Origin of the sequence: Micromonospora sp. NBC_01796 (genome assembly GCF_035917455.1) — a bacterium.
In the GTDB taxonomy this organism is placed as follows: domain Bacteria; phylum Actinomycetota; class Actinomycetes; order Mycobacteriales; family Micromonosporaceae; genus Micromonospora_G.
Map to the genome: position 1 here is coordinate 3,665,050 of NZ_CP109078.1, position 57,671 is coordinate 3,722,720.

40 protein-coding genes and 1 pseudogene (2 of these 41 only partly in view) are annotated in these 57,671 nt (G+C 71.7%); 26 read left to right on the plus strand and 15 right to left on the minus strand.

The features are described from left to right. Together OIE47_RS17000 and OIE47_RS17005 are read left to right on the plus strand one after the other, a co-directional pair. On the plus strand, positions 1-552 hold the 3' portion of the coding sequence (locus tag OIE47_RS17000) for a threonine/serine dehydratase (protein WP_326562450.1). The gene continues 384 nt to the left of window position 1, outside the view; 552 of the gene's 936 nt are visible here — the last part of the coding sequence; its start codon lies beyond the left edge, outside the window; its stop codon occupies positions 550-552. A 35-nt stretch (positions 553-587) separates the two neighbouring features. Then, on the plus strand, positions 588-1,097 hold the full coding sequence (locus OIE47_RS17005) for a GNAT family N-acetyltransferase (RefSeq protein WP_326562451.1): 510 nt from the start codon (positions 588-590) through the stop codon (positions 1,095-1,097). Here OIE47_RS17005 and OIE47_RS17010 read toward each other — a convergent pair. The 3 genes from OIE47_RS17010 to OIE47_RS17020 all read right to left on the minus strand — a co-directional run bounded on the left by OIE47_RS17010 (position 1,084) and on the right by OIE47_RS17020 (position 5,366). After that, the gene (locus OIE47_RS17010) at positions 1,084-2,346 is read right to left on the minus strand and encodes a D-alanyl-D-alanine carboxypeptidase family protein (RefSeq protein WP_326562452.1); all 1,263 of its coding nucleotides are present in this window, start codon (positions 2,344-2,346) and stop codon (positions 1,084-1,086) included. The genes OIE47_RS17005 and OIE47_RS17010 overlap by 14 nt on opposite strands. 116 nt (positions 2,347-2,462) lie before the next feature. Then, positions 2,463-3,641, minus strand: a complete 1,179-nt coding sequence (locus OIE47_RS17015) for a DUF4190 domain-containing protein (RefSeq protein ID WP_326562453.1) — start codon at positions 3,639-3,641, stop codon at positions 2,463-2,465. A gap of 129 nt (positions 3,642-3,770) precedes the next feature. Continuing rightward, on the minus strand, positions 3,771-5,366 hold the full coding sequence (locus OIE47_RS17020) for an alpha/beta hydrolase (RefSeq protein WP_326562454.1): 1,596 nt from the start codon (positions 5,364-5,366) through the stop codon (positions 3,771-3,773). Between the two features lie 211 nt (positions 5,367-5,577). Between OIE47_RS17020 and OIE47_RS17025 the strand changes: the two genes are divergently transcribed. From OIE47_RS17025 to OIE47_RS17035, 3 genes are all read left to right on the plus strand, one after another. Continuing rightward, positions 5,578-6,153: a SigE family RNA polymerase sigma factor gene (locus tag OIE47_RS17025; protein ID WP_326562455.1), complete on the plus strand. Its 576-nt coding sequence runs from the start codon at positions 5,578-5,580 to the stop codon at positions 6,151-6,153. Further along, a complete protein-coding gene (locus tag OIE47_RS17030) occupies positions 6,150-7,298 on the plus strand; it encodes a hypothetical protein (protein WP_326562456.1) in 1,149 nt (382 codons plus the stop codon). The genes OIE47_RS17025 and OIE47_RS17030 overlap by 4 nt, the downstream gene beginning before the upstream one ends. A 209-nt stretch (positions 7,299-7,507) precedes the next feature. Beyond that, complete coding sequence (locus OIE47_RS17035) at positions 7,508-9,673, plus strand: acyltransferase family protein (RefSeq protein WP_326562457.1); 2,166 nt, start codon at positions 7,508-7,510, stop codon at positions 9,671-9,673. Between the two features lie 16 nt (positions 9,674-9,689). Here the strand turns inward: OIE47_RS17035 and OIE47_RS17040 are convergent, their stop codons facing one another. Then, on the minus strand, positions 9,690-11,243 hold the full coding sequence (locus OIE47_RS17040) for an acetolactate synthase large subunit (RefSeq protein WP_442792113.1): 1,554 nt from the start codon (positions 11,241-11,243) through the stop codon (positions 9,690-9,692). 207 nt (positions 11,244-11,450) lie between these two features. Here OIE47_RS17040 and OIE47_RS17045 point away from each other — a divergent pair, with 207 nt between their 5' ends. The 3 genes from OIE47_RS17045 to OIE47_RS17055 all read left to right on the plus strand — a co-directional run bounded on the left by OIE47_RS17045 (position 11,451) and on the right by OIE47_RS17055 (position 19,161). Further along, complete coding sequence (locus tag OIE47_RS17045) at positions 11,451-13,364, plus strand: glycerophosphodiester phosphodiesterase (RefSeq protein ID WP_326562458.1); 1,914 nt, start codon at positions 11,451-11,453, stop codon at positions 13,362-13,364. A gap of 251 nt (positions 13,365-13,615) precedes the next feature. Beyond that, positions 13,616-17,998: an ExeM/NucH family extracellular endonuclease gene (locus OIE47_RS17050; RefSeq protein WP_326562459.1), complete on the plus strand. Its 4,383-nt coding sequence runs from the start codon at positions 13,616-13,618 to the stop codon at positions 17,996-17,998. 248 nt (positions 17,999-18,246) lie between these two features. Beyond that, positions 18,247-19,161, plus strand: coding sequence for an NADP-dependent oxidoreductase (locus OIE47_RS17055; protein WP_326562460.1), 915 nt, complete (start codon positions 18,247-18,249; stop codon positions 19,159-19,161). Between the two features lie 38 nt (positions 19,162-19,199). Here OIE47_RS17055 and OIE47_RS17060 read toward each other — a convergent pair whose 3' ends face one another. After that, positions 19,200-20,723, minus strand: coding sequence for an outer membrane protein assembly factor BamB family protein (locus OIE47_RS17060; RefSeq protein ID WP_326562461.1), 1,524 nt, complete (start codon positions 20,721-20,723; stop codon positions 19,200-19,202). Positions 20,724-20,933: 210 nt separating this feature from the next. Between OIE47_RS17060 and OIE47_RS17065 the strand changes: the two genes are divergently transcribed. The 7 genes from OIE47_RS17065 to OIE47_RS17095 all read left to right on the plus strand — a co-directional run bounded on the left by OIE47_RS17065 (position 20,934) and on the right by OIE47_RS17095 (position 31,702). Beyond that, the gene (locus tag OIE47_RS17065; RefSeq protein WP_326562462.1) at positions 20,934-22,286 is read left to right on the plus strand and encodes a hypothetical protein; all 1,353 of its coding nucleotides are present in this window, start codon (positions 20,934-20,936) and stop codon (positions 22,284-22,286) included. Beyond that, on the plus strand, positions 22,283-23,323 hold the full coding sequence (locus OIE47_RS17070; protein ID WP_326562463.1) for a transporter substrate-binding domain-containing protein: 1,041 nt from the start codon (positions 22,283-22,285) through the stop codon (positions 23,321-23,323). Before OIE47_RS17065 ends, OIE47_RS17070 begins: the two co-directional genes overlap by 4 nt. 58 nt (positions 23,324-23,381) lie before the next feature. Continuing rightward, positions 23,382-24,644 (plus strand): hypothetical protein, encoded by a 1,263-nt coding sequence (locus OIE47_RS17075; RefSeq protein ID WP_326562464.1) that lies wholly within the window; start codon positions 23,382-23,384, stop codon positions 24,642-24,644. Continuing rightward, positions 24,641-27,085, plus strand: coding sequence for a serine/threonine-protein kinase (locus OIE47_RS17080; protein ID WP_326562465.1), 2,445 nt, complete (start codon positions 24,641-24,643; stop codon positions 27,083-27,085). Before OIE47_RS17075 ends, OIE47_RS17080 begins: the two co-directional genes overlap by 4 nt. 61 nt (positions 27,086-27,146) lie before the next feature. Next, positions 27,147-28,718: a vWA domain-containing protein gene (locus tag OIE47_RS17085; RefSeq protein ID WP_326562466.1), complete on the plus strand. Its 1,572-nt coding sequence runs from the start codon at positions 27,147-27,149 to the stop codon at positions 28,716-28,718. Next, a complete protein-coding gene (locus OIE47_RS17090) occupies positions 28,682-30,460 on the plus strand; it encodes an NACHT domain-containing protein (protein WP_326562467.1) in 1,779 nt (592 codons plus the stop codon). The genes OIE47_RS17085 and OIE47_RS17090 overlap by 37 nt, the downstream gene beginning before the upstream one ends. A 60-nt stretch (positions 30,461-30,520) precedes the next feature. Further along, on the plus strand, positions 30,521-31,702 hold the full coding sequence (locus OIE47_RS17095) for a low temperature requirement protein A (RefSeq protein ID WP_326562468.1): 1,182 nt from the start codon (positions 30,521-30,523) through the stop codon (positions 31,700-31,702). A 49-nt stretch (positions 31,703-31,751) separates the two neighbouring features. On the opposite strand, the gene OIE47_RS17100 is transcribed toward OIE47_RS17095, so the two are convergent. The 3 genes from OIE47_RS17100 to OIE47_RS17110 form a co-directional block, all read right to left on the minus strand. Then, on the minus strand, positions 31,752-32,408 hold the full coding sequence (locus OIE47_RS17100; protein WP_326562469.1) for an HNH endonuclease family protein: 657 nt from the start codon (positions 32,406-32,408) through the stop codon (positions 31,752-31,754). A gap of 133 nt (positions 32,409-32,541) precedes the next feature. Then, positions 32,542-34,377, minus strand: coding sequence for a maltose alpha-D-glucosyltransferase (treS, locus tag OIE47_RS17105; RefSeq protein WP_326562470.1), 1,836 nt, complete (start codon positions 34,375-34,377; stop codon positions 32,542-32,544). Between the two features lie 510 nt (positions 34,378-34,887). Further along, entirely contained in the window at positions 34,888-35,433 is a 546-nt protein-coding gene (locus OIE47_RS17110) for a CGNR zinc finger domain-containing protein (RefSeq protein WP_326562471.1), read from the minus strand. A 244-nt stretch (positions 35,434-35,677) separates the two neighbouring features. On the opposite strand from OIE47_RS17110, the gene OIE47_RS17115 reads away from it, so the two are divergent. Both OIE47_RS17115 and OIE47_RS17120 read left to right on the plus strand, forming a co-directional pair. After that, the gene (locus tag OIE47_RS17115; RefSeq protein ID WP_326562472.1) at positions 35,678-36,160 is read left to right on the plus strand and encodes a hypothetical protein; all 483 of its coding nucleotides are present in this window, start codon (positions 35,678-35,680) and stop codon (positions 36,158-36,160) included. Between the two features lie 65 nt (positions 36,161-36,225). Then, entirely contained in the window at positions 36,226-37,245 is a 1,020-nt protein-coding gene (locus tag OIE47_RS17120) for an NADPH:quinone reductase (protein ID WP_326562473.1), read from the plus strand. Between the two features lie 83 nt (positions 37,246-37,328). Here OIE47_RS17120 and OIE47_RS17125 read toward each other — a convergent pair whose 3' ends face one another. Continuing rightward, positions 37,329-38,036, minus strand: a complete 708-nt coding sequence (locus tag OIE47_RS17125; RefSeq protein WP_326562474.1) for a TetR/AcrR family transcriptional regulator — start codon at positions 38,034-38,036, stop codon at positions 37,329-37,331. Between the two features lie 161 nt (positions 38,037-38,197). Here OIE47_RS17125 and OIE47_RS17130 point away from each other — a divergent pair, with 161 nt between their 5' ends. Beyond that, a complete protein-coding gene (locus OIE47_RS17130) occupies positions 38,198-39,409 on the plus strand; it encodes a DUF418 domain-containing protein (RefSeq protein ID WP_326562475.1) in 1,212 nt (403 codons plus the stop codon). Positions 39,410-39,540: 131 nt separating this feature from the next. Continuing rightward, positions 39,541-40,794 carry a serine hydrolase domain-containing protein gene (locus OIE47_RS17135; protein WP_442792114.1) on the plus strand — a complete coding sequence of 418 codons (1,254 nt, stop codon included), beginning with the start codon at positions 39,541-39,543 and terminating at the stop codon, positions 40,792-40,794. 94 nt (positions 40,795-40,888) lie between these two features. Here OIE47_RS17135 and OIE47_RS17140 read toward each other — a convergent pair whose 3' ends face one another. Next, positions 40,889-42,703, minus strand: a complete 1,815-nt coding sequence (locus OIE47_RS17140; RefSeq protein ID WP_326562476.1) for a dolichyl-phosphate-mannose--protein mannosyltransferase — start codon at positions 42,701-42,703, stop codon at positions 40,889-40,891. 100 nt (positions 42,704-42,803) lie between these two features. On the opposite strand from OIE47_RS17140, the gene rsmI reads away from it, so the two are divergent. Then, positions 42,804-43,649 carry a 16S rRNA (cytidine(1402)-2'-O)-methyltransferase gene (gene rsmI / locus OIE47_RS17145; RefSeq protein ID WP_326563137.1) on the plus strand — a complete coding sequence of 282 codons (846 nt, stop codon included), beginning with the start codon at positions 42,804-42,806 and terminating at the stop codon, positions 43,647-43,649. A gap of 87 nt (positions 43,650-43,736) precedes the next feature. On the opposite strand, the gene OIE47_RS17150 is transcribed toward rsmI, so the two are convergent. Then, the gene (locus OIE47_RS17150) at positions 43,737-45,008 is read right to left on the minus strand and encodes a hypothetical protein (protein ID WP_326562477.1); all 1,272 of its coding nucleotides are present in this window, start codon (positions 45,006-45,008) and stop codon (positions 43,737-43,739) included. A gap of 269 nt (positions 45,009-45,277) precedes the next feature. Between OIE47_RS17150 and metG the strand changes: the two genes are divergently transcribed. Further along, positions 45,278-47,080, plus strand: a complete 1,803-nt coding sequence (gene metG / locus OIE47_RS17155) for a methionine--tRNA ligase (RefSeq protein WP_326562478.1) — start codon at positions 45,278-45,280, stop codon at positions 47,078-47,080. Between the two features lie 231 nt (positions 47,081-47,311). Here metG and OIE47_RS17160 read toward each other — a convergent pair whose 3' ends face one another. Together OIE47_RS17160 and OIE47_RS17165 are read right to left on the minus strand one after the other, a co-directional pair. Continuing rightward, the gene (locus OIE47_RS17160; protein ID WP_326562479.1) at positions 47,312-50,101 is read right to left on the minus strand and encodes an AfsR/SARP family transcriptional regulator; all 2,790 of its coding nucleotides are present in this window, start codon (positions 50,099-50,101) and stop codon (positions 47,312-47,314) included. 104 nt (positions 50,102-50,205) lie between these two features. Then, on the minus strand, positions 50,206-50,466 hold the full coding sequence (locus tag OIE47_RS17165; RefSeq protein WP_326562480.1) for a hypothetical protein: 261 nt from the start codon (positions 50,464-50,466) through the stop codon (positions 50,206-50,208). Between the two features lie 175 nt (positions 50,467-50,641). Here OIE47_RS17165 and OIE47_RS17170 point away from each other — a divergent pair, with 175 nt between their 5' ends. From OIE47_RS17170 to OIE47_RS17185, 4 genes are read left to right on the plus strand one after another with little or no spacing between them, the layout of a single operon-like run. Next, positions 50,642-51,715 (plus strand): iron chelate uptake ABC transporter family permease subunit, encoded by a 1,074-nt coding sequence (locus OIE47_RS17170; RefSeq protein WP_326562481.1) that lies wholly within the window; start codon positions 50,642-50,644, stop codon positions 51,713-51,715. After that, on the plus strand, positions 51,712-52,806 hold the full coding sequence (locus tag OIE47_RS17175; RefSeq protein ID WP_326562482.1) for a FecCD family ABC transporter permease: 1,095 nt from the start codon (positions 51,712-51,714) through the stop codon (positions 52,804-52,806). Before OIE47_RS17170 ends, OIE47_RS17175 begins: the two co-directional genes overlap by 4 nt. Further along, on the plus strand, positions 52,803-53,648 hold the full coding sequence (locus OIE47_RS17180) for an ABC transporter ATP-binding protein (protein WP_326562483.1): 846 nt from the start codon (positions 52,803-52,805) through the stop codon (positions 53,646-53,648). The genes OIE47_RS17175 and OIE47_RS17180 overlap by 4 nt, the downstream gene beginning before the upstream one ends. A 49-nt stretch (positions 53,649-53,697) precedes the next feature. Further along, the gene (locus OIE47_RS17185) at positions 53,698-54,720 is read left to right on the plus strand and encodes an ABC transporter substrate-binding protein (RefSeq protein ID WP_326562484.1); all 1,023 of its coding nucleotides are present in this window, start codon (positions 53,698-53,700) and stop codon (positions 54,718-54,720) included. Positions 54,721-54,815: 95 nt separating this feature from the next. Here the strand turns inward: OIE47_RS17185 and OIE47_RS17190 are convergent, their stop codons facing one another. Then, positions 54,816-56,069: a hypothetical protein gene (locus OIE47_RS17190; RefSeq protein ID WP_326562485.1), complete on the minus strand. Its 1,254-nt coding sequence runs from the start codon at positions 56,067-56,069 to the stop codon at positions 54,816-54,818. 170 nt (positions 56,070-56,239) lie between these two features. Between OIE47_RS17190 and OIE47_RS17195 the strand changes: the two are divergent. Continuing rightward, a pseudogene (locus tag OIE47_RS17195) lies at positions 56,240-57,240 on the plus strand (TatD family hydrolase). 25 nt (positions 57,241-57,265) lie between these two features. Here OIE47_RS17195 and OIE47_RS17200 read toward each other — a convergent pair. Next, positions 57,266-57,671, minus strand: partial view of an Lrp/AsnC family transcriptional regulator gene (locus OIE47_RS17200; RefSeq protein ID WP_326562486.1) — the final stretch only. 695 nt of this gene lie beyond the right edge of the window; the window shows 406 of its 1,101 coding nt (coding positions 696-1,101); the start codon falls outside the window, past its right edge; the stop codon is at positions 57,266-57,268.

Consider the following 57,671-nt stretch of genomic DNA (forward strand, 5'->3'; position numbering starts at 1 on the left):
TACGAGGCGGCGCTGAAGGCGGTCGCCGAGACGGGGGCGGTCCACTGCCACGCGTACGACCAGCCGGAGATCGTCGCCGGTGCGGGCACCGCCGGCAGTGAGTTCATAGACCAGCTCGACGGGGAGGTCGACACGATCCTCGTCGCGGTGGGCGGTGCCGGGCTGATGGCCGGTGTCGCCGCCGCCGCCGAGGGAGTGGCCCGGGTTGTCGCGGTGGAGCCGGTGACCATCCCGACACTGCGTGACGCGCTGGAGCGGGGCGGGCCGGTCGACGTACCGGTGTCGGGGATCGCCGCCGACTCGCTCGGCGCCCGGCGGGTCGGCGACATCGCGTACGCGGTTGCCGTCCGGACCGGCGTACGCAGCGTGTTGATCTCCGACGACGACCTGGTCGACGCCCGGCGGCAGCTCTGGGACCGGTGGCGGATCGTGGTCGAACACGGCGCCGCCGCCGCGTACGCCGCGCTCGCCTCGGGCGCGTACCGCCCGGAGCCGGGTGAGCGGGTCGGGGTGCTGCTCTGCGGGGCGAACACCAACCCGTCCGATCTCTGACCCGGCGGGGACAGCAGGCCAGGGAGGTACGGCGGATGCCGACGAGGGTGGTCCGGCCGGTCGAGCCGGGGGATCTTGACGAGGTGGCGGGGATCTACGCCCACTACGTGACCGGGAGCGTGGCGACCTTCGACGAGACCCCGCCGACCCCCGCCGACTGGCGGCAGAAGGCGCAGACCCTGCGCGGCGCCGGGCTGCCGTTCCTGGTGGTCGAGGTCGGTGGGGAGTTGGCCGGATTCGGGTACGCCAGCCAGTGGCGCCCCAAGCCGGCGTACCGGCACAGCGCCGAGAACACGATCTACCTTGCGCCGGGGCGTACCGGTGCCGGGCTCGGGTCGCTGCTGCTCGGCGCGGTGCTGGACGGTTGCGCGGCGGCCGGCGTACGGCAGGTCATCGCGGTCATCGCGGACACCGGCAGCGACGCCTCCGCCGCCCTGCACCGAAGGCACGGCTTCGTCGAGGTCGGCCGGCTCCGGTCGGTCGGCTTCAAGCACGGCCGGTGGATCGACACGACGATCTTCCAGCGTGATCTCACCGCCGGGTGAGGCGGTCCCAGACTCCCGGTGGTTCGAGCTGGTCGCCGGTGTGGAGCGGCCCACCGACCGGTGGCTGCTCACCGACGGTCGCGGTCACCCGACCGTGTTCGGCGCCGGCCGAGAGCTGCCTCGGTACGGGCGGGATCTCGGTGTCGAGCCGTACCTCCAGGCCCGGCCAGCCGATCACCTCGACATCCCGGGCGGCCCGCAGCGTCGTCGTACCGGTGTCGAGCGGGCCGCGTACGTCGGCCACCTCCTGCCCGGCCGTGACCACCGTGTGTACGCCCAGCGCGGCGGCGGCCGAACGGACCAGCGGGGTGGTCGCCCGGAACACCGCCCGGAGTTGCTCCGGGGTGTGCGCACCCGGCTGCCCCAGCACCGCGCCGACAACAAGGAGGCTGGTGGTGCCGACCTTCACCACGGCGGCGAAGGTGAAACAGCCCCCGGCCTCGTCGGTCGAGCCGGTCTTGACCCCCACCACGCCGTCCCGCCCGAGCAGGTCGTTGTAGTTGGTGATCGTCCCCTCGACCGGGACGGTCGCCTTCGACTGGGCGACGATCTCCGCGAATGCCGGGAGGGCCATCGCCTTCCGGGTCAGGATCACCTGGTCGACGGCGGTGCTCACGGTGTCCGGGGCGAGCCCGGCCGGGTCCGTGTACCGGGTGTTGACCATGCCGAGCCCGGTCGCCATCGCGTTCATCTTGTCGACGAACGCGGCCACGCTGCCCGCGTCCCAGGCGGCCAGGATCCGGGCCATGTTGTTCGCCGACGGCAGCATCACCGCCTGCAACGCCTGCCGCTGGGTGAACTGCGCCCCGGCGGCGACCCGGATCAGCGACTCGCCCCGCGCCTTCTCCGCCGGGTACGCCGCGGCCTGCGCCGCGCTGACGGTCAGGCTCGGCCCCGACTCGCCGACACCGAGCGGATGATCGGTCAGCACCACGTACGCGGTCATCACCTTCGCCACGCTGCCGATCGCCACCGGGGTCGGGCTGCCGAAGTTGCCCAGGTCACCGAGGCCCTCGATGGAGACCGCGGCCTGCCCGGTCGACGGCCACGGCAGCTCCGGCGCGGTGCCGGGGATCCTGGTCGAGGCGGGCAGGATCGGCTCGGCGGTCGGCCTCGGCGGGTCGTGCCAGAAGGGCTGGCTGACGAACAGCCCGATCGCGACGAGCACCAGCGCCAGCGCGGCGGGCAGGAGCAGCTTCAGCCGTCGCGAACGGCGTTGCGCCGCCGCGTACGAGGCCGACTGGTACATGAGCGGTGTTCCTCCCGAGGCGAGACAGCCGTAGGCGCTGACGAATCTGATATTGCCGCTGGTCGTGGGCCCGGTGGGGCATCATCGACAGATTGACTCCGGCGGGACCGGCCGGTTCAGCCCAGCGGTTCGCCCTGCGCGGTGGGCAGCCCCAGGGCACGCCGTACGGCCAACTCGGTCTCGGGGTTGGCGTGCTGCTCGGCCCGAGTCAGCCGCTCGAACAGCGCGTCCGGGCTGGCCGCGTTGCCGAGGTCACGCCAGAGCGGTTCGGCGGCCTCCGCCTCCAGCACGAGCCGGTCCATCGCCGGCTGCACCGGAGCTGGCCAGGGGCCGAGCCTCAGTCGCTGCCTCCGCTCCGACTGCTCCATCACCACCCTCGTCGCCGCGTCACCCAGCTCCGTCATGGGGGCGGTACGGCCCAGGGCCCTGACCCGCTCGATCTCCTCCCTGGCCTCCCTGATCGCGAGCAGGAAGCGCAGCTGTTCGGCGTCCACGGTCGCCGCGTTCATCTTCAACGGCCGGTCGAACGTGCCGTTCCCACCGGCGAGAAAGCAGGCGATCGAGCCACGGGACTGGGTCCATTCGGATTCGCGGGGCAGGAACCAGCGCAGGTGGGTGCCGGCCGGCAACGAGAGCGGATCGAGTACGTAGTCGCGTCCGAGTGTCGGGCACCAGGTCTCGGCCCGCCGAGTGAGCGTGTCGGCGCCCGGGTAGGCGCCCAGGAACTCCGGCGGGTGCTTCTCCATCGGGTCGTCGTAGTGGCCCGGTGCCTGCCCGACGAACTCGGCGTTGTGCGGCTGCGTGCACTCGATCACCGTGAACGAGTCGCTGATGAACGGCGTACCCGGTCCGGGTTCGTCGAGGTTCAGGCAGTCGCCGGACCGGAGGTCGTGGATGGCGTTGACCCGGTCGGCCGTCTGTAGGAACACGACCAGGCCCACGGCGGCGACGATCATCCAGACGCCCAGCAGTGACAGGCCGGCGATGGCGAGCCCCTTGCCCCGACGACCGGTCCGCCCGATGTCGCGCAGCGCGATGATCCCGAAAACGAGGCCGAGCAGCCCGCCGAGCAGGCCGAACACGAAAGCGAGGACCGCGAACCCACTCAGCCTGGTGTTCTGCGGCGCAGGGCCGGTCAGACCCGGAAGCCGTCGATGGACCAGGTCCGGATCGTCGAACGGGTGCTCCCACGTATCCCAGTCGATGGTCGATCGGTCGGATGGCCGCCCTGCGGGCACCGCCTGCTCCGGACCGGGTGCCTCGGGTGGTGCCGGATCGGTTCCGTCGGCGGTCATCCCGCATTCCTCCCCCGTACGTGCTTTCGAGCGGAGGGAGCCTATGCGATCCTCGCCTCGTCCACGGGGCACATCCGGGACGGTTCCGGTGCGGGAAGCCGGGAACGGGCAACCCGCACCGGACGATCGTCACCGGATGACGGCCGACCAACCGGGCCGGACCGGCCCCGGCAGCTCCGACACCCCGGCACCGCGTTGCGCGTACGTCGGGGTCGGTGTCGGGGCGGCGGCGCAGGTCGCGCCGGGCGGCGGGAGCTGACGGTCGACCAGGTACCGGTCGACGAAGGCGGTGGTGCACGGCGTACCGGGGTAGACCCCGTGACCCGCACCCTCGAAGCTGACCAGTCGACCGTGCCGCCCCAACTGGTCCGCCACGCCCACCGCCCACTCGTACGGGGTGACCGGGTCGTGGAACGAGTTGACGATCAGCAGGGGCAGCTCGGTGCGTACCCGGAGCCGGTGCTGCGGGTTGCCCACCTCACCCTTCCAGCCGAGACAAACTCCGAGGGCGGTGAGGGCCGGTGCCGAGGCCCGCATGTTCGGTGCGACCTCCCGGGCCAGTTCGACGTACCGGCGGAACTGGGACAGCCCGTCGACCGGCAACGCCCAGTCCTGGCAGAACACCGGCATCGGATACTCGACCAACTCGTCGGCGGCGGTTTTCCCTCGCTCCGATGCCGCCGGGGCGGGCGCGTTGTCGATCATGGCGGCGAGCAGGTTGGCGAGGTCCGCCCATGCCGGCAGGTAGAACGTGCCGAGGGTCCGGCGACTGAGGTCCAACCAGGTCAGACCGGCGCCGGTGTCCGGGTCGACCAGGGTGCCGGCCTCCGCTCGCCGCATCAACTCCGCGAAGATCCCGGGTACGTCCCGACCGTGCAAAGCACAGCTCGTGTCCCGGTCGCACCAGGCCACGAACTGCTCGAAGGAGTGCTCCGCCCCGACCGACTCGGTACGGATGAACGCCCCGGTCCCGAGGCTGTGGTCCATGGTGCTGTCCATCACCAGCGCCCGTACCCGCTGCGGATGACGCTCGGCGTACATCTGGCCCATCAGGGTGCCGTAGGAGGCACCGTTGTAGCTGATCTGCCGTACGCCGAGGGCGGCCCGGATCGCGTCGATGTCGTCCGCCACGTTGACCGCGTCGACATGGTCGAACAGTGGGCCGGTGTTCGCCCGGCAGTTGTCGTACAGCCGATGGTTGTACGCGACCAGCGCCCTGTACTCCGCCTGGTCCGCCGGTACGGGAAAGGGTTGCTCGCCGAGCAGCGCGAGGGAGCAGCGGATCGGGTTGCTGCGGGCGACACCCCGGGGGTCGAAGCCGATCATGTCGAACCGTTCCCGGATCTCCGGGCTGCCGTAGCGCTCGGGGCGCTCGATCACCGCGTTGACACCGGAGCCGCCCGGCCCACCGGGGTTGATCAGCAGCGGGCCGATCCGCCTGGCCGCCGGGCCGGTGGCGGCCCGCTTGGCGAGCGCCAGCGGGAAGGTCGCGCCGTGCGGACGGGACCAGTCGACGGGCAGGACGAGGGTGGCGCAGCGCAGGCCGTCGTCGTTCGGCAGGTCGGCACACGGTTGCCAGTCGAGTGCGGGCGGACGCCAACCGTTCGTGGTCGTGTCGGCCCCGGCCGTCCCGCTGGCCGCCGCCCCAGCGGGTGCGGCGGTGGCGCCGAGCAGGAGGACGAGGGCGGCCGAGAAACCGACCGTGGTACGGATTGCTCTTCGCATGACGCGACAGCTCCAATCGATGGACGTGCCGCCCAGTCGAGCATGGACCGAAGCTGTGCTGAAGGCTCGGCGGAGCATGCCAGGGGGATCTCCGGGATGTCCCCGACCGACCGATCCGGCGATTGACCCGAGCCGGTACCGGCCGGAAGGGACATTCACGGGGTGAGCAAACTTCCCGGGGGCGGCAGCGTCGTAATGGCGGAGGTGGGCCGTGGACCAGGGTTCCGAGCACGAGTTCACCGCGTTCGTCAGCGAACGTGGTGCGGCTCTGCTGCGGGTCGCGTACGCCCTCGCCGGTGACCAGTACGCCGCCGAGGATCTGTTACAGGACGCGCTGGCCAAGGCGTACGCGCGCTGGCCGAAGATCCGCGGCGACGCCGAGCCGTACGTGCGCCGGATCCTCTACAACGACCAGGTCTCCGGTTGGCGGCGGCGGAAACGGAGACCGGAGGTGCCGCTCGGCGTCACCCCGGAACCGGTGGCCGACGGCGACACCGCCGACGACACCGTGTTGCAGATGATGCTGCGGGACGCGCTGCGGATGCTGCCACCCCGGCAGCGTGCGGTCCTGGTGCTGCGATACCTCGAAGACCTCAGTGTGGAACAGACCGCCGCGCTGCTCGGCTGCCGGGTCGGCACGGTGGCGAGCCAGTCGTCGCGGGCCCTGAGCAAGCTGCGTGACCTGGTTCCCGACTTCGCCAACCTGGCCGAGCGGAACAACCCGGAGCAACGGTACGAGCAGACCGAGCGGGATGAACCTCAGACCCGTTGGGAGACGGCGCGATGAGCCACGCGACTGACGAGGCCCTGCGTCGGGCCGTACACGGACTGGCCGGTGAAGCCCGCGCCGCGACCGACCTGGCACCGCTCGCGATGGCCCGGGGCCGGCGGGTACGGCGCCAGCGTCGCATCGTCGGCGCTGCCGCGGCGGTGGTCGCGATCGCGGTGATCGCGTCACCCTTCGTCTGGCTGCGCCCCGGTCCGGAGGTACGTCCCATCGGACCGCACCTCATCGTCCCCACCTCCGGTGACCCGACCGGACCCTCGGCGTCGCCGACGCCCTCGACCGTGCAGGCGGCGGGCAGCGCCTGGTGGAGCAGGCCGCTGCAACTCAGCGGTAGCTGGATCGTCACCGGGGCGACCACCACCGGAACCCCGCGCCAGCCCGCCTACGTCCTCGACCGCACCCGGAACTCCTACGTCGGCTACACCGCCTACGACGAGGTGTGGGCGGCGCCGAGCGGCAACCTCGCCGCTGTCTACGACTACAACCGGCCGGGTGAGACCGGGTTGCTGAACGTGGCGACCGGTGCGGTCAGGTGGGTCCGGACCGGGAGCCACGTGATGACCGCGAAGTGGTCGCCGGACGGCAGCAAGGTGCTGCTGACGAACATCAACATGCAGGCGGGCGGCGGCTATACCGCGATCATCGTGACCGTCGCGGACAGAAAGGTCCGCGAGTTCTCGGCGAGCGCGGCAACGTACCTCTGCACCGACTACTGCCAGTTCACCTGGATGCCGGACGGCAAGGAGGTGGTGCTTGCGCAGACGGATCCGGCCGCGCCGAACTCGGAGAAGACCCGTGCCGCGCGACGTGGGCTACAGCTTTTCTCGGCCGACACCGGCAAGCCGACGCGGTTCCTGCCGATCAGGGGGGATGTGGTCGGGGCGTACCCGTGGTCGCCGGACGGGCGGTTGGTTGTCGTCCAGGGACAGCAGGATCCGCAGCTCGTCGACGCCACCACCGGGGCGGTGCTCGGAGTACTGCCCAGCGCGGACGCGTTCTGGACCGCCGACGACCGGTTGATGTTCGTCGAGGATCGCGCGGGATACCCGAGCGCGATCGAGATGGACCTGCAGGGCAGGGAGTTCGCGCAGTTCTCGCTTCCGCCCGAACTGCTCGGCCGGCAGATCTCGGTGGCATCCGGCTGACCCTCGCCCTCCGGACGCGATACGTGTAGCAGAGCGGTACCGGCGGGCACCGGGAACATGAAACCATCGGCCGGCGTCCTCAATGCGCTGACCAGGGGTTATCGGCCACTAACATGCCCCTGACACCCGTTACCGAGCCTCCCGGGCCGCGCCCCCTCCGCGCCCGGGGTCCGCCGCCGGCACGGGACGGGCCTGGAGGGGTGCGCGCGATGACACGACTGGACAGCCGACCGGAGCCGAAGACCGACATCCGGGCCGGTTACCGCGGTGACATCGAGGGACTGCGCGCGGTCGCGGTCGTACTCGTGTTGTTGTCGCACGCGGGCCGGGACGTCCTCCCCGGCGGCTTCGTCGGGGTGGACGTCTTTTTTGTCATCTCCGGCTTCCTGATCACCGGGCTGCTGGTCGAGGAGTTGGAGCGCACCGGCAGGATCTCGCTGACCGGCTTCTACGCCCGGCGGGCGAAGCGGCTGCTTCCCGCCGCAGGGCTGGTGCTCGGCACGAGCCTGTTGCTGACCCTGTTCTTCCTGCCGAGGACCCGGTGGGCGGACACCGGCTGGGACGTGGTCGCCAGCGGGCTCTACGTGATGAACTGGCGGCTGGCCGAGCAGGCCGTCGACTACCTCGCGGTCGGGGACGCGCCGAGCATCCTCCAGCACTACTGGTCGCTCGCGGTCGAGGAGCAGTTCTACCTGGTCTGGCCGCTGCTGCTGATCCTGGTCGGCTGGTCGGGCCGGCGCCGACGCCGCGCCACCAGGGTCGACACCCCCGGCCGTACGGGCGTCAGCCGGCGCAGGTGGTTCCTGCTCGCCCTCGCCCTGATCGGGGTGCCGTCGTTCGCCTGGTCGGCCTACCTGACCTCGTCCGACCCGTCCCGCGCCTACTTCGTCACCACCACCCGGATGTGGGAACTCGCCCTCGGTGGTGGCCTGGCCCTGCTGAGTTTCCGGCTGTCCCGGCTGCCCCGGACGGTCGCCGCCGGGCTCGGCTGGGCCGGGTTGGCGGCGATCGTCGTCGCCGCACTCTGGATCACCCCGAGCATGGCCTTCCCCGGTTACCTGGCCGTGCTGCCCACCTTCGGTGCCGCCGCCGTGATCGCCGCCGGGACCGCCGGCCGTACCGGTCCCGAACTGGTGCTCGGCCTGCGCCCGGTACGCGCGATCGGCGCCCTGTCCTACTCGCTCTACCTGTGGCACTGGCCGCTCCTGGTGGCGGCGCAGGCCCGGTTCGGTGAGTTGAGCGTGGCGGCGGGACTCACGGTTGTGTTCCTCTCCGCGCTCCCGGCCTGGGCGACGTACCACTACCTGGAGAACCCGGTACGGCGGTCGAAGCGGCTGGCGTTCTATCCCGTACGGGCGCTGCGGCTGGGGTTGTTCTTCACCGCCGTACCGGTGCTGGCCGGGCTGCTGTTCCAGTTCACCGTCTGGCCGCCACCGCGCCCGGCGCCGGTGACCGACACGATCCCCTGGGCCGGGCCCTCGTCCGGCTCCTCGGTGCCGGTGAGGTCCGGACCGTCGGGTGCGGCGATTCTGGGTGACACGCCCCGGACCAGCAGGGACGGGGTGCCGGTGGACAAGGTGGACGCCATCGTCCCGGATCCGCTCGCCGCCAAGGACGACCTGCCCGATGTCTACCCCGACAGGTGTTTCTCCGAGGGGACCAGGACCGAGATCGTGACCTGCGTGTACGGCGACCGGGGGGCCGACTTCACGGTGGCGGTGGTGGGGGACTCGCACGCCGGCAACTGGATCCCGGCGTTGCAGGCGGTCGCCACCGAGCGGAAGTGGCGGCTGGTGACGTACCTGAAGCAGTCGTGTCCGTTCCTCGACCTGGAGATCTCGGTGCTGTCGCGTACCCAGCCGGCGTGTGCCGAGTGGAACCGCAACGTACGCGCGGAGCTGACCGGGACGGCCCGGCCCGACCTGCTGTTGACCAGTGGCGCGTTCTACGTCCCGATCCGTGGCGACGCCCTGCTCAACGGCGCCGACGGGTACCACGCCACGGTCGAGGCGATGCGCCGGACCTGGACCGCGATGACCGACGCGGGAATCCGTACGGTGGTCCTGCGCGACACCCCGCACCTGAACGTACGCGTCGCCGAGTGTGTGTCGGCGAACCGGACCAGGCTGACGAGGTGCACCGCGCCCAGGGAGCTTGCCGTGACGGCCAGCGCCGGTCCGGCCCAGGCGGAGGCGGTCGGGGGACTGTCCGGGGTGCGGCTGGTCGACCTGACCGACGCGATCTGCCCGGCCGACCGGTGTGCCCCGGTGATCGGCGGGGTGCTGGTCTACCGGGACAGCAGCCACCTGACCGCCACCTACGCCCGGAGTCTCACCCCACGGGTGGGCGCCGCACTCGACACGCTGCTCAACTGAGATCGCCGGGGGATCGTCAGGCGACCGGCGGGAAGATCGCTTCGATCAGGTGCGGTCCGGGTTCGCGCAGTGCGCGGGAGAACTGCTCGGCGAGTTCCTCGGCGGTGGTCGCCCGGCTGGCCGGCACCCCGAAGCCCTCGGCAAGTTTGACGTAGTCGATCGTCGGCCCGGTGAGGTCGAAGAGGCTGTTGGACTCCGGGTCGACGTCCGCGCCGACCAGGTGCTGCCACTCCTCGCGGAGGATGGCGTAGGAGCGGTTGTTCAGGATCACGTTGGTGATGTCGAGGTTCTCCCGCGCCTGGGTCCAGAGGGCGGAGAGGGTGTAGATCGCGCACCCGTCGCTCTCCAGGGTCACCACCGGGCGGTCCGGGGCGGCGATCGCGGCGCCGATCGCCAACGGCATCCCCTCGCCCATCGCGCCGCCGCACTGGGTCAGCACGTCGTGCCGTGGCGCGCCGACGGTGGCGGCGGCCAGCGCGCTCCGGGAGCTGATCGTCTCGTCGATCACGATCGCCCGCTCGGGCAGCAGCGCGCCGACCACGTCGGCCCAGTTGGCGGCGGTGAGCGCTCCGGTCGGCAGCGGCGGTCGGGCCGGAGCCGGCAACTCGGGTTGACTGGCCGGGTCGAGCAGGTCGGCGAGGGCGGTCAGCGCGGCGACCGCGTCCTGACCCACCTCGGCCAGGACCTGGGTGTTCGCCCCCGGTGGGACCAGACAACTCGGTTGGCCTGGGTAGGCGAAGAACGACACCGGCACCTTCGTGCCCGCGACGATCACCTGCTCGACCCCGTCGAGTTGCGCCGCCACCTGCTCCGGGTAGGACGCCAACCGGTCGAACGACGGGACCCCGGCACCGTGCTCCAACCGTGGCGTGTACGTCTCCAACAGCACCTTCACCCCGGTACTGGCGGCGATCCGGCCGGCGGCACGCAGCCCCGCCTCCCGCCCCGCCGGTCCGCCGACGACCAGGACGGAGCGGTCGCCGCCGCGCAGCACCGTGCAGATCCGGGCGATCACCGCCGGGTCGACGGTCGGCACCGGTCGCGCCGGGATCGGCTCGCCGACCAGACCGCCGTCGCTCCAGGAGACGTCCGCCGGCATGATCAGCGTGGCGATCTGTCCCGGCGATTCGAGCGCCTCGGCGTACGCGGACGCGGCGTCGGGACCGGCGCCGGCCGGGTTCTCGGGGCGCCGGACCGGGCCACGGAGCGTACCGGCGACGGCGGCGATGTCGGACTCCAACGGCGGGTCCTGCACCTTGTGCCGGCTGGGGTGGTCGCCGACGATGTTCACCACGGGCGAGTTGGCCCGGCGGGTGTTGTGCAGGTTCGCCATCCCGTGCCCTAGACCGGGTCCGAGGTGCAGCAGGGTCGCGGCGGGTTTGCCGGCCATCCGGGCGTACCCGTCGGCGGCGCCGGTGACGACGCCCTCGAACAGGCCGAGTACGGGCCGTACCTCGGGGACCGTGTCCAGTGCCCGGACCAGGTGCAGTTCGGTCGTGCCGGGGTTGGTGAAGCAGACCTCGATCCCCGACCCGGCGAGCGTACGCAGCACCGCTTCCGCACCGTTCACGAGCATCACCTCCCGGTTACCTCCCGTCACCGGACACTAGCCGTCGCGAACGCGCCGCGGGCAGACATCGAAACCTGTTGCCGACCAGGGGTGATGCGACCGGGTACGGAACCGGGCGGCCGGGTGGTGGGGACGACACGCGGCGTTCCGGTGGCGGCCACCCCGAATTGATCATGACGTCGGGTGGCCTTCGTAGCGTCCGTGATCATGACTGTCCTTTCCGCATCATCACCGCTGCGCCGGGCCGCGACGGGGCTGCACGCCACGCGTACCCGCGCTGCCGCCGCGCTCGCCGCGCTCGCGGTCACCGGTGGCGCCGCCGTGGCCGTCACCGCCTCGTCGCCCGCCGCCGCCGAACCGGGCAACGTTGTCGTCTCGGAGAACTTCTCCTCCGGATCCCTGCCCGCGGGCTGGAACGCGGTCGACGGTGCCTGGAAGGTCGAGAACGGTCGGCTGTACGGCACCTCCGCCAGTTCGGCCGACAACAACAAGATCACTTTTGGGCGGCACCTGAACGACTTCCGGTTCGAGGCGACCATGCGCTTCGAGACGGTGTCGGCCGCCACCCGCTGGGCCTCGCTCGGCCTGGACGTCCCCGCCGACGGCGCCACCCCGTGGTGGATCGCCACCATGCGCAGCGGCACCACCGCCGCCAACGGGCTCGAGTTCGCCCAGCGGACCACCGCCAACACCTGGGTCGTGCCGAACACCGCCTCCGCCCCGTACGCCGCCGGCACCGGCCGGGACATCCGGGTCGCCGTCGAGGTGCACGGCAACCAGGCCCGCTGGATCTTCGACGGGCGTGAGGCGATGCGTACCAACAGTCTTCAGCGTTCCGCCGACGGCATCCAGGCGCTGTTCGTCAACGGCGCCACCGTCTCGTACGACGACGTCACCGTCACCGAGCTGCCGCCGAACGGCTACATCCGCCCCGAGGGCAGCCCGTTCACGGTCATCGCCCACCGTGGCGCGTCGGCCGCCGCACCGGAGAACACCCTGGTCGCGCAGGAGATCGCCCGCAAGGGCGGCGCCGACTGGATCGAGAACGACGTGCAGCCGAGCAAGGACGGCGTCCCGTTCATCCTGCACGACGACACCGTCGACCGGACCACCGACGGCACCGGCAAGATCCGGGACCTGACCGCCGAGCAGATCAAGGCCCTCGACGCCGGCTCCTGGTTCGGCCCCCAGTACGTCGGCGAGCGGGTGCCGACCCTCGCCGAGCAACTCGCCGACCTGCGTACGCGTGGCGGGAGCCTGCTCCTGGAGATCAAGGGCAAGCACACGAAGGACGAGGTCGCCACGATCATCCAGGTGATCCGGGACGAGCAGATGATGAGCCGGGTCTTCGTCCAGAGCTTCGAGGTCGACGCCCTCCAGTACACCTACGAACTCGCCCCCGAGTTGCCGCTCGGCCTGCTCCGCAGCAGCCTCGACGCCGACCCGGTGGCGATCTCGAAGCAGCTCCACCTGACCGCGTACAACCCGGACGGCAACGCGCTGCTCGCCAAGCCGGAGTTCATCGCCCCGCTGCACGCCGCCGGGGTCGCCGTGATGGCGTGGACGATGGACTCCGCCGGCCTCTGGCAGCGGCTGGAGCGGGCCGGCACCGACGCGATCATCACCAACCGGGCGTCCGAACTGGTCGGTTGGAACTCCGCGTTCATGCAGCGCGCCTCCGGTGACCCGACCGTGGCGATCACCTCGCCGGCCGACGGGGCGCGCCTCGACCGGGCGCAGTCCCCGGTGATCGCGGTCGCCGCGACCAACTCCGACACCGTCACCGTCACCCTCGACGGCAAGAAGTCGGCCGCCGGGCGCAAGCTCGACCTGGCCAAGCTCACCGCCGGCAAGCACACCATCAACACCGTGGTCACCGGGCCGGAGGGCACCGCGACCGCGACCGGCACCTTCACCGTGACGGTGAGCCAGGCCGGGCTCGGTTACCTCATCCTCACCTCGGCCGCCGACCCGGCCGCGATCGGCACGATGACCGCCAAGCTGGTCGACGGAAAGTACGCCGAACTCGCCAGCTACGTCGACCGCCAGGCAGGCAAGCTCGTACCGGCCGAGGTGGCCGGCGTGATCGCCGCCGACGCCCGCACCCTCGCCCTGAAGTAGCGAGCCCCGTCCAGCGAACGGTTGTTCCCGTCGTCCGTCCTCCCGGCGGCGGGAACAACCGTTCGCCCGTACCGTGCGCATTTGCGGTGGGGGCGTTATGCGAGCGACGTTCGGACAACACCGGATAGCCCGTTTGCGCAGGCGACGAGGCCGAAAATTTACACCGTCCCGTACACCCGGCAGTTCTTGTAACGACACTGTTTCCGCATATGCTCCAGCGCGTCTACCCCCCTTTACGGAGGCTTAGTTTGATGCGCCGGAACAGACGCACGCGCTCACTGAACGCGCTGGGCGTACTCCTCACCACTGGTGCGCTCGGCCTGGCCAGTGGCACCGCCGCGGTGGCCGCCGAACCGACGGCCACCCCGTTCGTCAGCGAAATCCACTACGACAACGCCGGCACCGACTCCGGTGAGGCGATCGAGATCGAGGCACCGGCCGGGTTCGACCTGTCCGGCTGGCAGATCGTGCTCTACAACGGCAACAACGGTGCCGCGTACAACACCCGTACGCTCAGCGGCGTCGTCCCGGCGGCCGGCGTGGTCGTCGCGTCCTACCCGGTCGACGGCATCCAGAACGGTGCCCCGGACGGGATCGCGCTGGTCGCACCCGGTGGCACGGTTGCCGAATACCTCACCTACGAGGGCACCTTCGCCGCCGTCGGCGGGCCGGCCAACGGGCTGACCGGCACCGACATCGGCGTTTCCGAGGGCTCGTCCAGCCCGGTCGGCTTCTCGTTGCAGAAGATCGGCGGGACCTGGCGGGACGCGGCCCAGAACACCTTCGGCGTACGCAACGCCGGTGGCGACCCGGATCCCGACCCCGATCCCGACCCGGTCGGTTGTGACGTCACCGTCGACCGGACCATCGCCCAGGTCCAGGGCACCGGGGACGCGACCCCGCTGGCCGGCACCCGGGTCACCGTCGAGGGCGTGGTGACCGGTGACTACCGCACCGGCGGCTACAACGGCATCTCGGTGCAGAGCGTCGGCAGTGGCGGACGCGCGCCGGCCGCCGGTACCGCCTCCGACGGCATCTTCGTCTACCTGACCACGAACGCCGCGAACCACCCGTCGGTCGCGATCGGCGACCGGATCCGGGTCAGCGGTACGGCCAGCGAATTCAACGGCCTCACCCAGCTCAGCATCGGCGCCGAGGCCGACGTGCAGGTCTGCGAGCAGGGTGTGGCGCTGCCGACCCCGGTCGCGTTCGGCCTGCCCCTCGACCCGGCCGGGCGGGAGTCGGTGGAGTCGATGCTGGTCGCCCCGGTCGGCCCGTACACGGTCTCCGAGGTCTACAACACCAACCGGTACGGCGAGGTCGTGCTCGCCGCCGGTGAGCACGCCGCGGTCATCCCGACCGACCTGGCCCGCCCCGGCACCCCCGAGGCCCAGCAGGTCGCCGCCGCGAACAAGCTCGCCCGGCTGCTGCTCGACGACGGTCGCACCACCAACCTGTCGACGGACAACACCCTGCCGCCGTACTTCTCGCCGACCAGCCCGCTGCGCGTGGGTGACCGGGTCGGTGCGTTCGGCCCGACGGTGCTGTCGTACGGCTTCAACGAGTGGCGGCTCCAGCCGACCACCCCGGTCGACGCGGCCACCCCGCCGGCCGGTCGCACCACCTTCACCTCGACCAACCCGCGTACGGCGGCACCGGAGAACGTCGGCGGGGACCTCCGCCTGGCGAGCTTCAACGTGCTGAACTACTTCGTCCACTTCGGTGGCGAGGCGCGCGGCGCGGACGACGAGGCCGGTCTGCTGAAGCAGGAGGCGAAGATCGTTTCGGCGATCAACGCGCTCGGTGCCGACGTGGTCGCGCTGGAGGAGATCGAGAACTCGGTACGGTTCAACACCGCCGACCCGCAGCAGGCGCTCAAGCGGCTGGTCGCCGCCCTGAACACCGCCGCCGGTGCGGGCACCTGGGACTACGTCCGTACGCCCGCGCAGTTGCCGCCCGCGACCGCGCAGGACTTCATCACCACGGCGATCATCTTCAAGCCGGCGAAGGCCACGCCCAAGGGCGAGTCCCGCTCGGTCAACGACGAGAGCGTCTGGTTCAACGCGCGCGAGCCGATCGCGCAGAGCTTCACCTCCGGTGCGGCCACCTTCACCGTGGTCGCCAACCACCTGAAGTCCAAGAGCACCTCGGACGCGGCGACCGGCGACAACGCCGACGCCGGTGACGGCCAGGGCGCGTTCAACGGTGACCGGGTCCGCCAGGCGCGGGCGCTGGCCACCTTCGTGGACGAGTTGAAGACCAGCAGCGGCAGCGACGACGTGCTCCTGCTCGGCGACTTCAACGCCTACACCCACGAGGACCCGCTCCAGGTCCTCTACGACAAGCAGTACGTCGACCTGAACACCACCGGTGAGGCGAGCTACGTCTTCGGTGGCGAGTCCGGTTCGCTGGACCACGCCATCGCGTCGCCGTCGCTGGCGGCCCGGGTCACCGGGGTCGACGTGTGGCAGATCAACTCGCACGAGTCGTTCGCGTTCGAGTACGACGGACACCCGGCGTTCTACGCGCCGAACCCGTACCGGGCCAGTGACCACAACCCGATCGTGGTCGGCCTCGACACCGCCCCGGCCGGTCCGGTGCAGGTGCAGCTCCTGGGCATCAACGACTTCCACGGTCGGCTCGAGTCGCCGGGCAACGCCCCGGACGGTCGGCCGATCGGCGGAGCCGCCCAGCTCGCCGGCCTGGTCGGTCAGCTCCGTACGGCCAACCCGAACACCGTGTTCGTGTCGGCCGGCGACAACATCGGCGCGTCGACGTTCATCTCGGCCATCGACGGGGACAACCCGACCCTGGACGCGTTGAACATGATGGGCCTGGACGCCGCCTCGGTCGGCAACCACGAGTTCGACAAGGGCTTCGCCGACCTCGCCGGCCGGGTCACCGACCGGGCCGACTTCCCGTACCTCGGTGCGAACGTCTACCGGGGCAACGAGCGGGCCCTGCCCGCGTACGCGGTGAAGACGGTCGGCGGCGTACGCGTCGGCATCGTCGGTGTGGTCACCGAGCAGACCGCGTCGCTGGTCAGCCCGGACGGCATCGCCGGCCTCACGTTCAAGTCGCCGGTTCCGGAGGCCGAGGCGGTCGCCGCCGAGCTGAAGGACGGCAACCCGGCCAACGGCGAAGCCGACGTCGTGGTCCTCGTCGCGCACGAGGGTGCGGCACTGGAGAACATCGCCACCCCGGAGGCGCTCGCCGCCGACCCGGTGTTCGGTGCCTTCGTGCGGGCCAGCGCCGACATCGACGTCATCGTCAGCGGGCACACCCACCAGCCGTACGCCTTCGAGATGCCGATCCCCGGCACGGACCGGCTCCGGCCGGTCGTCGAGGCACAGGAGTACGGCCGCAAGCTCGCCCAGGTGACGCTGAGCGTCGACCCGACGACGAAGGCGGTCACCGCCGCCGACGCCGGCCTGCTCGACGTGGTCGGTGCACCGTCCGACCCGGCGATCGCCCAGCTCGTCGCGACCGCCAAGGCCAACGCCGACGTCCTCGGCCAGCGGCCGCTCGGTGCGATCACCGCCGACATCCGGCGGGCGACCACCAACGGCCAGGAGGACCGGGGCAAAGAGTCGGCTCTCGGCAACTTCATCGCCGACGTGCAGCTCGCCGGCACGAAGGACGCTGGTCGGGGCGGGGCGCAGATCGCCCTGATGAACCCGGGCGGTCTCCGGGCCGACCTGGTGTACGCCCCGGACGGGGTGGTCACCTACTCCGAGGCGTTCTCGGTCCAGCCGTTCTCGAACGACGTGGTGACCAAGAGCTACACCGGGGCCGAGATCAAGCAGGCCCTGGAGCAGCAGTGGCAGCCGGCGGGGGCCTCCCGTCCGCTGCTCTGGCTCGGTGTCTCGAAGGGCTTCACCTACACCTACCTCCCGGACGCCCCGCAGGGCTCGCGGATCACGTCGATGAAGCTCAACGGCGTCGCGATCAACCCGACGGCCAGCTACCGGGTCACGGTGAACTCCTTCCTGGCGGCGGGCGGGGACAACTTCCTCGTCCTGGCAGGCGGCACCAACCGGGTCACCACCGGTGACAACGACCTGACCATGCTGACCGACTACCTCGCCGCGAACTCGCCGGTGACGGCGGACGCGGCGCCGCGTTCCGCGATCGGTCAGCCCGGCCCGCAGTGCACCACGACGATCACCGGCCGCTACAGCAAGCCGCTGACCGTCTCGTCGGGCCTGACCTGCCTGGAGAACGCGAGCGTCTCCGGACCGGTCACGGTCGCCGCCGGGGCGTCGCTGATCAGCACCGGAAGCACCATCTCCGGACCGGTCACGGCCAACCGGCCGGCGCTGTTCACCCTCACCGGGACCACGGTCTCGGGTCCGGTGACGGTGACCGGTGCGACCGGTGCGGTGCTGGTCGAGAAGGGCCGGATCTCCGGCCCGGTCTCGGTGACCAACAACACCGGCGGGGTACGCCTCGACACGCTCACCATCGCCGGCCCGGTCACCGTGACCGGCAGCTCGGGCAGCCAGCCCGTGCTGGTCGCCGGGAACACGGTCAACGGTCCGCTCTCCTGCTCGGGCAACACGCCCGCGCCGGGCAACGACGGCCGGCCGAACACCGTACGCGGTCCGGCGAGCGGGCAGTGCGCCCGGCTCTGACCTGACGACGTACCGAAGCGGTAGCGCACATCCCCGGTCCGGGGTCGCCTTCGACGGCGGCCCCGGACCGGGTCCTTTTCCGGTGTGGCCCGGCCCTCAGGGGTGCCGTGTCCCGGCTCTTTCCGGTGTGTGCCGGCTCTCGAATCCGGCGATCCGGCAAGATTCGGTAAGCGTCCGGTGTTGTTCCCACCTGCGTGCCGCGGCCGGCGGCACCCGTGATCGGGCGGTATCTGACAAGGGAGTCCGACGTGAAGGCCGTTCAGTTCAGCGAGTACGGAGAGCCCGACGTGCTGCGGGTGGCCGAGGTGCCCGAGCCGCATGCCGGGGCGGGTCAGCTCCGGGTGGCGGTACGGGCGGTCGGCGTCAACCCGTGGGAATGGAAGGTACGCAGCGGCGCCATGCAGGGATTCCTACCGCTGACCCTGCCCATCATTCCGGGCAGTGAGGTCGCGGGTGTGGTCGACGAGATCGGCGACGGCATCACCGGTGTCTCGGTCGGGGACGAGGTGTTCGGGTTTGTCGTCGGTGCCGCGTACGCCGAGTACGCCGTGCTGGCGCAGGACCACTTCGCGCACAAGCCGGCCGCCCTGCCCTGGCCGGAGGCGGCGGCGCTGCCGGTCGCGGCCGAGACCGCCGTACGCGCCCTGGACGCGCTCGACCTCGCCGAGGGGCAGACCCTGCTGGTCAACGGTGCCGCCGGTGGGGTCGGACTGGCCGCTGTGCAGTTCGCCATGCAGCGCGGGGCGACCGTGATCGGCACCGCGAGCGAACCGAACCACGACTTCCTCCGCTCGATCGGCGTCACCCCGGTCACCTACGGGGAAGGTCTGGTGCGGCGGGTGCTCGACATCTCCCCGACCGGGGTGGACCGGGCCCTGGACGTGGCCGGCCGGGGCGGTCTGCCCGACCTGATCGAGCTGGCCCACGGCACCGACAACGTGCTCACCGTCGCCGACCCCGAGGCCCAGAAGTACGGCGTACGCTTCGCCGCCAACCGCGCCAAGAACCCGTTCCCGGCCCTGGACCAGGTCGCCCGCCTGATCGAACAGGACAGCTTCACCCTCCCGGTCGCGGAGACCTTCCCGCTGGAGCGGGCCGCCGACGCCCACCGCATCAGCCAGGCCGGTCACATCCGCGGCAAGCTGGTCCTCCTCCCCGCCTGAACCGTCCCGTGACCCCGTAGGAAGGGCAGGGGGCCTTCCTACGGGGTGAGGGCGTGGAAGGCGCCGGCGCGGGTGGCGACGTAGATGCGGCCACGCCAGACGGCCGGGGTCGACTCGATGCAGCCGCCGAGCCTGACCTGCCACAGGGGTTTCGGCATGACCGTGGTGTCGGCGACGTCGTAGGCGTGCAGAACCCCGGCGCAGTCGCCGATCAGCAGGACGTCGTCGACCACCACCGGGGACTGCCAGGTCGGTCCGGGCAGGTCGAACCGCCAGCGGACCGTACCGGTGGCCCGGTCGATGCCGAGCACCTCACCCCCGTTGGTGTCGAAGATGGCCACGTCCCGGTGCAGGGCCGGGGTGCCCCAGGCCCCAGCGGGCCGCCCGTCGGTGTCGTGCACCCGCCAGACCAGCGGGTTGTCGGCCCGGCGGGGATCGAGTTTGACCAGTTGGCCTACCTCGCGGGAGCGGGCGGTGCCTCGCTCGTACTCGGCGCCGACGTAGAGCGCGCCCTCGGCGTCGACCACCACCGTGGCGTCGGTGTCGTCGCCCATCCAGAACCGGAAGACCCGTTTCGGCGTACGGCCCTCCTTCAGCCCGCCGATGTCCCAGCCCTGCACCAGGCCACCGGAGTTGGCGAAGTAGACGGTGTCGCCGTACACGGCGACCGAACTCTCGATCGACACCATCCGGTCGCCGATGTCGCGCAGGAGTTGCGCGTCCCAGCCGGGGGCGTGGAAGACCAGCTTCGGCGCGACCGTCACCTTCCCGTCCGGGCCGTAGCCCCGGTTGAGCTTGACGATGTGGAACTGGCTGTTCTCGCCGCCCTCGAACAGGTAGTCGTCGATGACGATGGCGGAACCGTCCCAGTCGTCGTTCCAGAGCGTCGGTGAGACCGCCCGGGCGGAGAGTTTCCACAGCTCGGTCGGCTTGCCCCGGTCGATCGCGATGATCCGGTAGTAGTTGTCCCGGGACCCGGTGTAGACCAGCGGGAAGGCGTCCGGATCCACCGTGACCGAGCCCTTGATGATGTCGCCGGTGGGGAAGTCGGGCAGGATCCGCTCGCCGGTCACCGCGTCGAGGAAGTGCACCTTGCGGTCGTACGCGCCGAAGACCACCCAGGTCCGCCCGGCCCGTTCGAACACGGCCGGTTGACCGGTCCAGCCGGATCCGCACCACTGCCGGGTGCCCTTGTCGTCGGTGGACTCGGCGCAGAGCCCCCCGCTGCGGGGGAACTTCCACGCCGACTTCGGAGCGGTGCGCGGCAGCGGGCCGGTGCCGTACCAGGTGCGGGTCGGGTTGCCGCGGAAGGTGAGCAGACCGGGGACCTTGTCGCCGTACGGCTGGCCCACCCCGGCCGGGTCCGACCACCGGGTGTCGGGCGCGGCGGTCGCGGTGGGCGCGCTCGCGCCGGCCGTCGCGGACCTTTCCCCGGTCACCCAGGACGACCCGGTACGGTCCGGCGCCGCACCCCGGTCGCAGGAGGCCCCGCCCAGGAGCAGCCCGAGTACGACGATCGCCGCGACGAGGCGGCTCGGGCGCCGATCAGTGGGTGGCCTCATCGGGTCAGTCTGCCCACCGTCCCGCCGGTCGACGCTCATCCCATCCGACTGTTTCGATATCTGCGCTGTCAGTGCATGTCGGACGAACGGACGAGCCCGCGCCGCCGTGGCGCGGGACCTCACCTGTCGCATGCCCTCAGTAGCATTGCGTGCGGATGTGGGTTGGGTCACCACCGACCCGCCGCACCCGGTCGACGAGGGGTGGTGACGATGACACTGACCGAACTGGACACCGATCCGCGGCCGGACCTCGCCGCCGGGCCCGCCCGGCCGGGTGGTCGCCGGCTGCGGGGTGTACGGCGCCGCCGGTTGCGCCGGCTGCTGGTGCCGACTCCCAACCGGTTCGTGCTGGTCGGAATCATGCTGGTGCTGCTGTTCGCGCTGACCGCCGGCATCGCCGGGCTGGCCGCACGGGCCGCCGTCGACGCCGGGGAGGTAATGGTCACCAGCGCCGCCCAGATGAGCGGCAACGCCCAGGCGATGCACCGGTGGCTGGCCGAGGCCGATGCCGCCGCCACCGGTCGGTTTCTCGCCCCACCCGACTCCGGCCAGCGGGTGCAGCTCAACCGCAACTACGAGGACGCGCTCGGCGAGGTACGCCGGCTGCTGGCCGAGTCGGCCGGGCTGACCGGCGGCGACCCGGACCGGGCCACCGGGTTGGCTCGGGTGGCGAACCAGTTGCCGGTCTACACCGACCTCGTCCGGCGGGCCCAGGAGCTGGGCGCGGAGCCGGCCGACAGGCGGCTGGACGCGCTGCTCGGCTCGGCGTACCTGCGGGAGGCGTCCGGCTACCTGCGCGGTGTCCTGCTCCCCGCCGCGCAGCAGCTCTGGGAGGACGAGACGACCAGGCTGAGCGAGGCCCGGCGGGACGGCCAACTCGCCCTGTTCGGGTCGATCGGCATCACCCTGCTCACCCTGGTCCCGCTCTGGTGGAGCCAGCGCTACCTGCGGCGTCGCACCAAGCGCCGGGTCAACCCCGGGCTGGCCTTGGCCACCGCCGCCATGCTCGCCACCACCGGCTGGCTGGTGGTCTCCTGGCGGCACTGGCCGCAGGCCGAGGAGCGGCTGACGGTCGCCGGCCGCAAGCTCGACCAGCACCGGGACCTGATCGAGATCCAGCGCGACGCACTCCGCGCCCGCGCCGACGTCCACCTGCGACTCGGCGGTAACAGCAACCAGTACGGCATGGTGGCCCTCAACGAGCGGTTCCGGCGGGACGCGCACTGCGATTCGACCGTGGCCGGCTTCACCGACCAGATGCGGGTCCTGGTCGGCGTCTGGTGCACGGGCCACGATCGGTACATCGTGGAGAACGAGCGGCTCGGCGCCCACCCGGCGGCGGTTGCCGCAGCACTGCCCGGCGGTGAGGTCGCCACCGCGTTCACCCACTACGACACCGAGCTGACCAAGGAAATCAACCGGGTCGACCGGGAGATCTACCAGGAGCTGACCAACACGCCACCGGCACCGACCTCGCTGGGTGTGGTCACGCTGCTGCTCTGCCTGATCGGCGCCGCCGGGGTGGCGGTCGGCATCGGGGTACGGGTGAGGGAGTACCGATGACGAGTTACCCGACCGGACCGCGCCGCGCCACCGCCGTACTCGCCGTGGTGCTGGTGCTCGCCGGGAGCGGCTGTGCGAGCAGCTACCAGCCGCCGCCGGTGGCTTCGCCGTACCCGGTCGGGGCGCAGCGGCCGGCGCCGACCCCCAGTCCGATCAGCGCGCCCGACTGCGACGCGCGGCTGAGTCTGCGGCCGGATCCGACCCCGCCGGGCAAGTACGTCGAGCAGGGTTACATCCGGGCCGGGGTGGACCAGACGATGACCCGGATGACCTCCCGTAATCCGGCCACCGGGGAGTTCGAGGGCTTCGACATCGAGTTGCTGCACGAGGTCGCCAAGGCGATGTTCCCCGGCAGGGACCCGAAGGAGACGCTACGGTTCGTCGTGGTCACCTCGGGCGAGCGGCAGCAGCGGCTCAACGACGGGACGGTGGACATCGTCGCCGACTCGATGACCGCGACCTGCGCGCGTGCCACGGAGGTCGCCTTCTCCACCGACTATCTCGACTCGGGGCAGACCGTGCTGGTGCGCGGCGACTCCCCGTACCAGGGGATCGGGGACCTGGGCGGCAAGGCGGTCTGTGCGGCGACCGGCACCACCTCGCTGGAGCACACCCGGGCCCGGCCGGAGAAGCCGCTGCCGGTGTCGGTGCCGAACTGGACCGACTGCCTGGTCATGCTGCAACAGAAGCAGGTCGAGGCGATATCCACCGACCACAACGTGCTGCTCGGTCTCCGGGACCTCGACCCGACCACCCGGTTGGTCACCCAACCGCCGTCGCGCCCGACCGGCGACACCTCCTGCGACTGGCACGACGAGCCGAAATCGTCCTGCACCTGGTTCAGCGACGAACCGCACGCGGTCGCCACCCGGCAGGACGACGTCGCCCTGCTCCGGTTCGTCAACCACGTGCTGGAGCAGATCCGGCAGAACGGCAGGTGGGTGCAGATGCACGAGAAGTGGCTGCCGGAGCACCCGGACAACGGGCCGCCCCCGGCCCGCTACGGCCCCAACCTGTCCTGGCCCCCGGGCATGTGAGGACGGAATGGCCGAACCACGCGCACGGGAACATCCGGGAGGACAGCACCAGCCGGAGGTGCAGCATCAGCAGGGCGGGTCGGCTCAGCCGGAGGCGGAACTGCACCGGCTGCGGGCCGAGTGCGCCCGGCTGGCCGGCGCCCTGGTGGTCCGCGACGAAGCGGACGGCTACCGGCAGCTGGAGCGGCCGGACGCCGCCGGGGCGACCGCCCGCGCCTGGCAGGACGTCCAGTGGCGGATCGGAGAGCTCGCCGCCCAGCTCGCCGCCGCCCAGCAGTTGCTCGACCGGGCGGACCTGTTGCGTCAGCGCCGCTTCGCCGGCCCGGTCGAACGGTCGGGCCCGGTCGCCGAGGTGGATCCGGGCGCACCGGCCGGTGACACCGAGCTGTGGGCACTGCTGCGCGGTCCGTGCGAGGTGGTCCTGACCGCGGCCACCGGCGCACCCGTCGAGGTGATCGCTTTGCCCCTGCCGGAGGTGATCGTCCGGGCCGGCGAGCACCACGCCGCGATCCTGGCCGTGGCCGAGGCGGTCGCCGCCGCCCGCGCCACCATGCTCACCCGGCTCGAAACGGTGGTCGGGCGGCTCGCCGAGGTGCGGGGCCGGGCGGCCGGGGTGTCCGTACCGGACGCGCTGATCGAGGGCCTGCAGACCGAGATCGACACACTCCGGCGGTCCGGGGAGCGGGATCCGCTGGGGGCGGCCGACGGGGTGGCCTGGGCCGCCGCCCGGGACCGGCTCGCCGCCAGGATCACCGAACTCGGCGTACGGGTGGGACGGGCCGAGGAGCTGCGCGGCCGGTTGCCGGGCCTGGTGGACGAGTTGCGGCTGCTGATCGGTCGACTCGACGCGGACGAGACCGAGGCGAGACACGCGTGGCGGGGCCTCACCCCGATCCCCGGCGATCCCGAGCCCGGCCCCGATTCCGGCCCACCGGTGCCGCAGGCCGCGACCCTGCGGGTACGGCTGCGCGCGGTCGAACGCCGTTGCCGCCGGGGTGAGTGGTGGGACGCGGTCGACGAGGAGTCCGAGCCGGCCGAGATCGGTGCCGAGGTGACCTCGGCGGCGGAGCAGGCCGCGCGTGCCCGGGACGCGGCCGGGATACGGCGGCGACGCCTCTACGACTACCGGATCGAGCTTCGGGGCCGGCTGGACGCCTTCCAGCGCAAGGCGTTCGGTGCCGGGCGTTCCGAGGACCTGGCCCTGACCGACCTCTACAACGAGGCCCGGCGTCGACTCCGGGCGGATCCGCTCGACGCCCCGGCCGCCGACCGGGCGGTCAACCGGTACCTGCACGCGGTGAACGAGGAGGGTCCGGCATGAACGGCTGTCTCGCCCGCGACTGTCCGGGCGCCGTCGACCTCGACGGCTTCTGCCTCAAGTGGGGCCACCGCTGCGCCGGCCAGTCCGGCGAGGACTCCGCCGGCTCCAACGGGTCGAACGGCGCCGAGGGTGGCTCGGTCGCGGGATCCGGGCCGGTGCGCGGCGGCGCTCCGAGCGCGTTCGCCCGGCCGTCGGTGGCCGCCCGTCCGAGCCGGCCCGCCACCGCACCGCCGGCCTCGGCCGGAGCGGATCGGCGGGCGGGACCGAGTGGTCCGGACCCGGTCGGGGTCAGCTCGGGTGGTGCCGGCTGGCGTACGGGGTCGGGCAGCGGGTCGACCGGTGGCGGCTCCGGTGGGGGCGCGGGCGCCCGACCGGGCGGAGGACCACCACCCGGCTTCGGCGGCGGGACCCGGCGCTGGTTCGGGCTGGTCGAGATGCCGGTGGTCCCGCCACGGGATCCGCTCACCGCGATCCGGGCCGAGCACGCCGTACCCGAACACGCCCGGATCTGTGCCCGGTCCTCCTGCCGGCGACCGGTCGGCCGGACCGACGGCACCGACTCCGGCATCACCACCGGCTACTGCCCGCACTGCGGCACCCCGTTCTCGTTCGTTCCGCCGCTGCACGACGGTGACGTGATCAAGCAGCGGTACCGGATCCGGGGCTGCATCGGTTACGGCGGGATGGGCTGGATCTTCGCCGCCCGGGACGAGGACATGGACGCGAGCTGGCGGGTGCTCAAGCGCCAGCGGGCCGCCGAGGACGCCACCGCCGCCGAGGCGTTCGTCGGGGAACGGCGGGCACTGATCGCCCTGGACCACCCGAACATCGTCAAGATCTACGACTTCGTGCCGCCGGAGGCGGGCGACGGTACGCCGTACATCGTGATGGAGTTCGTGGGCGGGCAGTCGCTGGACGAGATGCGACCGCGCCCGTCCGGCTGGGGCGTACCGGGGCCGCTGCCGTTGCCGCAGGTGCTGGCGTACGGGCTGGCCATCCTGGACGCCTTCGAGCACCTGCACGAGCAGGACTGGCTCTACTGTGACCTGAAGCCGGACAACGTCATGCACGTCGGCAACCGGCTCAAGCTGCTCGACCTCGGTGCCGCCCGCCGCGCCGACGACCTGGACAGCCCGCTGCTGGGCACCCGTGGTTTCGAGGCGCCCGAGGTGCACAGGCACGGGGCGCGGGCCGCCTCGGTCCGCTCCGACCTCTACACCGTCGGGCGCACCCTCGGGGCGCTCAGCCTGGCCGCCAACACCAGCCAGTACGTGAGCCGGTTCCCGGACGGGCGGCTGCCGGACGCGGTGCCGCAGTTGCTCGACGAGCACGAGTCGTACCGCCGACTGCTGGCCCGGTCGACCCACCCGGAGCCGGGCCGCCGGTTCGGTTCGGCCGACGAGATGTACGCGCAGGTGCACGGCGTACTCCGGCAGGTGCTCGCGGAGCAGGGGCAGGAGGTGCCGCCCACGGCGTCCACCCTGTTCGGGCTCGCGCCCCGCCCGTTCGGCGCGTACGACGATCTGACCACGCCGGTGCCGGCGGCGATGGTGGCCACCGCGCTCCCGGCGCCGCTGATGGATCTCGCCGATCCCGGTGCCGGTTTTCTCGGCTCGGTCGGCGCGGTCCAGCCGGCGGAGCTGATCGGCCTGCTCGGTCGGGCACCGGAACGCAGCCGGGACGTGCTGCTCCGGCTGACCCGGGCCTACCTCGACGCCGGGCAGCCCGAGTTGGCCGCCGGCACCCTGACCGAGCTGGCCGCCCGGCCGGACGCCCCGGTCGACGACTGGCGGCTGGACTGGCACCACGGGCTGGTCGCCCTGGCCTCGGGCGACATCGGCGCCGCCCGCCAGCACTTCGACACCGTGTACGGGCTGCTGCCCGGCGAACTGCCGGCCCGACTCGGGTACGCGGTGACCAGCGAACTCGACGGCGACCTGCCCACGGCCGAGCGGCACTACGCGGCGGTCTGGGCCACCGAGCGCTCGTCGTTGAGCGCGCTGTTCGGGCTGGCCCGTACCCGGTTGGGGCAGGGTGACCGGCGGGGGGCCGCAGCGGCCCTGGACGAGGTTCCGGAGACGGCCAGTTACCGGGTGCCGGCGCAGGTCGCGAAGGTCAGGGCGCTGCTGTCCGGTGCCCGGGTGGCGGATCCGGCCGAGGTCGACCTGGTGGACGCCGCCGTCGCGGCGGAGGCGATCGACCTGACCGGGGCCGCCCGGGACAGCCTCACCGCCGAGGTGCTGGAGGTGGCGCTCGCCTGGGCGGTGCCGCGCCAGCCGGCCGGCACGGAACAGGTGTTCGGGGTGCCGCTGGCCGAGGAGCGGCTGCGGGAGCGGCTGGCCGAGGTCTACCGCTCGCTGGCCCGGCAGAGTGTGTCGCGCCAGGAGCGGGTCGCCCTGGTGGACCGGGCCAACCAGGTACGTCCCTGGACCTGGCTGTGAACCTCCGTACCCGCGCAGTGCCGCGCCGTCTCTGCCCGCTTCGATCCGGGGAGGTGCGCCGGTGAGCGCTGGCCCGAGCTTCGACATCAGCACCCACTACGAGATGTACCTGCCGACCGAGGGGACCCTGGTGGACGTGGTCGCCACCGTCCGCTCGACCGGCGCGGCGGCCGGGGACGGTGGGTCCGGACTGGTGGCGCCGCACCTCGCCGAGGTGATCCTGCTGGACTGTTCGGGTTCGATGGGGTCACCGACGAGCAAGCTGATCCAGGCTCGTCGGGCGGCGATCGCGGCCATCGACGCGCTGCCGGACGGGGTCCGGTTCGCCGTGGTGGCGGGGACCCACACCGCGGAGATGATCTATCCGGGGACGGCCCGGTTGATGGTTGCCGGGGACACCACCCGGACCGCCGCCAAGGAGGCGCTGCGCCGTACCGGTGCCGGTGGCGGTACGGCGATGAGCAGGTGGCTCCGGTTGGCGGCCCGAATCTTCGACGAGGCGCCGGGCAGCGTACGGCACGCGATCATGCTCACCGACGGGCGTAACGAGAGCGAACCCGTCACCGAGTTGGACGCGATCCTGGGCGAGTGCGCCGGTCACTACACGGTGGACTGCCGGGCGATCGCCGAGCGGCCGGGGGTGCACGCCTGGCGGGGCACCGAGCTGATTCGGATCGCCGACGCGCTCGGCGCGAACCCGGTGGTGCCGGTGGAGGACCTGGACCGTCTCTCCGCCGAGTTCACCCAGCTCATCGCGGGCGCCCTGGGTCAGCGGACGGCGGACGTCCGGTTGCGCGTACGGACGTCGGCGCTGGCCGGGGTCCGGTTCGTCAAGCAGGTGTACCCGACCATCGCCGACCTCGCCGAGCTGGCCCAACCGGTCGACGGCCAGACCACCGACTATCCGATCGGGTCGTGGGGCGAGGGGCACCGGGATTACCACATCGGGCTGGCGGTGCAGCCGATGGCGGCCAACGAGACCCGCCGGGTGGCCTGGCTGAGCCTGCTGGTGCCGGGCGTGGCCGAGCCGGCCGACGTGCTGCCCGACCAGGACCGGCCGGCCGGGGTCGGGATCGCGGAGGTCGGGCAGACGGCGGTGGCGGTGGAGTGGACGGAGGACATCGCCCGCTACACGGGGATCAACCCGACGGTGGCCCACTACACCCGGCAGCAGGAGCTGGCGGCGGCGATCCGGGCCGCCTGGGAGGCGTTCGACGAGCGCCGGCTCGCCGACGCCGAGGCGTTGATGGGGCGGGCGGTGGCGTTGGCGCACGCCGCCGGTGCGCACGACAAGCTGGCCGTCTTCGACCGGGTGGTGAAGATCGAGGACGCCGCGTCGGGACGGGTGCGGCTCCGGCCGGACGTCGACCCCGGCCACTGGCAGGTGCCGACCGTCACCGGCCACCACACCCGTTCCTGGGACACCGCCGGTCCGACCGGTCTCAGCGGCCCGAACGACGGGCGCGACAACGGCGCGTCCGGTCCCGTACCGCTCGGTGGGGTGCCGGGTCCACGCTCGCCGGAGGTGGAGGTCGCCCCGCTGCCGGACGAGTGCCCGGAGTGCCGGACCCGCCGCCGGGGGCGGTTCTGCGAGCGGTGCCGGTACGACTTCCACGCGAGCCGGACCGGCTGATGGCCTTCGACCTCTTCGAGTGGCTGGAGCGGTTCGACAACATCTCGTCGATCGTGGTCAGCACGATCGCCGTACTGGCGATGATCGGGGGCAGTGCCGCCTGGCAGCGCCGCCGGCCGGGCCGGACCGCGGTGACCACGGAATCGGTACGCGCACTGGTGGCCGCCCAGCGCGACGCGGTACCGGCGCACGCGTACCAGTTCCTCGACGGTTCGGTCTCCTCGCTCTCCGCGATCTACGTACGGCAACGGGTCGCGCCGGGTGCCGGTCCGATCGGGCCGGTCCCGGCGTTCGAGGCCGACCGGCTGCTCCGTACCGACCCGCACCTGTTGCTGGTCGGACCGGCGGGCAGCGGCAAGACCACCTTCGTCGGGCACGCGGTGCGGGAACTGGCGCGCGGTTTCACCGGCACCGGGACCGGTCGAGGTCGGGCCGGGGCGCCGGAGCAGGTCGGGTTGGCGCTGTCGGCGACCGCCCTGGTCGACCGGTCGTTGCCGGAGGCGCTGGCCGAGGCGTACCGGTTCGGGCTGCCGACCGTGTTGACGGGGCAACCACCGGGGCGGTCCGGGCGGTGGCTGGTGCTGGTCGACGGGGTGGACCGGATCACCGATCCGAACGTCCGGTCACGGGTCCTGGGGCAGTTGCGGGAGTGGGCGGCCCGGGTGGACCACCCGTACCGGCTGCTGCTCACCACCCGCCCGCTGGCGGCGGAGGAGACAACCGCGCTGCGGACGTACTTCGCCGAGCATCGCCTGCTGCCGTTCGACCCGGCCGACCTGTCGGTGTTCGCCGAGCGCTGGTTCCGGGACCGGGTGGCCGACCCGGAGCGGGCCGATCGCGACCGGGACCGGTTCCGGGTGGAGCTGGACCGGGTCGACCTGGCCGAGCTGACCGGCAACCCGTTGCTGGTCACGCTCGCGGCGTTGAGCTGGGAGGGCCGGTCGGGGGTGTTGCCGCCGGGGCCGGCGGAGCTGCTGGACCGGTTCGTCCCGCACCTGGTCGAGAGCGGTGCCGCCGCGGTCGAGGAGACCGGCGCCGCGCTGGGCCGCCGGGGCGGTTCGGGTACGGCGGTCGCCGCCTGGCTGGACGAGCAGGTCGAGGGCCTGTGCGAGGCTGCCGCGGCGGGCTGGCTGCGCGACCGTGCCGCGGTTTCGGCGGCGGTCGGCTGGACCAACGAGTACGCCCCGGTCCCGCCCGGTGGGCTGCTGCGGGACTGGCCCGGTCGGGTCCGTGCCCTGCTCGTCGCCACCGGGTTGTACGTCCCGCGTGGCGCCGACGCCGACCCGCTGACCCGGGCGGTGGCGGAGTACCTGGCGGCGGGGCCGGTGGCCCGGTCCTGGCAGGAGCCGGAGTGGTTGGCGCTGATGGCCGACCCGTCGACCCGTGGGACGGCGGTGTACGCGCTGGCGCGGGCGGGTCGGGCGACCGAGTCGACGCTGACCCGGTTGGCCGCCGGAACCGGTGCGCAGGTGCTCGCCTCCGGGCATCTGCTCGGCGCCGGGATCCCGATGTCGGACGGGGTACGGGACAAGGTCCTGGCCGAGTTGTTGCGGCACTGGCAGGCCGGTGAGCGCCCGTTGGCCGCCGACTGCCTGGCGGTGCTGGCCGAACTCGCCGTGGCGCCGGTGATCCGGCGGGCGGTGTTCGGGATCTCCGCCGATCCGCGTTGGCCACGTCAGGTGCGCTCGGCAGCCACCACCTTCGCTGCCGTGCCGGCCCTGCACCGCCCCGCGCCGGATTGAGGCGTCCTCGGGACGGCGTTTTTGCCACCGGACAGAGAGGACAAAAGCGACAATGGACCGATGGCCAGTGCCGGACCTGTGCGCAAGCCGGAGGATCCGAAGCAGCCGGCGTTCCTGGAGCTGTTCTTCGACCTGGTCTACGTCTTCGCGCTCATCCAAGTCACCCACCTACTGATCGACAACCTCACCTGGTGGAGCGCCTTCGAGGCGCTCGTGCTGTTCCTCGCCCTCTGGTGGATCTGGGTGGGTACGGCGTGGCTGACCGACCAGTTCGATCCGCAGCACCCGTCCGTCCAGCTCTACGTCATCCTGGTGATGCTGGGCATCCTGCTGATGGCGATCGTGGTGCCCGACGGGCTTGCCGGGCACGGAATCTTCTTCTCCCTGGTGTACCTCGCGATCAGTTTCGGCCGGGGAATCTTCATCGTGATCACCGCGCGGGGCACCAAACTTCCGGAGAGGGCCCTACGGGCGGCCTTCTGGGCCGCGCTGTCCGCCATCTTCTGGATCACGGGCGGGTTCACCCACGGTTGGACCCGGGGGGTGCTGTGGTTGGTCGCGTTGGGTGTGGACTACGTGTCGGCGGCGTTCCGGTGGCCGACCCCGGGGCTCGGCCGTGCGCCCGGCTGGGAACTGGCGATCGCGGAAACCCACCTTGCCGAGCGGTACCGGCAGGTGTTCATCGTCGCGCTCGGCGAGATCGTCCTGACCATGGGACTGACCTTCTCCGATGGCGACTTCGCGGGATTCACGTTCGACCGGACCACCGTCCTGGTGCTGTCGTTCGCGAGCACGGCGCTGATCTGGCGGCTCTACATCTACCGCGCCGGCGCCCAGTTGGGACCGGCCATCGCCGCCTCCCCCCATCCGCACCGCCTCAGTCAACAGGCGTCGTACCTGCACATGGTCATGGTGGCCGGGGTCATCCTGACCGCCGTCGGCTTCACGCTCATCATCGAACACCCGACCAGCCAGGCACCGCCGGCCTGGATAGCGGGCATCACCGGGGGGCCCGCTCTGTTCCTGGCCGGACGCTCGGGTTTCGAACACCTCGTCTTCGGTCGGGTGACCCGACCGCGAGTGATCGGCATCGTCGTCCTCGCCGGCATCTCGCCCGTCGTGGTCTTCATGCCGCCGGAGATCGCCTCCGCGGCCGCGACGCTCGTCCTTGCCGTGGTTGCCGGGCTCGACACCCTTCATCACCGACGTCATCCGCCCAGGGTGCCGGCGCGGGCGAACTGACCCTTGCGTACGGGGGCCGGCGCGATCCACCGGCTCCCGTACGGGACGGTCAGAAGGCGTGGGTGACGGTGAGGGTGATGTTGGAGCAGGAGGCGGCCCGGCTGGTGAGGGCGTTCTTCTCGGCGGTGTCGACGGTGAGCCGCCAGCGGGTCTTCACCGCCACCCACTCGCCGATGTAGCGGCAGAGCTCGCGGGTCGGCACCCAACTCGCCGGGTCCTGGTCACCCTTGGACTGGTTCACGTTGTCCGTCACCGCGACCAGCGCCCGTACGTCGCCCATGTCGTTGGCGTACGACTGGCGCCGGGAGGTGGTCCAGGAGCGGGCGCCGGAGTCCCACGCCTCGGCCAGCGCCACCATGTGGTCGATGTCCAGGTCGGACGGGTTGGTCCAGTAGGCCCCGTCGTAGTACGAGAACCACCGGCCGCCGGTGAGGGAGCAGCCCGAGCCGACCGACGGGTTGGTGGTGGCCTCGGCGATCAGGACCTCGTAACGGGTGTTGCAGCCGTCGCCGTCGGCGTCGACCCAGTGCGGGAAGAGGTCGCGGTTGTAGCCGGTCCGGATCTCGGAGGCGACCGGCAGGTTCGCGACCATCGTGCGCAGCGGCTGGGAGACGGTCGCGGCCTGGGCCGGGTTGGCGAGACCGAGGACGGCGAGGGTGGCGGTGGCCAGCAGGGTGGTGGCCCAGCGCAGGGGGGTACGGGTCATCACGGCTCCATCTGTGGGGGCAGTTGATCTGCCTGACCCCTATATAGACGTAGCTGGATTTCGTTTGGACCCACCCACCATGAACGATGGTTAAATTTCCACCCTGTTTCCGTCCTCGGTCCCGCCGACCCGGTCAGCCGGTCGCGACCAGCGAATCCGTCGGCGACGTACGCGGCTTCGGGGTCTTGCTGGTGAGCTGGAACCAGAACGAGCCGTAACCCGGCAGGGTGAGCTGGTACGGCCGGCTGCTGATCAGCGGGAACGTCGTCTGCCCGGTCAACTCCACCGGCAGGTGACCGATGAACCGGCTGCCCAGCGGCAACTGCGCCGGCTGCGGATGGCGGGACAGGTTGTGTACGCAGAGCACCACCTCGTGCCCGTCCGGCCCGTCGTACTCGCGCAGGAAGGCGAGCACGGTGGAGTTCTTGCCACCGAGGTCACGGAAGGAGCCCAGGGCGAGCGCGGGATGCTGCTTGCGTACGGCGATCATCTGCCGGGTCCACTGCAACAGCGACGCCGGCTGTTCGAGCTGACGCTCCACGTTGACCGCCTGGTACCCGTACACCGGGCCCTGGTTGACCGGCAGGAACAGCGCGCCGGGGTCGGCGTTGGAGAAGCCGCCGTTGCGGTCCGGCGACCACTGCATCGGGGTACGGACCCCGTTGCGGTCGCCCAGCCACACGTTGTCGCCCATGCCGATCTCGTCGCCGTAGTAGAGCACCGGCGAGCCGGGCAGCGAGAGCAGGAGCGAGGTGAACAGCTCGATCTGGTTCCGGTCGTTGTTGACCAAGGGAGCCAGCCGGCGGCGGATGCCCAGGTTCACCCGCATCCGGGGGTCCTTGGCGTACTCGTCGTAGAGGTAGTCGCGTTCCTCGTCGGTGACCATCTCCAGGGTCAGCTCGTCATGGTTGCGCAGGAAGGTGCCCCACTGGCAGCCCTGCGGGATCTGCGGGGTCTGGGCGATGATCTCCGAGATCGGAAAACGGGACTCGCGGCGTACCGCCATGAAGATCCGGGGCATCACCGGGAAGTGGAACGCCATGTGGCACTCGTCGCCGCCGGCCTCCGGATCACCGAAGTAGTCGACCAGGTCGGCGGGCCAGAGGTTCGCTTCGGCCAACAGGACCCGGCCGGGGAACTCCTCGTCCACGGTCTTGCGCAGCCGTTTCAGGTACGCGTGCGTCTCCGGCAGGTTGGCGCAGTCGGTCCCCTCCCGCTCGTAGAGGTAGGTGACCGCGTCCAGCCGGAACCCGTCGATGCCGAGCCCCAGCCAGTAGCGCACCACGTCGAGCATGGTCTCGCGTACCACCGGGTTGTCGTAGTTCAGGTCCGGTTGGTGGGCGAAGAAGCGGTGCCAGTAGAACTGCTGCCGGACCGGATCGTAGGTCCAGTTCGACGGCTCGCTGTCGCAGAAGACGATCGGGACCTGCGCGTACTCGGTGTCGGTGTCCCGCCAGACGTAGAAGTCCCCGTACGGGCCGGTCGGATCCTGCCGGGACTGCTGGAACCACTCGTGCGTGTCGGAGGTGTGGTTCAGCACCAGGTCGGTGATCACCCGGATGCCCCGGCTGTGCGCCTCGTCGATCAGCGTCACGAAATCGTCGATGGTCCCGAACTCGGGGGCGACGCTCAGGTAGTCGCGGATGTCGTACCCGCCGTCGCGGCGGGGGGAGTCGTAGAACGGTGGCAGCCAGAGGCAGTCGACGCCGAGCCACTTCAGGTAGTCCAGCTTGGTGGTCAGGCCGGGCAGGTCCCCGAAGCCGTCCCCGCTGGCGTCGAAACACGCCTGGACGAACATCTCGTAGAAGATCGCCCGCTGGTACCACCGCGGTTCGACCGGCATTTCACGAGCCTGCCGCCGGTTGGTGGCCGGCGTCGGTAGTACGGGCATCTGCCTGGACAGCAGCCCCAGATCCTGGTCCGTGGACGGGATCGTCAGCGCGTTGACGCGCTCAGCTAGATCGGACATGGTTCTCCTCCGGGGTTCCAAGATGGAGGGCCCGCAGGTTCGACAGTCGGCGCACCCGCGGGTCACGCGGGAAGGAATCGCCGGCATCGGTGACGGCGGGTTCACCGCCCGTTCATCCGCTTCAACCGGGGCTGACGATCAGCGGTAACGCCGATGTTTCAGTAGCGAATCCGACGATCGAGGCGGGCCCGGGCGGTGATCGCCCCACACCCCCTCCCACCAGCGCGTACGCGCGCTGAACGGGCGCTGCGACGCGTCCCGGAGGTGAGCCGTGTCGTGCCATTGTATGGGCGTTAGACCTATTTGTACCTTCTGTGCGCACGGGCGGCGGTCGGAAATCTGACTGAACATCACCCGTTGTGTTCGGTGAACAGGCATGGTTAAGCTCATCGTGCGCGCCCCAATCGCCCGCTTCCCCCGTGGCAGGCGATCGGGGCGCGCACCTATTTCCCGGCCCCCACCCCGGATCCGGGGCTCACGCGAGTGAAGCCCAACCAAGCACTTTCCGCCCTAGACCGACGCGTCGTCGGGGCGGCGGGGCGGGTGGTTGGCCCGGTGGCGGCGGACGGCGTCGCGGTTCGCGCAGGCGGGGGAGCAGTAGCGCTGACGGCCGTTGCGAGAGGTGTCGGCGTAGATGGTGGTGCAACCGGTGCGGGCACAGCGACCGAGCCTGCCCATGCCCCGGCCGGCGAGGTGCAGCGCGGTGCCGACCCCGACCAGGGCCCGCAGCACGGTTGCCAACGGCACCCCGTCGTCGCGGTAGTGCAGATGCCAACCGGTGCCCTCGTGGTCGGAGAGCCGGGGGTACGCCGACGCCGCCGCCAGCAGTGCGTTGACGAGCCCGGCCCGGCGCACCTCGTCCGGCGCGTCCACGATCGCGCACCACCGGTCGAGCAACTCCGACGCCGCCGCGAGGTCCCGGTCGTCGACCGCCATGTCGATCACCAGGCCGGCGGCGCGGCAGCGCCGTACCAGGTCGACGGTTGACGTCGGGCGGTTGTTGGCCAGGTCGACGGCGAGGCGTACCGCGTCCTGCCCGTAAGGGTTGAGATGCACAATGGCATTACATCAGGCTCGGGTACGTGAACACCGAAGACGATCACCGCTGGCGTACCCGTTCCCGTCACCGTACGAGCGAGGGTGTGGTCACGTACCAGTCCTGCCATTGCGGGCTATGGCGACTACTCAACGTAATCGTGTCGGAGTGGCCCTATCCGGCCGGATCGGACCCGGCGGTGTTCGAGTTATCCGTTCCCGGTCCGGCGTGTCGATCGGCGGTGGTCGGGTAGACCGGCCTCGTGTGGCTAACCGAACGGTCGAACTGTCCCGCGCCCTCCGGACCACGGGCGGCGCCCACTCCCGCCGAGCCCGGTACGGCCAGGGTCGGCTCCCGATGACCGGGCCGGCGCCGCGACGGTTCGGCTTCGCGTTCGCGCAGTCCTTCCGGGTGCCGCTGTCGCTCGTCGGTATCCGCCCGGACACCGCCTGGGTCACCGTCGACGACACACTGGTCGTCCGGTACGGCCCATGGCGGCTGCGTACTCCCCGGTCGAACATCGTCGGGGCCGAGCGTGCCGGTCCGTACAAGTGGTGGCGGATCCTGGGTCCGCACGTGTCGATGGTCGACCGGGGTCTGAGCTTCGGCACCACGACCGCCGCGGGTGTCTGCATCCGGTTCCGCGAACCGGTCCCCGGCATGGCCCCCGGCCGCTGGCTGCGGCACCCCGGCCTCACCGTCACGGTCGACGACCCGGACGGCCTCGTCGCGGCCCTGAACACCTGACGCTGTGAGGGCAGTCACCGGTCGGCGGTGGGGAAACGGCTGATCGCTCTCCATAGTCTCGACCTATGAAGGCGATCATCTACACGCAAACCGGTGCGCCGGACGTGCTGCACCCGACCGAGCGGTCCGTCCCCGACCCCGCTCCCGGTGAGGTACGGGTCCGGGTCAAGGTGTCGGGGGTCAACCCGACCGACTGGAAGGCCCGGCGCGGCGGCCCGGGACGCCCGCTGGAGTACCCGGAGATCGTCCCCAACCAGGACGGGGCCGGCATCATCGACGCGGTCGGCGAGGGAGTCTCGCCCGACCGGGTGGGTGAGCGGGTGTGGGTGTGGGAGGCGTCCTGGCGGCGGGCCGACGGCACCGCCCAGGAGTACGTCACGCTGCCCGAGCGCCAGGCGGTCGCCCTGCCCGACGACGCCTCCTTCGACCTCGGGGCCAGCCTCGGCATCCCGGCGTTGACCGCGCACCGCTGCCTCACCGTCGGCGACAACGGCCCGCAGCGGCTGGCTCCCGGTACGCTCGCCGGCCGGGTCGTGCTCGTCGCCGGTGGTGCCGGGGCGGTCGGCAACGCGGCGATCCAACTCGCCAAGTGGGCGGGCGCGACCGTGATCACCACGGTCAGCGGACCGGAGAAGGCCAAGCTGGCCGGGGCGGCCGGCGCCGACCTTGTGATCAACTACCGTACGGGCGCTCCCGCCGAGGAGATCCGCGAGTTCGCACCCGACGGGGTCGACATCGTGGTGGAGGTCGCCCCGAGCGCCAACGCCGCCCTCAACCACGACGTCACCGTCTTCGCCGGCACGATCGCGGTCTACGCCACCGACGAACCGGCGGACGTACGGCTACCGGCACTCCGGCTGATGCTCAAGAACATCGGCTACCGGTTCGTGCTGGTCTACACGGTGCCCGAGGCGGCGAAGCGAAACGCCGTCGAGGACGTCGCCGCCGCCGTCGCGGCCGGGGCGTTGCAGGTCGGCGAGGCGGCGGGTCTACCGCTGCACCGCTTTTCGCTCGACCGTACGGCGGACGCCCACGCCGCGGTCGAGTCCGGCGCGGTCGGCAAGGTCCTCATCGACGTCGCCTGAGTCCGGCAAGGCCCTGATCGGCCCCTGCCTGCGGTGGCGGGCGAGTCGACCCTGCCTACCGGCGGCGGGCGAGTCGACGCTGCCTAGCGGCGGCGGGCGATCAGGGCCTCGATGCCGTCGAGGAGCAGGTCGAGCCCGAAGGTGAAGTCGGCGTCGTCGACCCACTCCTCGTTGACGCCGAAGGCGTTCGCCCGTACGGCGGCGGTCAGGTCCGGGTACTCCGCCGGATCGAGGACCTGGCCGAGGATGTCGCCGTAGTCGGCCAACCCACCGATGGATCCGTCCCCGGCAGCGGCCTCGGCCGCGCTGATCATGCCGTAGGTGAGGTTCGCCTGGCTGGAGGCGTACCCGGTGAGGGCCGTCGCGATGTTGATCCGCTCGGCGAAGCTGAGTCCGGTGCCGTCGAGCGCGGCGAGTGCGCGGTCGAGCCAGCGCAGCATCCGGGGCCCGGCGGGCGGGGTGCGGTTGGTGACCCCCAGCAGCCAGGGCCGTTCGAGCAGCATGTCGCGGTTGGCCCGGGTCCAGGCGGTGAGGTACCCGCGCCACGGCCGCCCGTCCACCGGGGGCGGCTCGGGAATGGCCGCGTCGACCATCACGGTCAGCAGCTCGTCCTTGCTGCCGACGTACCGGTAGAGGGACATCGTCGCCATTCCGACTCGGTTGGCGACGCTGCTCATCCGTACCCCCTCCAGCCCTTCGCTGTCGGCGATCCCGATCGCGGCTTCGACGATCCGGCCCAGGTCAAGGCTCGGTCGGGGCCCGTGCCGGGATGTGGTCTCGCGACCCCACATCCGCGCCACCACCGGTGGAAGCGCCCGTTGCGCCACTGTCGCGCCCTCTCCTCGTCCCTGCGTGGGTCTTGCCCATACCCTAGATCCCCGTACTCTGTACGACGTACGGTGTATCGCATACGCAGATTACGGGGAGGGTCAGCTTGAGTACGCACAGTCCTGTGAAAAGAGTTCTCGACGTCGATGCGGTCCGGGGCTTCGCGCTCCTGGGGATCTTCGCCGTCAACGTCACCTTCATGGCCTCCGGCTATCCGGGGAACCTGGTGACCGACCCCGACTTCGACTCCGGGCTGGACAACGTCGTCCGCGCACTGTCGTCCGTCTTCATCGACATGAAGTTCTACGTGCTCTTCTCGTTCCTCTTCGGATACAGCTTCACCCTCCAGATGGAGTCGGCGAGCAGAGCCGGTGCCGCCTTCTCCGGGCGGATGCTCCGCCGGATCCTCGGGCTCTTCGTCCTCGGCGCCCTTCACACCGTCTTCCTCAACGGCGGCGACGTGCTCACCACGTACGCGGTGGCGTGTCTGTTCCTCCTGCTGCTGCGCAACGTACGGGACCGGACCGCGATCCGAATCGCGGTCGGCCTCTACGCCCTGGTGCTGTTCAGCCTGGTCGCGAGCGCCCTGTTCGTGGACCGGTCCGCGTTCCTGCCGGGGGAGGCCGAGGCGCTGGCCAACGCCGAGCACGCGACCCAGGCCCTGCTCGGCGGGTGGGGTTCGAACATCGGGGAACACCTCGACGGCCTGCCCCTGCTCGTCATCCAGGCGGTGAGCCTGCAGGGCCCGACCGCGCTCGGCCTGTTCCTGCTCGGCATGGTCGCCGGCCGCCGCCAGTGGCTGGCACGGGTCACCGGCAGTGAGCCGGTCCTGCGCCGGATCCAGTGGATCGGCTTCCCGGTCGGGCTGATCGGGTCGATCATCTACACCGCCAGCGGCGGTAACGGCAACAGCCTCGGGGTCGCCGCAAGCGTGGCGACGGCACCGGTGCTGACCGCCGCGTACGTGGCCACCCTCCTGCGGATCATGCACAACCCGCGCACCACGGCGGTACGGGCAGCGCTCGCTCCGGCCGGTCGGATGGCCCTCACCAACTACCTGTCCCAGTCCGCGGCCTGCCTGCTCGTCTTCAGCGGCATCGGGCTCGGCTACGCGGGTGCGTTCTCGCCCCTGGCCCTGTTCGCCTTCGTGGCGGCCGTGTTCACGGCCCAGCTCGTACTGAGCGCGCTGTGGCTGGGCCGGTTCCGTTACGGGCCAGTCGAGTGGGCGCTGCGCTGGTTCACCAACGCCCGCCGCCCGGCATTCGTCGCGCCATCCCGGCGCCACGAGGACGCTCCCGAGACGGCACCGGTCCGCGAGCCGGAGTTGCGCCCGTAGGCCGTACCGACCGACCCGCTGGGCGTACTCCGGCCCGGCGGGTCGGTCGCGCGGCACGGCCGATCGCAACCACCACCGGGTAGCTGGCTGTACCACGCAACCGGCAGTGCGCTGGATCGAAACCACGGTCGATGTCCGACAGGCTCGAAGGGCCCGCAAGACCAAGACGATCCAGCAGGGAAGTGGTTCAGGTGTCCAACCCAGAAAACGATTCACCGCGTACGGATGCGTTGCCCCGCCCACGACGCTGGGTGATGGCCGTGGCGGGAGTGACCCTCTGCGGCCTGCTCGCCGGTGGACCGGCGGTCGCACCGATCGCGAACGCCGGAACCGCCGCCGGTGGCGATCGTGCCCTGCAGCAGAGCCTGGACGGCCTGGTCCGGGACGACCTGTTCCCCGCCGCCCTCGCCTCGGTACGCGACCGCGACGGGCGCGTGCGCAACTACACCGCCGGGGTGGCCGACCTGAGGACAAAGGCGAAGGTCCCGGTCGACGGTCAGGTCCGGATCGCCAGCAACACCAAGATGTTCACGGCCACCGTTGTCCTCCAGCTCGTCGGCGAGGGCACGGTCGACCTCGACGCGCCGATCGAGACGTACCTGCCGAACCTGCTGCGCGGCGACGGCATCGACGGCCGGAACATCAGCGTCCGCCAACTCCTCCAGCACACCAGCGGGCTGCCGGACTACGACGAGGACCTGGTGCCGGACTACTTCTCCGTCCAGCACACCTACTTCGAGCCGTACGAGGTGCTCGACGTGGCGCTGCGCCACCCTGCCCTGTTCGCCCCCGGGAGCGGCTGGGCGTACAGCAACACGAACTACATCGTCGCCGGCCTGCTGGTGCAGAAGGTCACCGGGCGGCCGATCGGTGAGGAGATCACCAAGCGGATCATCGACCGGATCGGGCTGCGGCACACGTACTGGCCGGCGCTCGGCGAGCAGACCATCCGCGAGCGGCACCCGAACGGGTACCTGGCCCTCACCCCCGACGCGCCGTTGCGCGACGTTACCGAGTCGGAGCCGTCGATGGGCTGGGCGGCCGGGGCGATGGTCGGCACCCCGAGCGACCTCAACCGGTTCCTCGCCGCGCTCGTCGGCGGCAAGCTGCTCAAGCCCGAACAGCTCCGGCAGATGCAGACCACCGTGGAGGCACCGAACGCCGACACGGTCGGCGACACGAGGTACGGGCTCGGGCTCGCCACGTTCAAGCTGAGCTGCGGCGGCTTCGCCTGGGCGCACGGCGGCGACGCACCCGGCTACGAGACCCGCAACGCGATCACCAGCGACGGCCGCTCCGCCACCATCGCCGTAACCGCCCTCCCCAGAACCCCGGAAGCCGCCACCCACGTAGAAGCAGCCCTAACCACCGCCCTCTGCCCCTAACGCCCGGACATCACCTCGTTGATCATGAAGTTAGCGCAGAATTTTCGCGATTTCGGTGCGCTAACTTCATGATCAACGAGGTGATCGGGTGGGGTTAGATCCAGCGGCTGCCTAGCCACATGCGGGCGGACCATTCGGCGTAGGGGAGGAGCTGGCCGACGAAGACGGGGTAGAAGTAGGCGAAGCAGATCGCCACGAGCAGGACGTAGGCGCCGGCGATGATGACGCCGACCGTACGCCGGTCCAGGCCACCGGAATCGGACCCGGCGGGGTGGTTGGACAGCTCGGCGGGCAGGGTTTCCTCGGACAGTTCGATGGTCGCTCGTTCGGGGCCGCCCACCGGCACCGGTGCGCGGACCGCCGCCGCTGCTGCCGGCGCCGGAGACTTCGCCGGGCCGATGAGCGCGCCGAGTACGTAGGTGACCGCGAGGATCAGGAACGGCAGCGCCGGAGCGGTGTAGAAGGAGAACATGGTGCGGCCGTCGAAGGCGTACCAGAACCAGGGCAGCAGACCGGCGGCCACGCAGAGCAGGATCGCCCCGGCCCGCCAGTCCCGGCGGGCGATGCCGAGCCAGGCGGTCGCGGCCAGCGCGGGCAGGAACGACCACCAGAGGATCGGGGTGCCGAGCAGCAGGATCTCGGCGGCACAGCTCGACGCGCCGCAGCCGCCGTCGGAGGACCAGTAGAACGCGACCGGGCGGCCGAGCAGCAGCCACTGCCACGGCCACGACTGGTAGACGTGCGGGGTGACCAGTGTGGTGTGGAACTTGTACGCCTCGGTGTGGTAGTGCCACAGGTTCTGCAGGGCCCCGATGACCGGCAGTTCGGTCCTGCCGGAGTCGGCCAGCCAGTGCCGGAAGTAGCCGTGGTCGGTGGCGAACCAGCCCGACCAGGTGGCGATGTACGTCGCCACGATCAGCACACCGGCCAGGGCCAGCCAGCCGATCTCGCCGAGCAGGGCGTCCCGCCACGGGCGTCGTACGCCGGCCGAGCGGCGGGCGCCGACCTCCCAGAAGATGACCAGCAGGGCGAACGCCGGTACGAAGTACAGCGCGCTCCACTTGACGCCGAGGGCGCACCCGAGCAGGACGGCGGCGAGCAGTCGCCACCACGGGACACTGTCCGGGAACCGGAGCGGCAGCCTGCCGGCGCGACCGGGGACGCTCGGGTCGAGACCCGCTTCCATCGCGGTCAGCCAGCGGCGGCGCCGGTGGTCCCGGTCGACGACCAGGGCGGCGAACGCGGCGAAGATGAAAAAGAGCAGGAAGACGTCGAGCAGTGCGGTACGGGACAGCACCACGTGGAAGCCGTCCAGGGCGAGCAGCAGGCCGGCGGCGCAGCCGAGCACGGTCGACCCGAACAGGCGACGGGCGGTCCGGACCAGGATCAGGACCGTCAGGGTGCCGATGATCGCCGCCGAGAAGCGCCAGCCGAACTCGGGGGAGGTGGTCATGATGTGACCGGCGGAGACGACGTTGCCGTCGGCGTCGGAGTAGCCGAAGGCCCACTCACCGATGCCGATCAGCCACTTGCCGAGCGGGGGATGGACGACGTACGACGGGACGTTGTCCTTGTAGTTCCACTCGACGCCCTTGCTGACCAGGCCCCAGGCGTCCTTGGCATAGTAGAGCTCGTCGAAGATCTTGCCCTTGGGGTGGCTCAGCCCGACGAGCCGCACCACGGCGGCGATGGCCACCACCACCAGGGTGGCGAGCCAGGAGTACGGCTCCAGCCGGGTGTCGAGCGGGACCAGTCGGCGCCGCAGGATCGTGGGCAGGCCACGACCACCGGATGCCTCCGGTTCGGCCGCTGTTGAGCTGGCCGGAGGGCCTTCCGGTGGTTCGCTCGCCGTACCGCCCGAGTGATCGCGGTCGCTGTCGCGGCTTTGGGTCTGCGCTGTCGACGCCATGGTCACCCCGCGATCGTAGGCTGCGGGAGCGGGAGACGGAGTCCTACGCCGCCCCGACATTTTCACGTGTATCGATGAGGGGAAGTTTCTGGTGGGAGATATGTCGGGTAGCGGGCGACTTGTCGTACTCGGTGCGCCGCTCGGGAACCCCGCCGACGCCTCCACCCGACTCCGGGAGATGCTCGGCGCGGCGGACGTGGTCGCCGCCGAGGACACCCGTCGACTCGCCCGGCTCGCCCGGGACCTCGACGTCACCATCAAGGGTCGGATCATCTCCTACTTCGAGGGCAACGAGGAACGCCGTACGCCCGCCCTGGTCGAGGCCGTACTCGCCGGCGAACTGGTCGCCCTGGTCACCGACGGCGGCATGCCGAGCGTCTCCGATCCCGGATACCGCCTGGTCAGAGCCGTGGTCGACGCCGGTGCGCCGGTGACCGCCGCCCCCGGCCCGAGCGCCGTCACCACCGCGCTCGCCCTGTCCGGGCTCCCCGTCGACCGGTTCTGCTTCGAGGGTTTCCTGCCCCGCACCGGCGGCGCCCGCCGTACCCGGCTGCGGGCACTGGCCGCGGAGGAACGGACCCTGGTCTTCTTCGAGGCACCGCACCGGGTCGCCGGCACCCTGACCGATCTCGCCGCCACCTTCGGCGCCGACCGTCCGGCCGCCGTCTGCCGCGAGCTGACGAAGACGTACGAGGAGGTGTTGCGCCGGACCCTCGGCGAACTGGCCACCTGGGCCACCGAGGGCGACCCGCGCGGCGAGATCACCCTCGTGGTCGCGGGGGCCAGCGCGACGCCCGCGATCCGCCCCAGCGACGCCGACCTCCGCGCGGCGGTCGCCGACCGCGAGGCCGCCGGCGTCTCCCGTCGCGACGCCATCACCGAGGTGGCCACCGGGTACGGCCTGCGCCGCCGCGAGGTGTACGCGGTCGTCCACACCACAGACTGACGACAGACGACTCCGCGCCCGGCTCGGCACGTCCACGGCTCGGCACCTGCACGGTTCGGCACGTCCATGGCTCGGGACGTGCACGGCTCAGAAGGAGGCGGCCAGGAAGCCGGCGGTGATCGCCAGCGGGCCGGCGAACCCGACCAGTACGGCGCCCCGCCGCGCCGCCCGGTTCGGCAGCCGGTCCGCGCCGGTGGCCCAGACGATGCCGCCGCCGCAGAGCAGCACCAGCGTCAGCCCGAGCCCCCAGCGCAGGTGCAACGACCCGGTGCCGGTGCCGACGTACGCGGTGCCGCTGTCGCCGCTGATCATGCGCGCGGTGAGCTGCCAGCCTTCGAGCTTGTCCTCGGCGGGTACCCCGGCCAGCCGGATGTCCTCGGCGCTGAACCCGCCGTCCGCGGAGATGAACTCACCCCGGCAGCGCTGACCGATGCCCTGCCCGGTGCAGTCGATCACCGTGGCCGTACCCAGGTCGCCGTGGCCGAACGCGAGCCAGAGCGGCTCCACGCTCACCCAGGCGAAGAAGCTGGAGAGCAACGCCAGCAGGACCAGCCCGGCCAGTCCGGAAGCCGGCCGGCGCGGTGGTTTCGGCGGTTGGGCCGCCCGCTCCGCCGACGTACGCCGGGTCGGGAACGACCAGAGCCGGCGCGGCCGTTCGTCCGGGTCGGGACGGGCCGGGGTGCCGTCCCAGTTGACCTGTTCGATCGGGAGCCAGAAGTCGTCCTCGTCCTCGGCGGGGGGTGCGGGCGTGGGCACCGCGCCGACCCTCGTGGAGGTCTGCGTACCGTCCACCGAAGGCACCGTACGTGGCCCCGTGTCGGCGATCCGGGGCACTCGCTGCGGCACGGTGTTGCGGGGCGCGCCGGTGGTCGGCTCGATTCCGGCGGACACCGGTGCGGCGAGCCACGGCGAACCACCCCCACCGGGTACGCCACCCGCCTCCGCCGCCGACCCTCGGTCCGGTGTCGACTGTTCCGGCGCTGACTGGGTGGGCGCCGACTGGGTGGGCGCCGACTGGGTGGGCGCCGACTGGGTGGGCGCCGACTGGGTGGGCGCCGACTGGGTGGGTGGGGCTTGGACGGGTGGGGTGGCCTGCGGCGGGCCGGGGTGGGGTCGCCCCGGCGGGGGCGGGAGTGCCGGCGGAGCCGGGGGCGGGGCTACGGGCCGGGTCGGCGGTGGGGGTGTGGCTGACGCCGCCGGTAGCGGGGCCCACGGATCCGGCCGGTCGGCCGGGGGCGGCACGTTGTCGGCCGGCGCGGGGCCGTGGGTGGAGGACTGTCCGGCGGCCGGCGATTCGCCGCCATCGGCCCGGCCCGGGTCGGTCTCCCCTGGCTGCTGCCCGTCTGGTCTACCGGTCACAGAGAGTATTGGACTATGCACACTCGCCCCGGAGGGGCAGCTTGGGGCGCGTGTCGCCGACAAATCGGGCGCAGAAATCCGACTGGCTTCCGGATGGGATGGCCTTGCGGACCCCGCGGCGGCCTCCCGGACCGGTGGGCTCGGTCGATGGATCTCCACCGGGGTGGGCCCGGCGCCGAACGCTCACCGGGGTGCCGGCGGGCCGCTCGGCGCCGGATAGGGCCTATTGGTTCGCGGTCGGTCGGTGACGGTCATTAGGCTTGCTGTTCATGAGTCACGTTCTTGCGGCGGTCGCCTGGCCGTACGCCAACGGCCCGCGCCACATCGGCCACGTCTCCGGGTTCGGAGTGCCCTCCGACGTATTCAGCCGGTACATGCGGATGGCGGGTCATGACGTGCTCATGGTCTCCGGCACCGACGAACACGGCACCCCGATCCAGGTGCAGGCCGACAAGGAGGGGGTCAGCCCGCGTGAGCTGGCCGACCGGTACAACCGGGTGATCGTCGAGGACCTGCACGGGCTCGGCCTCTCCTACGACCTGTTCACGCGCACCACGACCGGGAACCACTACGCCGTGGTGCAGGAGCTGTTCGAGGGGCTGCACCGCAACGGCTACATCGTGCCCAAGGTGACCATGGGGGCCATCTCCCCGTCCACCGGCCGTACCCTGCCCGACCGTTACATCGAGGGCACCTGCCCGATCTGCGGGTACGACAGCGCGCGGGGCGACCAGTGCGACAACTGCGGCAACCAGCTCGACCCGATCGACCTGATCAACCCCCGCTCCAAGATCAACGGCGAGACGCCGGAGTTCATCGAGACCGAGCACTTCTTCCTCGACCTGCCCGCCTTCGCCGAGTCGCTCGCCCGGTGGCTCGACACCCGCGAGGGCTGGCGGACGAACGTACTGCGGTTCTCCAAGAACCTGCTGGGCGACCTCCAGCCCCGGGCGATCACCCGGGACCTGGAGTGGGGCGTACCGATTCCGCTCGACGGCTGGCGCGACCGCAACGACAAGCGGATCTACGTCTGGTTCGACGCGGTCATCGGTTACCTCTCCGCCTCGATCGAGTGGGCCCGCCGCTCCGGCGACCCGCAGGCGTGGCGGCGCTGGTGGGCGGCGGACGGCGAGGGCAAGGACGCCACCGGTTACTACTTCATGGGCAAGGACAACATCGTCTTCCACTCGGTGATCTGGCCGGCGCTGCTGCTCGGCTACTCCGGCGAGGGCGACCGCGACGGCACCCCGGGCGAGCTGGGCCGGCTCAACCTGCCGACCGAGGTGGTCTCCAGCGAGTTCCTGACCATGGAGGGACGCAAGTTCTCCTCGTCCCGCCAGGTGGTCATCTACGTCCGCGACTTCCTCGAACGGTACGACGCCGACGCGCTGCGCTACTTCATCGCCGTCGCCGGGCCGGAGAGCAACGACACCGACTTCACCTGGGCCGAGTTCCTCCGGCGCAACAACGACGAGCTGGTCGCCGGCTGGGGCAACCTGGTCAACCGGTCGATCTCGATGGCGGCGAAGAACTTCGGCGCGATCCCGCCGGTCGACCCGGCCGGGCTCACCGAGGCGGACGAGGCGATGCTCGCGGTCGCGCGTACGGGCTTCACCACGGTCGGGAACCTGATCGAGCGGCACCGGCAGAAGGCGGCGATCGGCGAGGCGATGCGGGTGGTCGGCGAGGCGAACAAGTACCTCTCCGAGCAGGCGCCGTGGAAGCTCAAGGGCGAGGACCAGAAAGCCCGGATGGGCACCATCCTGCACGTCGCCCTCCAGGTGGTGAGCGACGCCAACACCCTGCTCACCCCGTTCCTGCCGCACTCCGCGCAGCAGGTGCACGAGCTGCTCGGCGGCACCGGCGTACACGCGCCGATGCCCTCGATCGTGCAGGTGGACGACCTTGACGGCGGGCCGTCGTACCCGGTGCTGACCGGTGACTACACGGTCGGCGCCCGGTGGGAGTCGACCCCGATCGAGGCCGGGCGCCCGCTCGCCACGCCGAAGCCGGTGTTCCGCAAGCTCGATCCGTCGATCGTGGACGAGGAACTCGCCCGCTTCGGCGACTGACCGCCCCGGCCGCCGGCCGTTGCCCGTACGACAGCACGTGTACCGCCGGGTCCACGTCGTCCAGCCCCGTGCCGGGACGATGCGGACCCGGCGGCGTGTGCCGACCCCGCGCTTCGGGAACCCCCTCCCGAGGAGGCGTACGGGTCGGTCTGTCGACGGCTTGCCGGCCGACTGCTCACAGCCTGCCCGACCGACCTGGCACAACCCTCGCGGAATTCTTGAATCCGCTGGTCAGAGCGGCTCGGACGAGTCCAGTTTGGCGGCGACGTCCTCGGCCTCCGGGTGCCCGATGTCGAGGAGGATCGTCCGGGCCTGCCGCCAGGCGGCTCGGGCCGCGACCGGGTCACCACCGGCGAGCCGGGTGTCGCCGAGATGGTGCAGTGCCTCGGCCTCGCCGTACCGGGTGCCCAGCGTCCGGGCCAGGTCGATGGCGTGCTGGAAACACGCGGCGGCCCGGGTGTAGTCGCCGGTGTGGTGGTGGACGAAGCCGAGGCTGTCCCAGGTGTTCGCCTCGCCCACCCGGTTGCCGATCTCCTCGTGCAGGACCAGGGCCTTCTCGCAGTAGTCCAGTGCCTGCGGGTAGTCCCCGACCTGTGCGTAGTGCCACCCGGTGTTGTTCAGCGCGTTGGCCTCGCCGCTCTGGTGCCCGGTGGCCCGGTACAGGTCCAGCGAGAGCAGGTCGTGCCGGATCGCCTCGTGGAGTTCACCCTGCTGCTGGTAGACCATGCTCAGGTTGAGGTGCGTGTGCGCCTGTCCCACGTGGTCACCGAGCAGGCCCAGCAGGTCGAACGCCTCCCGCAGGTGCCGATGGGCGTCCGGGTAGCGGCCGAGCAGGGTGTACGCCCGCGCCAGGTCCCGGTGCGAGATCGCCTGCATCGGCAGGTCCCCGAGGCGCGCCGCCGACGCCAGCGCGGCGTGCTGGATGGCGAGCCGGTCGTGCCAGTGCCCGCGCCGGTCGAAGTACGTGACCATGGACCAGGCCAGTTGCCAGGCCCGGGTGTCGAACCCGTGCTCGGCGGCCTGCCCGATGACCGCCACCAGCACCGGGTGCTCGGCGGTCAGCCAACCCATCGCCGCCTCGTAGTCGTCCGGGCGCTCGACCGCGACGTCCCGGCCCGGCGGATCCGGGTCGATCGGGTCCCGGTGCGGGTCGAGCAACTGCGCCGCCCGGTACGCGGTGTGCAGGTAGTGCTCGATCAGCCGTCGCAGGGCCCGGTGCCGCTCCGGCTCCGGATCGTCGGCCTGCCCGAGTTCGGTCGCGTACGCGCGCAGCAGGTCGTGGCAGGCGTACCGGCCGGGTGACTGCTCGGCGATCAGGTGCGCCCGGGAGAGTTCGGCCAGCAGCGGGCGTACCCGGTTGATCGGCAGTCCGGCCAGGCTGGCCACCGCGGGCACCGAGATGTCCGGGCCCGGATGCAGCCCCAGCAGCCGGAACACCCGTGCCGCGGGCGGGCTGATCGCCCGGTACGACCAGGACAGGGCGGCCCGTACGTCGAGCAGTGGGTCGCCGCTGTCGAAGGCGTCCAGGGCGCCGTCCGGGTTGTGCAACTCGGCGGCGAGGTCGGCCAGCGGGAAGCCGGGATGGGACGCGGCCCGCGCGGCGACCACGGCGAGCGCCAGGGACAGCCGGGCGCAGCCGGCGACGATCCGGTCGACCGCCTCCGGTTCGGCGCTCACCCGTTCGATGCCGAGCCGGCCGGCCAGCAGCGCGCGGGACTCGTCGGCGGTGAGCAGGTCCAGGGTCAGGGATCGGGCGGCCTCGGTGGCGACCAGCCCGGACATCTGGTTGCGGCTGGTGACCAGGACCAGGCAGCCGGCTCCGCCGGGCAACAGTGGACGGACCTGTTCGGCGTCGCGGGCGTTGTCCAGGACGATCAGCATCCGTTTTTCCGCGACCAGGCTCCGGTACAGCCCGATCTGCGCGTCCAGATCGGTCGGCACCGAACCCGCCGGTACGCCGAGCGCGTCCAGGATGCCGCGGACCGCCGTCGAGGGTGGCACCGCCGTTGCCGCCGGTTCGAAACCGCGCAGGTTGACCCAGAGCTGACCGTCCGGGAAGCGCCAGAGGTTGTCGTGCGCCCAGCGCGACACCAACCAGGTCTTGCCCACCCCGCCGGTGCCGCAGATGACCCAGAGCCGGGTGTCGTCCGGGGTGGTGAGCGCGACCAGTTCGGCGGACCGCCCGATGAACAGCGGTGGGCGGGCGGGTAGTTGCCGGGGTACCGGTGCCCTGGTGGCCGCCGGCTCGATGGTGGTGGGCGGTGGGTCGAGCGACGGCTCCGCCTCCAGGATCTGCCGCTGCCGCGCCTGCAACGCGGGTCCCGGGTCGGTGCCCAGTTCGTCTACGAGGAGTTGCCGGGTGCGCTGGTAGTGGGCGAGGGCGTCGGCCTGCCGGCCGGACCGGTACAGCGCGAGCATGAGCTGGCCGGCGAGCCGCTCGTCCAGCGGGTGGCTGCGGGCGAGGGTCGACAGTTCGGGCAGCATGCGGGCGTGCTGTCCGAGCCGCAGCGCCGCTTCGGCACGCTCCAGTTCGGCGCCGAACCGCTCCTGGGCCAGGGTCTCGCGAAGCGAGTTCAGCCAGGGGGTGTCCAGTTCGGCGAACGCCTCGCCGCGCCACAGGCCGAGGGCCTCGTCCAGCAGCGCCAGCGCCTGCTCGTCGCCGGCCGACCGGGCCTGCCCGATGAGGTGCCGGAAGTGGTGCAGGTCCACAGCGGACGGGCTGACCGTGAGCAGGTATCCGCCGGACTGGCGGGAGATGGTGACCCCGTCGGCCTCGACCAGGCACCGGCGCAGCCGGGACAGGTAACTGTAGAGCGCCGACCTGGCCCGCTGCGGGGACTGCTCGTCCCACACCCGGTAGAGCAACTGGTCGACCGGGACGGTCCGGTTCGCCTCGATCAGCAGGGCGGCCAGCACTGTCCGCTGTCGGGCGTGGCCGAGGTCGACCGGGAGGCCACCGACACGGGCCTCAACGTCGCCGAGCAGCCGGAACTCAACTGCCAACTGGCTGCCCCCCGGCATGTGTCGATATTCGTGTCAGCCGGCATGACCAGCCGATTCAAGAATCCTACAAGCTTCCCTGCAGACCGATCGTCCACTGTCGACGCCCGGCGTACGCGGGGGCTCTAGAAGCCGGCCACGTAGCTGTTGGTGGCCTCGACCGCGCCCTGGGCGAGCGTCGCCGCCTCGTGCAGGCGCTGCTTGGCCTGTTCGAGCCGGACCAGTGCCTCGGCGACCTGGGCGTGGTTCGCGCCGCTGGTGATGCCGCGCAGCAGCGCGGAGGTCCGGTCCATCGAATCGGCGATGGACCGGATGGTCGCCGCCTGCTGGGTCGTCTCGTTGGTGAACCGGCCGATGCCGGCCTTGACCTCTTCCACCGATGCCATCTCCGCATCCCTCCCCATCGCCGGGCGCCACTGGACGTGACGGGGCCGACCGTACCGGAGCGTGACGGTCGGTTCGGGCCGACGCAGCCGGGGACGGCCACGGAGACGCAGGCCACAGGATCGGCGCCGGAAGGGGGCTTGCGCATCGAAGATTAGGTCAGGCTAACCTAACCCGGTGTCAACCGAGGTTGCTCTCCCCATCGCCGTACCGCCCCAGCCGCCACCGCAGCAGTCGCCGTCACTGCGCCGGGCGGCGGTCGGCTGGCGCCTGACCGGGCTGGTGGTCGCGCTCGCGGTTGTTGTCCTGGTGGCACTGACGAGCCTCGCCGTCGGGGCCAAACCGATCGCCTTCGACACCGTCGTCCACCAGCTCCTGCACTACGACGGATCCGACGACGGGGTGATCGTCCGCAGCCTACGCATCCCCCGTACGCTGCTCGGACTCGCCGTCGGGGCGGCACTCGGGCTGGCCGGGGCACTGATGCAGGCGCTCACCCGCAACCCGCTCGCCGACCCCGGACTGCTCGGCGTCAACGCGGGCGCGGCCGCCGCCGTGGTCACCGCGATCGGCGTCCTCGGCGTCACCAGCCCCCTGGGGTACGTCTGGTTCGCCCTGCTCGGCGCCGCCCTCGCCGCCACCGTCGTCTACCTGCTCGGCTCCCGTGGGCGCAGCGCCGCCACCGCCGTCCGGCTGACCCTCGCCGGTACGGCGATCACCGCCGCCCTCACCGGGTACATCTCCGGACTGGTCCTGCTCGACCCGCAGACCTTCAACGGATACCGGTTCTGGTCCGTCGGCAGCCTCGCCGGCCGGGACGCGTCCGTACTCACCGCGGTCGGCCCGTTCCTCCTGGTCGGCGCGGCGTGCGCACTCGCCCTGGCCCGGCCACTGAACGCACTCGCCCTCGGCGAGGAGAGCGGCCGGGCACTCGGCGCACACCTCGGCCGTACCCGGGCAGTCGGGGTGGTCGCGGTGACCCTGCTCTGCGGTGCGGCGACCGCCGCCCTCGGACCCGTCGCGTTCGTCGGCCTGACCATCCCGCACATCGCGCGGGCCCTGGTCGGCCCGGACCAGCGCTGGATCCTGCCCTACTCGATGGTCCTCGCCCCGATCCTGCTGCTCGGCGCCGACATCATCGGCCGGGTCATCGCCCGGCCCGGCGAGGTCGAGGTCGGCATCGTCACCGCCTTCCTCGGCGCACCCGTGCTGGTCGCGCTCGTCCGCCGGACCCGGGTGGCCCAGCCATGACCGCCGCACCACCCGAACCCGCCACCGTGCCCGTCCCGCCGCGCACCCCACTGCCGCCGACCCGGCGGGTACGGGCCCTCGGCGGGCGGATCACCCTCCGGGTCGACCGCCGTTCGGTGCTCGTCTGCGCCACGCTGGCCCTGGTGGTCGTCGTGGTCGCGGTGTTCACCCTCGGCACCGGCGACTACCCGATCCCGGCCGTCGACGTGGTCCGCACCCTGCTCGGCCACGGCACCCCCGCGCAGGACTTCATCGTGCAGACCCTCCGGCTGCCGCGACTGCTCACCGCCGTACTCGTCGGGGTGGCGCTCGGTATCGGCGGGGCGCTGTTCCAGAGCATGTCGCGCAACCCCCTCGGCAGCCCCGACATCGTCGGCTTCGACACCGGGGCCGCGACCGGCGCACTGGTGGTGATCCTGCTCATCGGTGGCGACGGCGCACAGGTCGCCCTCGGCGCGGTGATCGGCGGAATCGCCACCGCGATGCTCGTCTACCTGCTCGCGGCCAAGCGCGGCACCCCCGGGTTCCGGCTCATCCTGATCGGCATCGCGATCGGCGCGCTGCTGCTCGCCGTCAACTCGTACCTGATCACCCGCGCCGAGCTGACCGACGCCCGCCAGGCCCATCTCTGGCTCACCGGCAGTCTCGACGGTCGGGGCTGGGAACAGGTACGACCACTCGCCGTCGTCGTACTCGTCCTGCTGCCGTTGGCCGTGATGCTCGGCCGGGGCCTGCGGATGCTCGAACTCGGCGACGAGGCGGCGCGGGCGCTCGGCGTACCGGTCGAACTGACCCGGATCGGGGTCCTGCTGGTCGGCGTCGGCCTGACCGCCACCGCGACCGCCTCGGCCGGACCGATCGCGTTCATCGCCCTCACCGCCCCGCAGTTGGCCCGCCGGCTGACCCGCGACGGCGGGCCGAACGTGCTCCCGGCCGCGTTCATGGGCGCCGCCCTCCTGGTCGCCAGCGACCTGGCCGCGCAGCGCCTGTTCCACCCCGTCACCCTGCCGGTCGGGGTGCTGACCGCCGGCATCGGCGGGCTCTATCTGGCCTGGCTGCTCGCCGGGCAATGGCGGAAGGGACTCGGATGACCGGCTCGACCAACACCCTGAACCCGGCGGCCGGCGCCGCCCCCGGCACGACCCGGCTGAGCTGCGCCGACGCCACCCTCGCGTACGACCAGCGGGTGGTCGCCGAGGCGTTGAGCGTGGCCATCCCCGACCACTCGTTCACCGTCCTGGTCGGACCGAACGGCTGCGGCAAGTCCACCCTGCTGCGGGCGCTCGCCCGGCTGCTGACCCCCCGCCGGGGCACCGTCCACCTCGACGGCCGGTCGATCCACGAACTGCGGGCCAAGGAGGTCGCCCGCCGGCTCGGGCTGCTGCCGCAGACGACCGTCGCACCGGACGGCATCACCGTGCTCGACCTGGTCGCCCGGGGCCGGTACCCGCACCAGGGGCTGCTGCGCCAGTGGTCACCGGCGGACGAGAGCGCGGTCGCGGACGCGATGGCCGCGACCAACGTCACCGACCTCGCCGGCCGGTACGTCGACGAGCTCTCCGGCGGCCAGCGGCAACGGGTGTGGCTGGCCATGGCCCTGGCCCAGCAGACCCCGATCCTGCTGCTGGACGAGCCGACCACGTTCCTCGACATCGCCCACCAGATCGAGGTCCTCGACCTGGTCGCCCGGCTCCGCGAGGAGCAGGGCCACACCCTGGTCGCGGTCCTGCACGACCTCAACCACGCCTGCCGGTACGCCACCCACCTGATCGCCATGCGCGACGGGCGGGTGGTGGCCCAGGGCCCACCGGCCGACATCATCACCGCCGACCTGGTCGAAGAGGTCTTCGGCCTGCCGTGCCGGGTGATCACCGACCCCGAGTCCGGCACCCCGCTGATCATCCCCAGAGCGCGCCGAGCCGCACGGCCGTAGTCGCTCGAACCCCCTCACCAACCGCACGTCCACTACGACTGGGAGAACCATGTCCAAGCACCTTCTGACCCGGCGCGGATTCCTGCGCGGTGCCGGCGCCACCGGCGTACTGCTCGGCCTGGCCGCCTGCGGGAACTCCGGCGACAAGCCCGGCGCCGGCGGTCCATCCGGGGCGGCGCAGCCGTTCCGGTACACCGACGGCCGTGGGATCACCGTGGACCTGGCCAGCCGGCCGCAGCGGGTGGTCGCGCAGAGCAGCGCCGCCGCCGCCCTCTGGGACGCCGGTTACCAGGTGACCGGGGTGTACGGCGAACTGGGCCTCACCGACGGCAAGCTCAACTACCAGGCCGGCAACATCGACCTGAGCAAGGTCGAGGTCGTCGGCAAGACGTGGGGTGAGTTCAACCTGGAGCGGTACGCCGCCCTGCGCCCCGAACTGCTGGTCGACCTGTCGTTCGACGACAAGACCCTCTGGTACGTCCCGGAGGCCAGTGCCGACAAGGTGTTCGGGCTCGCGCCGTCGATCGGGATGAAGATGCCCGGCCTCGACCTGCCGGCCATCATCGACAACTTCATGGCGCTCGCCGTCCAACTCGGTGCCGACCCCGACGCCGCACCCGTCAAGGCCGCCCGGTCGGAGTTCGACGCGGCGGTCGCCGACGTCAGGACCGCCGTTGCGGCAAAGCCCGGTCTGCGGGTGCTGGCCGTCTCCCGCGATGCCACCAAGCTCTACATCGCCGACCCGAAGATGCACCCCGACCTGAAGCACCTGGCGTCGCTCGGCGTCCAGTTCGTACCCACGGCGAAGCCGCTCGGCCCCGGCCAGTACTTCGAGGAGGTGAGCTGGGAGCAGGCTGCCTCGTACCCCGCCGACGCGATCATCTACGACGGCCGCGAGGTCCCCGCCATGGCCGACACCGTCAGCAAGATCGCCACCTGGACCAACCTGCCCGCGGTCAAGGCCGGTCAGGTCTACCCGTGGCAGACGGCCGCGCCGTACAGCTTCGCGGCCAACGCCCCGATCTACCGGGACGTCGTGGGCTGGCTGAACAAGGCAAAGCCGCTGGGCTGAGCGCCGTACTCCGCCGGCGGCCGGGGTCAGCGGCCCGCCGGCGGGCCGATGCCGTACGGCCGGCTGGCCGATCGCCGTACGCGACCCGCGCGGGGTCAGTGGCCGTACGGCAGGTCGATCAGCCGGTCGTCGGTGACCTCCGGTGCCGGGGCCCAGGACTCGTAGATGCCACGCTCGTAACACTGCGCGCCGCAGGCCGCCACGCTGTCCGGGTTCGGTCGGCACAGCCGCAACCGCAGCCAACCGGTCTCCTCGCCGAGGACCAGGCAGAGCACACCCCGCCAGGTGGCGTACCGGGCCCGGCGACGGACCCCCTCGACCGGGTAACGCGCCGCCCGGGTCATCGCCAGCACCCGGAACCCGCCGGGCAGGTCGGCGATCGCCTCGTACTCCTGGCCGTGGTAGTCGCCGACGAGCTGGGTGGTCCGCGCGGTCTCGCCGATCGGGAGGTACTCCTGGTCCGGCGAGATGCCCGGCACCGAGGCCAGCAGGTGCCGCCACCGCGGACCGGCCATCCGCAGCCACGCCCGCTGCTCCGGCTGGTACGTGTAGAGCACCACCTCGTCACCGGCCGGCGAGTACGCCACCAGGGCCGCGTTCGCCGGCAACGGCAGGTCGGCCATGTCCCGGGTGACGAACTCCGGGATCAGGTGCCGCCCGCTCGGGGTGAACCCGGTCCCCAGCACCGGCGGCCCGACCCGGTCGTGCGGCGGGATCGCCACCAGGCCGGCGTGCCGTTCACCACCGGGTACGTCGTAGTCGAGCGGGTCGATCGCCCGCCAGCGCAGCGCGTACGCGGCGACCTCCTGCCCCTCCCGGCCCCCCTCCGGGTCGGTACGCAGCAGCGACAGGTCCTCCGGCGTACGGAGGTGGGCGATGTCGTACTCGCGGTAGCAGAACCCGTACGGCAGCCACCCGCGCAGGTGCCCGGCGAGTTGCCGGGCGGAGAGCACCTTGACCATCGGGGTGCCCCGGCGGACCAGGGCCGAGGCGCGCACGCTCGCCAGGACCGGGTCGGCGGCGCCGGCCGTGGTCTGACTGAGCTGGTGGATGTCCGCCCAGTTCCGGGCCCGGTTCAGCGGCGCCATCAGCGGCGGCTCCAGCTCCGGGTCACCGCCCGACCTTGGTCCGTACACGGCGCTGACCTCGCTGGCGTGCACGAACCGGTGCCACGGCCGGCGGGCGTCCGGGCGCGGGTCGCGGCTGAATCCGGGCAGCTCGTCGGCGCTGAACAGCTCGTACGCCGCACCTCGGGCAAGTTCCTCGGCCGGGTGGTTGACGCCGGCGTGTGTCACCACCAGCCCGGCTGGTGCCTCGGGCACGTCCCGTGTCTGCGGGGTGACACTCATGCGCGCGACGCTAGGAGGGCTCGGTGCCGTTCAGGTAAACGCCGGGTAACCGGCAGGGAGTACGACCGAAGGATGGTCGATGCCGGCTCAACGGCCAGCCGGCGCCGACCGGGCGGCCAAGTCATGATCGGCTCTCCGGGTACGCCCGAGGTGGTCGGGGCCGGTATGTGATGCTGACGGCGATGACTGAGCCGACCGAATCCCGCCGCCAGCGGGCCGCCCGCCGGGCCGGGGAGTTCCCGCCCGCGCCCGAGCCGCTGCCCCTGCCGGTGCTGGACAGCCACACCCACCTCGACATCACCGTCACCGAATCCGGCACCCCCGGAGGACCCCCAAACGACCCCACCGCCAACCCCGCCCCCAACCCCACCGCCAACCCCACCGCCAACCCCACCGCCAACCCCGCCCCCCACCCGGACCCCCACCCGGACCCCCTTCCGGGGATCCGGTTAATCGCCTCATCGAGGTTGCCGCCGCCGCCGGGGTGGACCGGCTGGTCCAGGTCGGTACCGATGTGGAGTCGTCCCGCTGGGGCGCCGAGGCAGCCGTCAGGTACCCGGCCGTCCTCGCCACCGTCGCCCTGCACCCCAACGACGCCCCGCGCCTGCCCGACCTCGACGCGGCACTGCGCGAGATCGAGGCGCTCGCCGGCCAGGACCGGGTACGCGGCATCGGCGAGACCGGGCTGGACTTCTTCCGTACCGGCGACGAGGGGCGGGCGGCGCAGGAGGAGAGCTTCCGGGCGCACATCGACATCGCCAAGCGGTACAACAAGGCGCTGGTCATCCACGACCGCGACGCGCACGCCGAGGTCCTGCGGGTGCTCGATGAGGAGGGCGCACCGGCGACCGTTGTGCTGCACTGCTTCTCCGGCGACGAGGAGTTCGCGGCCGAGTGCGTGCGACGCGGTTACCTGCTGAGTTTCGCCGGGACGGTCACCTTCGGCAACGCGGGCGGGTTGCGCGCGGCGGCCAAGGTGACCCCATTGGACCAGCTCCTGGTGGAGACCGACGCGCCGTACCTGACGCCGACGCCGTACCGGGGGCGACCGAACGCCTCGTACCTGATCCCGTTGACGGTCCGTGCCCTGGCCGAGGCCAACGGCGCAGACCTCGACGAGCTGTGCGCGGCGATCTCCGCCAACGGAAACCGGGTCTTCGGCCCCTGGTGACAACCGGGGACCCCGTCGGTCGGGGTCAGGAGCGGCGGGCCGGCACCCTCGGCGTACGGCGTCCACCACGGACTCCCCGGGGGCGGGGGAGCGCCTCCTCGGCAGCGGCGTCGGTGGCGGTACCGGGGGTGGTACGGGCGGTCGGCCCGGTGCCGGGGCGACCGGCCGTCCACGGGGTGAGGACAAAACCGCGCTTCACGGTGAGCAGTTCCACCCCGGCGCTCCAGGACCGTACGCCGTCGATCCGGGCCAGTGTCCGGGTGGTGAACTCCAGCACGTCGGCGTGGGTCGGCAGGATCACCTCGCACATCAGCGACTCCTGCCCGAGGGTCGCCGCGACGTAGCGCACCCCGGTCAGCGCGGCGAGCTCGTGCGCCACCGCCTCCAGCCGGGCCGGGGTGACCGAGAGCCAGAACAGCAACTCCGCCTCG

What these genes read in the sequence shown, in the direction of transcription:
- OIE47_RS17070 (WP_326562463.1), top strand. Translation starts at nt 22,283, where the DNA reads ATGACGAGTTACCCGACCGGACCGCGCCGCGCCACCGCCGTACTCGCC.
- OIE47_RS17135 (WP_442792114.1), top strand. Translation starts at nt 39,541, where the DNA reads ATGTCCGACAGGCTCGAAGGGCCCGCAAGACCAAGACGATCCAGCAGG.
- metG (WP_326562478.1), top strand. Translation starts at nt 45,278, where the DNA reads ATGAGTCACGTTCTTGCGGCGGTCGCCTGGCCGTACGCCAACGGCCCG.
- OIE47_RS17045 (WP_326562458.1), top strand. Translation starts at nt 11,451, where the DNA reads ATGACTGTCCTTTCCGCATCATCACCGCTGCGCCGGGCCGCGACGGGG.
- OIE47_RS17020 (WP_326562454.1), bottom strand. Translation starts at nt 5,366, where the DNA reads ATGCGAAGAGCAATCCGTACCACGGTCGGTTTCTCGGCCGCCCTCGTC.
- OIE47_RS17005 (WP_326562451.1), top strand. Translation starts at nt 588, where the DNA reads ATGCCGACGAGGGTGGTCCGGCCGGTCGAGCCGGGGGATCTTGACGAG.
- OIE47_RS17140 (WP_326562476.1), bottom strand. Translation starts at nt 42,703, where the DNA reads ATGGCGTCGACAGCGCAGACCCAAAGCCGCGACAGCGACCGCGATCAC.
- OIE47_RS17065 (WP_326562462.1), top strand. Translation starts at nt 20,934, where the DNA reads ATGACACTGACCGAACTGGACACCGATCCGCGGCCGGACCTCGCCGCC.
- OIE47_RS17190 (WP_326562485.1), bottom strand. Translation starts at nt 56,069, where the DNA reads ATGAGTGTCACCCCGCAGACACGGGACGTGCCCGAGGCACCAGCCGGG.
- OIE47_RS17120 (WP_326562473.1), top strand. Translation starts at nt 36,226, where the DNA reads ATGAAGGCGATCATCTACACGCAAACCGGTGCGCCGGACGTGCTGCAC.
- OIE47_RS17015 (WP_326562453.1), bottom strand. Translation starts at nt 3,641, where the DNA reads ATGACCGCCGACGGAACCGATCCGGCACCACCCGAGGCACCCGGTCCG.
- OIE47_RS17185 (WP_326562484.1), top strand. Translation starts at nt 53,698, where the DNA reads ATGTCCAAGCACCTTCTGACCCGGCGCGGATTCCTGCGCGGTGCCGGC.
- OIE47_RS17010 (WP_326562452.1), bottom strand. Translation starts at nt 2,346, where the DNA reads ATGTACCAGTCGGCCTCGTACGCGGCGGCGCAACGCCGTTCGCGACGG.
- treS (WP_326562470.1), bottom strand. Translation starts at nt 34,377, where the DNA reads ATGTCCGATCTAGCTGAGCGCGTCAACGCGCTGACGATCCCGTCCACG.
- OIE47_RS17035 (WP_326562457.1), top strand. Translation starts at nt 7,508, where the DNA reads ATGACACGACTGGACAGCCGACCGGAGCCGAAGACCGACATCCGGGCC.
- OIE47_RS17175 (WP_326562482.1), top strand. Translation starts at nt 51,712, where the DNA reads ATGACCGCCGCACCACCCGAACCCGCCACCGTGCCCGTCCCGCCGCGC.
- OIE47_RS17100 (WP_326562469.1), bottom strand. Translation starts at nt 32,408, where the DNA reads ATGACCCGTACCCCCCTGCGCTGGGCCACCACCCTGCTGGCCACCGCC.
- OIE47_RS17080 (WP_326562465.1), top strand. Translation starts at nt 24,641, where the DNA reads ATGAACGGCTGTCTCGCCCGCGACTGTCCGGGCGCCGTCGACCTCGAC.
- OIE47_RS17180 (WP_326562483.1), top strand. Translation starts at nt 52,803, where the DNA reads ATGACCGGCTCGACCAACACCCTGAACCCGGCGGCCGGCGCCGCCCCC.
- OIE47_RS17125 (WP_326562474.1), bottom strand. Translation starts at nt 38,036, where the DNA reads ATGTGGGGTCGCGAGACCACATCCCGGCACGGGCCCCGACCGAGCCTT.
- OIE47_RS17060 (WP_326562461.1), bottom strand. Translation starts at nt 20,723, where the DNA reads ATGAGGCCACCCACTGATCGGCGCCCGAGCCGCCTCGTCGCGGCGATC.
- OIE47_RS17050 (WP_326562459.1), top strand. Translation starts at nt 13,616, where the DNA reads ATGCGCCGGAACAGACGCACGCGCTCACTGAACGCGCTGGGCGTACTC.
- OIE47_RS17160 (WP_326562479.1), bottom strand. Translation starts at nt 50,101, where the DNA reads ATGCCGGGGGGCAGCCAGTTGGCAGTTGAGTTCCGGCTGCTCGGCGAC.
- rsmI (WP_326563137.1), top strand. Translation starts at nt 42,804, where the DNA reads ATGTCGGGTAGCGGGCGACTTGTCGTACTCGGTGCGCCGCTCGGGAAC.
- OIE47_RS17030 (WP_326562456.1), top strand. Translation starts at nt 6,150, where the DNA reads ATGAGCCACGCGACTGACGAGGCCCTGCGTCGGGCCGTACACGGACTG.
- OIE47_RS17165 (WP_326562480.1), bottom strand. Translation starts at nt 50,466, where the DNA reads ATGGCATCGGTGGAAGAGGTCAAGGCCGGCATCGGCCGGTTCACCAAC.
- OIE47_RS17095 (WP_326562468.1), top strand. Translation starts at nt 30,521, where the DNA reads ATGGCCAGTGCCGGACCTGTGCGCAAGCCGGAGGATCCGAAGCAGCCG.